The 56,066-nt window shown below is 60.8% G+C and carries 58 protein-coding genes (1 of these 58 running past the window's edge); 30 read left to right on the top strand and 28 right to left on the bottom strand.

What is annotated here, in order from left to right; genetic code table 11:
* On the bottom strand, positions 1-808 hold the 5' portion of the coding sequence (arcD, locus tag HU773_RS21410) for an arginine-ornithine antiporter (protein WP_057439997.1). The gene continues 620 nt to the left of window position 1, outside the view; 808 of the gene's 1,428 nt are visible here — the first part of the coding sequence; its start codon is at positions 806-808; its stop codon lies beyond the left edge, outside the window.
* 441 nt (positions 809-1,249) lie between these two features.
* Here arcD (HU773_RS21410) and arcD (HU773_RS21405) point away from each other — a divergent pair, with 441 nt between their 5' ends.
* Positions 1,250-2,677 (top strand): arginine-ornithine antiporter, encoded by a 1,428-nt coding sequence (gene arcD / locus HU773_RS21405; RefSeq protein WP_057960510.1) that lies wholly within the window; start codon positions 1,250-1,252, stop codon positions 2,675-2,677.
* Between the two features lie 120 nt (positions 2,678-2,797).
* On the opposite strand, the gene HU773_RS21400 is transcribed toward arcD (HU773_RS21405), so the two are convergent.
* The 7 genes from HU773_RS21400 to HU773_RS21370 all read right to left on the bottom strand — a co-directional run bounded on the left by HU773_RS21400 (position 2,798) and on the right by HU773_RS21370 (position 8,313).
* Positions 2,798-4,147: a CoA transferase gene (locus HU773_RS21400; RefSeq protein ID WP_186625463.1), complete on the bottom strand. Its 1,350-nt coding sequence runs from the start codon at positions 4,145-4,147 to the stop codon at positions 2,798-2,800.
* Positions 4,148-4,187: 40 nt separating this feature from the next.
* On the bottom strand, positions 4,188-5,531 hold the full coding sequence (locus tag HU773_RS21395) for a sensor histidine kinase (RefSeq protein ID WP_057960508.1): 1,344 nt from the start codon (positions 5,529-5,531) through the stop codon (positions 4,188-4,190).
* 64 nt (positions 5,532-5,595) lie between these two features.
* The gene (locus HU773_RS21390; protein WP_057439995.1) at positions 5,596-6,057 is read right to left on the bottom strand and encodes an LTXXQ domain protein; all 462 of its coding nucleotides are present in this window, start codon (positions 6,055-6,057) and stop codon (positions 5,596-5,598) included.
* A 159-nt stretch (positions 6,058-6,216) separates the two neighbouring features.
* The gene (locus HU773_RS21385; protein ID WP_057960506.1) at positions 6,217-6,894 is read right to left on the bottom strand and encodes a response regulator transcription factor; all 678 of its coding nucleotides are present in this window, start codon (positions 6,892-6,894) and stop codon (positions 6,217-6,219) included.
* Between the two features lie 7 nt (positions 6,895-6,901).
* Positions 6,902-7,309 carry an SH3 domain-containing protein gene (locus HU773_RS21380; RefSeq protein ID WP_057439993.1) on the bottom strand — a complete coding sequence of 136 codons (408 nt, stop codon included), beginning with the start codon at positions 7,307-7,309 and terminating at the stop codon, positions 6,902-6,904.
* 106 nt (positions 7,310-7,415) lie between these two features.
* Positions 7,416-7,715 carry a YciI family protein gene (locus tag HU773_RS21375; protein ID WP_115128815.1) on the bottom strand — a complete coding sequence of 100 codons (300 nt, stop codon included), beginning with the start codon at positions 7,713-7,715 and terminating at the stop codon, positions 7,416-7,418.
* A gap of 1 nt (position 7,716) precedes the next feature.
* The gene (locus HU773_RS21370; RefSeq protein WP_057960504.1) at positions 7,717-8,313 is read right to left on the bottom strand and encodes a septation protein A; all 597 of its coding nucleotides are present in this window, start codon (positions 8,311-8,313) and stop codon (positions 7,717-7,719) included.
* Between the two features lie 87 nt (positions 8,314-8,400).
* Between HU773_RS21370 and HU773_RS21365 the strand changes: the two genes are divergently transcribed.
* The 8 genes from HU773_RS21365 (at position 8,401) to arfB (ending at position 15,883) form a co-directional block, all read left to right on the top strand.
* Positions 8,401-9,264 (top strand): PHP domain-containing protein, encoded by an 864-nt coding sequence (locus HU773_RS21365; protein ID WP_057960503.1) that lies wholly within the window; start codon positions 8,401-8,403, stop codon positions 9,262-9,264.
* A 13-nt stretch (positions 9,265-9,277) separates the two neighbouring features.
* Positions 9,278-9,907 carry an L-threonylcarbamoyladenylate synthase gene (locus tag HU773_RS21360; RefSeq protein ID WP_057439989.1) on the top strand — a complete coding sequence of 210 codons (630 nt, stop codon included), beginning with the start codon at positions 9,278-9,280 and terminating at the stop codon, positions 9,905-9,907.
* The gene (locus HU773_RS21355) at positions 9,908-10,726 is read left to right on the top strand and encodes a segregation and condensation protein A (RefSeq protein WP_057960502.1); all 819 of its coding nucleotides are present in this window, start codon (positions 9,908-9,910) and stop codon (positions 10,724-10,726) included.
* Between the two features lie 12 nt (positions 10,727-10,738).
* Positions 10,739-11,659, top strand: coding sequence for an SMC-Scp complex subunit ScpB (gene scpB, locus HU773_RS21350; RefSeq protein ID WP_120733994.1), 921 nt, complete (start codon positions 10,739-10,741; stop codon positions 11,657-11,659).
* A gap of 130 nt (positions 11,660-11,789) precedes the next feature.
* Positions 11,790-11,981: a DUF1289 domain-containing protein gene (locus HU773_RS21345; protein WP_057439987.1), complete on the top strand. Its 192-nt coding sequence runs from the start codon at positions 11,790-11,792 to the stop codon at positions 11,979-11,981.
* 143 nt (positions 11,982-12,124) lie between these two features.
* Positions 12,125-13,363 (top strand): 23S rRNA pseudouridine(2605) synthase RluB, encoded by a 1,239-nt coding sequence (rluB, locus tag HU773_RS21340; protein ID WP_057960500.1) that lies wholly within the window; start codon positions 12,125-12,127, stop codon positions 13,361-13,363.
* 627 nt (positions 13,364-13,990) lie between these two features.
* Positions 13,991-15,412: an amino acid permease gene (locus HU773_RS21335; RefSeq protein WP_057439985.1), complete on the top strand. Its 1,422-nt coding sequence runs from the start codon at positions 13,991-13,993 to the stop codon at positions 15,410-15,412.
* A 57-nt stretch (positions 15,413-15,469) separates the two neighbouring features.
* Entirely contained in the window at positions 15,470-15,883 is a 414-nt protein-coding gene (gene arfB / locus HU773_RS21330; protein ID WP_057439984.1) for an alternative ribosome rescue aminoacyl-tRNA hydrolase ArfB, read from the top strand.
* Here the strand turns inward: arfB and HU773_RS21325 are convergent.
* From HU773_RS21325 to HU773_RS21310, 5 genes are all read right to left on the bottom strand, one after another.
* Positions 15,880-17,079 (bottom strand): MFS transporter, encoded by a 1,200-nt coding sequence (locus tag HU773_RS21325; protein ID WP_057960499.1) that lies wholly within the window; start codon positions 17,077-17,079, stop codon positions 15,880-15,882. The two genes, arfB and HU773_RS21325, sit on opposite strands and share 4 nt — an antisense overlap.
* Positions 17,080-17,346: 267 nt before the next feature.
* Positions 17,347-17,529 (bottom strand): hypothetical protein, encoded by a 183-nt coding sequence (locus HU773_RS21320; protein WP_115128812.1) that lies wholly within the window; start codon positions 17,527-17,529, stop codon positions 17,347-17,349.
* Between the two features lie 74 nt (positions 17,530-17,603).
* Entirely contained in the window at positions 17,604-17,732 is a 129-nt protein-coding gene (locus tag HU773_RS27580) for a hypothetical protein (protein WP_258558642.1), read from the bottom strand.
* A gap of 151 nt (positions 17,733-17,883) precedes the next feature.
* The gene (locus tag HU773_RS21315; protein WP_186625462.1) at positions 17,884-18,474 is read right to left on the bottom strand and encodes an HD domain-containing protein; all 591 of its coding nucleotides are present in this window, start codon (positions 18,472-18,474) and stop codon (positions 17,884-17,886) included.
* Positions 18,475-18,501: 27 nt separating this feature from the next.
* Entirely contained in the window at positions 18,502-18,813 is a 312-nt protein-coding gene (locus HU773_RS21310) for an Mpo1-like protein (protein WP_057439981.1), read from the bottom strand.
* A gap of 172 nt (positions 18,814-18,985) precedes the next feature.
* Between HU773_RS21310 and HU773_RS21305 the strand changes: the two genes are divergently transcribed.
* Complete coding sequence (locus HU773_RS21305; protein WP_057960496.1) at positions 18,986-20,047, top strand: AraC family transcriptional regulator; 1,062 nt, start codon at positions 18,986-18,988, stop codon at positions 20,045-20,047.
* Here the strand turns inward: HU773_RS21305 and HU773_RS21300 are convergent.
* The 7 genes from HU773_RS21300 to HU773_RS21270 form a co-directional block, all read right to left on the bottom strand.
* Positions 20,004-21,458 carry a TrkH family potassium uptake protein gene (locus HU773_RS21300; protein WP_057960495.1) on the bottom strand — a complete coding sequence of 485 codons (1,455 nt, stop codon included), beginning with the start codon at positions 21,456-21,458 and terminating at the stop codon, positions 20,004-20,006. The genes HU773_RS21305 and HU773_RS21300 overlap by 44 nt on opposite strands.
* A gap of 281 nt (positions 21,459-21,739) precedes the next feature.
* Complete coding sequence (locus HU773_RS21295; protein WP_120734466.1) at positions 21,740-23,083, bottom strand: imelysin family protein; 1,344 nt, start codon at positions 23,081-23,083, stop codon at positions 21,740-21,742.
* Positions 23,084-23,243: 160 nt separating this feature from the next.
* Positions 23,244-25,295 (bottom strand): putative bifunctional diguanylate cyclase/phosphodiesterase, encoded by a 2,052-nt coding sequence (locus tag HU773_RS21290; RefSeq protein ID WP_186625461.1) that lies wholly within the window; start codon positions 25,293-25,295, stop codon positions 23,244-23,246.
* A 217-nt stretch (positions 25,296-25,512) separates the two neighbouring features.
* Positions 25,513-25,701, bottom strand: a complete 189-nt coding sequence (locus HU773_RS21285; protein WP_057439976.1) for a hypothetical protein — start codon at positions 25,699-25,701, stop codon at positions 25,513-25,515.
* A gap of 156 nt (positions 25,702-25,857) precedes the next feature.
* The gene (locus tag HU773_RS21280) at positions 25,858-26,454 is read right to left on the bottom strand and encodes a superoxide dismutase (protein WP_003212997.1); all 597 of its coding nucleotides are present in this window, start codon (positions 26,452-26,454) and stop codon (positions 25,858-25,860) included.
* Positions 26,455-26,632: 178 nt separating this feature from the next.
* Positions 26,633-27,232, bottom strand: coding sequence for a LysE/ArgO family amino acid transporter (locus HU773_RS21275; protein WP_170060095.1), 600 nt, complete (start codon positions 27,230-27,232; stop codon positions 26,633-26,635).
* 5 nt (positions 27,233-27,237) lie between these two features.
* Positions 27,238-27,636: an ACT domain-containing protein gene (locus tag HU773_RS21270; RefSeq protein ID WP_057960493.1), complete on the bottom strand. Its 399-nt coding sequence runs from the start codon at positions 27,634-27,636 to the stop codon at positions 27,238-27,240.
* 102 nt (positions 27,637-27,738) lie between these two features.
* Here HU773_RS21270 and HU773_RS21265 point away from each other — a divergent pair, with 102 nt between their 5' ends.
* The 10 genes from HU773_RS21265 (at position 27,739) to HU773_RS21220 (ending at position 39,038) form a co-directional block, all read left to right on the top strand.
* Positions 27,739-28,632, top strand: a complete 894-nt coding sequence (locus HU773_RS21265) for a LysR family transcriptional regulator ArgP (protein ID WP_186625460.1) — start codon at positions 27,739-27,741, stop codon at positions 28,630-28,632.
* Between the two features lie 53 nt (positions 28,633-28,685).
* Positions 28,686-29,684 (top strand): NAD-dependent epimerase/dehydratase family protein, encoded by a 999-nt coding sequence (locus HU773_RS21260; protein ID WP_057439972.1) that lies wholly within the window; start codon positions 28,686-28,688, stop codon positions 29,682-29,684.
* 111 nt (positions 29,685-29,795) lie between these two features.
* Positions 29,796-30,638 carry a hypothetical protein gene (locus HU773_RS21255; protein ID WP_057439969.1) on the top strand — a complete coding sequence of 281 codons (843 nt, stop codon included), beginning with the start codon at positions 29,796-29,798 and terminating at the stop codon, positions 30,636-30,638.
* Between the two features lie 141 nt (positions 30,639-30,779).
* Positions 30,780-32,039, top strand: coding sequence for a D-mannose isomerase (locus tag HU773_RS21250; RefSeq protein ID WP_057960492.1), 1,260 nt, complete (start codon positions 30,780-30,782; stop codon positions 32,037-32,039).
* 106 nt (positions 32,040-32,145) lie between these two features.
* Positions 32,146-33,432 (top strand): ABC transporter substrate-binding protein, encoded by a 1,287-nt coding sequence (locus HU773_RS21245; protein WP_057960491.1) that lies wholly within the window; start codon positions 32,146-32,148, stop codon positions 33,430-33,432.
* Positions 33,433-33,601: 169 nt separating this feature from the next.
* Positions 33,602-34,510 (top strand): carbohydrate ABC transporter permease, encoded by a 909-nt coding sequence (locus HU773_RS21240; protein ID WP_029296391.1) that lies wholly within the window; start codon positions 33,602-33,604, stop codon positions 34,508-34,510.
* Positions 34,503-35,345 (top strand): carbohydrate ABC transporter permease, encoded by an 843-nt coding sequence (locus tag HU773_RS21235; RefSeq protein WP_057439965.1) that lies wholly within the window; start codon positions 34,503-34,505, stop codon positions 35,343-35,345. Before HU773_RS21240 ends, HU773_RS21235 begins: the two co-directional genes overlap by 8 nt.
* 2 nt (positions 35,346-35,347) lie before the next feature.
* Entirely contained in the window at positions 35,348-36,505 is a 1,158-nt protein-coding gene (locus HU773_RS21230) for an ABC transporter ATP-binding protein (protein WP_128593440.1), read from the top strand.
* 178 nt (positions 36,506-36,683) lie between these two features.
* Positions 36,684-38,030, top strand: coding sequence for a carbohydrate porin (locus HU773_RS21225; RefSeq protein ID WP_057439963.1), 1,347 nt, complete (start codon positions 36,684-36,686; stop codon positions 38,028-38,030).
* 162 nt (positions 38,031-38,192) lie between these two features.
* Entirely contained in the window at positions 38,193-39,038 is an 846-nt protein-coding gene (locus tag HU773_RS21220; protein WP_170060091.1) for a D-hexose-6-phosphate mutarotase, read from the top strand.
* 85 nt (positions 39,039-39,123) lie between these two features.
* On the opposite strand, the gene HU773_RS21215 is transcribed toward HU773_RS21220, so the two are convergent.
* Entirely contained in the window at positions 39,124-39,984 is an 861-nt protein-coding gene (locus tag HU773_RS21215; RefSeq protein WP_169866643.1) for a MurR/RpiR family transcriptional regulator, read from the bottom strand.
* 219 nt (positions 39,985-40,203) lie between these two features.
* Between HU773_RS21215 and zwf the strand changes: the two genes are divergently transcribed.
* The 4 genes from zwf to HU773_RS21195 all read left to right on the top strand — a co-directional run bounded on the left by zwf (position 40,204) and on the right by HU773_RS21195 (position 45,238).
* Positions 40,204-41,670 (top strand): glucose-6-phosphate dehydrogenase, encoded by a 1,467-nt coding sequence (gene zwf, locus HU773_RS21210; RefSeq protein WP_057960487.1) that lies wholly within the window; start codon positions 40,204-40,206, stop codon positions 41,668-41,670.
* Entirely contained in the window at positions 41,657-42,370 is a 714-nt protein-coding gene (gene pgl / locus HU773_RS21205; protein ID WP_186625459.1) for a 6-phosphogluconolactonase, read from the top strand. Before zwf ends, pgl begins: the two co-directional genes overlap by 14 nt.
* A gap of 17 nt (positions 42,371-42,387) precedes the next feature.
* Entirely contained in the window at positions 42,388-43,053 is a 666-nt protein-coding gene (locus tag HU773_RS21200; protein WP_057439953.1) for a bifunctional 4-hydroxy-2-oxoglutarate aldolase/2-dehydro-3-deoxy-phosphogluconate aldolase, read from the top strand.
* Between the two features lie 1,222 nt (positions 43,054-44,275).
* Complete coding sequence (locus tag HU773_RS21195; protein WP_217883911.1) at positions 44,276-45,238, top strand: IS110 family RNA-guided transposase; 963 nt, start codon at positions 44,276-44,278, stop codon at positions 45,236-45,238.
* Between the two features lie 13 nt (positions 45,239-45,251).
* Here the strand turns inward: HU773_RS21195 and HU773_RS21190 are convergent, their stop codons facing one another.
* The gene (locus HU773_RS21190) at positions 45,252-46,424 is read right to left on the bottom strand and encodes an aminotransferase class V-fold PLP-dependent enzyme (protein ID WP_186626147.1); all 1,173 of its coding nucleotides are present in this window, start codon (positions 46,422-46,424) and stop codon (positions 45,252-45,254) included.
* A 12-nt stretch (positions 46,425-46,436) separates the two neighbouring features.
* Positions 46,437-46,673, bottom strand: coding sequence for a DUF3820 family protein (locus tag HU773_RS21185; RefSeq protein ID WP_057439951.1), 237 nt, complete (start codon positions 46,671-46,673; stop codon positions 46,437-46,439).
* A gap of 206 nt (positions 46,674-46,879) precedes the next feature.
* Between HU773_RS21185 and HU773_RS21180 the strand changes: the two genes are divergently transcribed.
* A complete protein-coding gene (locus HU773_RS21180; protein ID WP_186626146.1) occupies positions 46,880-47,347 on the top strand; it encodes a ferritin-like domain-containing protein in 468 nt (155 codons plus the stop codon).
* Here the strand turns inward: HU773_RS21180 and HU773_RS27675 are convergent.
* The 3 genes from HU773_RS27675 to HU773_RS21170 all read right to left on the bottom strand — a co-directional run bounded on the left by HU773_RS27675 (position 47,299) and on the right by HU773_RS21170 (position 49,016).
* Complete coding sequence (locus HU773_RS27675; RefSeq protein WP_367616003.1) at positions 47,299-47,445, bottom strand: 4Fe-4S binding protein; 147 nt, start codon at positions 47,443-47,445, stop codon at positions 47,299-47,301. The genes HU773_RS21180 and HU773_RS27675 overlap by 49 nt on opposite strands.
* A gap of 87 nt (positions 47,446-47,532) precedes the next feature.
* The gene (locus HU773_RS21175; RefSeq protein WP_032862565.1) at positions 47,533-48,003 is read right to left on the bottom strand and encodes a MaoC family dehydratase; all 471 of its coding nucleotides are present in this window, start codon (positions 48,001-48,003) and stop codon (positions 47,533-47,535) included.
* Positions 48,004-48,071: 68 nt separating this feature from the next.
* The gene (locus HU773_RS21170) at positions 48,072-49,016 is read right to left on the bottom strand and encodes an alpha/beta hydrolase (RefSeq protein WP_169961339.1); all 945 of its coding nucleotides are present in this window, start codon (positions 49,014-49,016) and stop codon (positions 48,072-48,074) included.
* A gap of 210 nt (positions 49,017-49,226) precedes the next feature.
* Between HU773_RS21170 and fadD2 the strand changes: the two genes are divergently transcribed.
* Positions 49,227-50,915: a long-chain-fatty-acid--CoA ligase FadD2 gene (gene fadD2, locus HU773_RS21165; RefSeq protein WP_115128801.1), complete on the top strand. Its 1,689-nt coding sequence runs from the start codon at positions 49,227-49,229 to the stop codon at positions 50,913-50,915.
* Positions 50,916-51,229: 314 nt separating this feature from the next.
* Positions 51,230-52,921: a long-chain-fatty-acid--CoA ligase FadD1 gene (fadD1, locus tag HU773_RS21160; RefSeq protein WP_057439947.1), complete on the top strand. Its 1,692-nt coding sequence runs from the start codon at positions 51,230-51,232 to the stop codon at positions 52,919-52,921.
* 195 nt (positions 52,922-53,116) lie between these two features.
* On the opposite strand, the gene HU773_RS21155 is transcribed toward fadD1, so the two are convergent.
* Entirely contained in the window at positions 53,117-53,494 is a 378-nt protein-coding gene (locus tag HU773_RS21155) for a hypothetical protein (RefSeq protein WP_057439943.1), read from the bottom strand.
* Between the two features lie 199 nt (positions 53,495-53,693).
* Between HU773_RS21155 and HU773_RS21150 the strand changes: the two genes are divergently transcribed.
* The 3 genes from HU773_RS21150 to def all read left to right on the top strand — a co-directional run bounded on the left by HU773_RS21150 (position 53,694) and on the right by def (position 55,558).
* Positions 53,694-53,885: a CsbD family protein gene (locus HU773_RS21150; RefSeq protein WP_057439941.1), complete on the top strand. Its 192-nt coding sequence runs from the start codon at positions 53,694-53,696 to the stop codon at positions 53,883-53,885.
* A 176-nt stretch (positions 53,886-54,061) separates the two neighbouring features.
* On the top strand, positions 54,062-55,015 hold the full coding sequence (locus tag HU773_RS21145) for a YihY/virulence factor BrkB family protein (RefSeq protein WP_057960482.1): 954 nt from the start codon (positions 54,062-54,064) through the stop codon (positions 55,013-55,015).
* Positions 55,016-55,018: 3 nt separating this feature from the next.
* On the top strand, positions 55,019-55,558 hold the full coding sequence (def, locus tag HU773_RS21140) for a peptide deformylase (RefSeq protein WP_029296447.1): 540 nt from the start codon (positions 55,019-55,021) through the stop codon (positions 55,556-55,558).
* On the opposite strand, the gene HU773_RS21135 is transcribed toward def, so the two are convergent.
* Positions 55,555-55,971, bottom strand: a complete 417-nt coding sequence (locus tag HU773_RS21135) for a GNAT family N-acetyltransferase (protein WP_057960481.1) — start codon at positions 55,969-55,971, stop codon at positions 55,555-55,557. The genes def and HU773_RS21135 overlap by 4 nt on opposite strands.
* Positions 55,972-56,066: the final 95 nt, after the last annotated feature.

Genomic DNA, 56,066 nt, shown 5'->3' with positions numbered 1-56,066 from the left:
CCATCGACGGGTTCTGCAGCTTGGCCAGTTCCGGTTGGGTCATGATGCCCAGGGACAGCACGTTCACCAGCATCAGGAACAGCAGCACGGTGATAAAGCCGATGACGGTGGCCTTGCCCACGTCCGAGCGTTTTTCGGCACGGGACGAGAAGATGCTCGCGCCTTCGATACCGATAAATACCCAGACGGTGACCAGCATCATGTTGCGCACCTGGTTCATTACGCTGCCCAGGTCGGGGTTTTTCAGGCCCCAGATATCAGCGGTGAAGATGTCCAGCTTGAACGCGAACAGCGCGATCAATACAAATAGCACCAGCGGTACGATCTTGGCGACGGTGGTCACCAGGTTGATAAACGCCGCCTCCTTGATCCCGCGCAATACCAGAAAATGCACGGCCCACAACAGCACCGAGGCGCCGATCACCGCCGCCGGGGTGTTGCCTTCGCCGAAGATGGGGAAGAAGTAGCCCAGGGTGCTGAACAGCAACACGAAGTAGCCGACGTTGCCCAGCCAGGCACTGATCCAGTAGCCCCAGGCTGACGAGAAACCCATGTAGTCGCCAAAACCGGCCTTGGCGTAGGCGTACACGCCGCCGTCCAGGTCAGGTTTGCGATTGGCCAGGGTCTGGAATACAAAGGCCAGGGTCAACATACCCACGGCAGTGATAACCCAACCAATCAACACCGCACCGACATCGGCGCTGGCGGCCATATTTTGCGGCAACGAGAAGATCCCGCCGCCAATCATTGAGCCCACAACAAGAGCAACAAGGGCGCCTAATCGAAGTTTTCCGGGAGATTCAGACATTGCGTGACTCCAATGCAGGAGAAGAGAGACCACAGAATAAAACTGTGCGCTGTTCAAATAGCTGACTTAGATCACTTCATTGGCACATTCCATTGTGAATTAAAGACTTATGAATAAATGCTACAGGCGTATAATTGCCCGGATATGCTCATTTCAGAGCATCTCTCCGTTCGGGTTAATCCTTTTGTGCGCAAGACGTGGACGCTTGAAGCTAGCCCGTTTTCGCAGATGTGCAAACTTTTTCAGAGGCTTTGCCAAATACCTCCCATGGATAAAAGACAAGCCGTATTTAAATTCTAAATTTACCTAAACTCGATTAATTGAAATGTCATTAAGTTATGAGGCGAGCAGTTTTATTCGCTATAGCTAATAAACATTGATTGATTTCGATAAATTAGCCGAGTGCAGCGCTCAATAACTGTTTTATCTGCAGGAGTTTCTATGTCGCAACCGGCACAAAAGCTGCGTCTCAGTGCTCTGGTGGCATTGGTGGTGGGCTCGATGATTGGCGGCGGAATCTTCTCGTTGCCGCAGAACATGGCTGCGCGGGCCGAGGTGGGGGCGATCCTGATCGGTTGGGGGATCACTGCCGTGGGTATGTTGACCCTCGCGTTCGTGTTCCAGACCCTGGCCAACCGCAAGCCCAACCTCGACTCCGGGGTGTATGCCTACGCCAAGGCGGGGTTTGGCGACTACATGGGCTTCTCGTCGGCCTGGGGCTACTGGATCAGTGCCTGGATGGGCAACGTCGGCTATTTCGTGTTGCTGTTCAGCACCCTGGGCTATTTTTTCCCGGTGTTCGGCCAAGGCAACACGCCGGTGGCGATCGGTTGCGCGTCGTTGCTGCTGTGGGCTGTGCATTTTCTGGTGATGCGCGGGATCAAGGAGGCAGCGTTTATCAACCAGGTCACCACCGTGGCCAAGATCGTTCCGCTGCTGATGTTTATCGTGATCGCCGCCGTGGCCTTCAAGGCGGATGTATTCACCCGGGATATCTGGGGCCTGGGCAACCCGCAGTTCGGCGGGGTGATGGACCAGGTGCGCAATATGATGCTGGTCACCGTGTTTGTGTTTATCGGTATCGAAGGGGCCAGCGTGTACTCGGCGCGCGCGGAAAAACGCTCGGACGTGGGCCGCGCCACGGTGATCGGGTTTGTCGGAGTGCTGGCCCTGCTGGTGCTGGTCAACGTGCTGTCCCTGGGGATCATGAGCCAGCCTGAGTTGGCCAACTTGCAGAACCCCTCACTGGCGGGCGTGCTGGAACATATCGTCGGCCCCTGGGGCGCAATGTTGATCAGCATCGGCCTGGCGGTGTCGCTGCTGGGGGCGTTGCTGTCATGGGCCTTGCTGTGTGCCGAAATTCTCTACGCCACTGCCCATGACAAGACCATGCCGGCCTTCCTGAAAAAGGAAAATGCCAACCGCGTGCCGGTCAATGCGTTGTGGCTGACCAATGTGATGATCCAGCTGTTCCTGGTGATCACGCTGTTTTCGGCCAGCACTTACACCACGTTGATCTACCTGGCGTCGTCGATGATCCTCGTGCCGTATTTATGGTCGGCGGCCTATGCCGTGTTGTTGTGCGGGCGCGGAGAAACCTACGAAGAAGCCCATGGCCAGCGGCTCAAGGACCTGCTGGTCGGCGTGATTGCCCTGGGCTATGCGGTGTGGCTGCTGTATGCCGGGGGCTTGAAATACCTGCTGCTGTCGGCGTTGCTGTATGCACCTGGGGTGATTTTGTTTGCCCAGGCCAAGCGCGAGCAGGGCCAGCCGCTGTTTACCTTGCTGGAAAAGGGGATTTTCAGTTGCGTGATTGCCGGGGCGAGCCTGGCGGCGTATGGGTTGTATAGCGGAGTGCTGACCCTGTGAGCATGACGCCTGGTTGATTGTGCTGGGGAGGGCCTTATCGCGGGCAAGCCCGCTCCCACAGTTGATCGTGTACCCGGTCAACTGTGGGAGCCGGGCTTGCCCGCGATGACCATTTCAAGGTCACCACCGTGCTCGATGCGCGCCCAATTCCCCAGCCGGCAAATCCCACTGCAGCGGTGTCCCGGCAAGAGTGACCGGCGCCAGCAACCGATGCGCCGGCCCCCAGGCCGTCTGCTCCACCAGCAGCCCCTGATCACCCGGTTCTTCTTCACGCAACGCTGGCTGCTTCACGCCTTGTCCCGCCTCGATCAACAATTTCGCCGTACGCGCCAGCGACAGCCGGGCCGAACCCCCATGCCCGCTGCTTAAGCGCTCGGCCAAGGCCAGTATCGCACTGGCCGCCATCAGGTAACCGGTGGCATGGTCCAGCGCCTGCACCGGCAGCGGCACGGGTTTATCCGCCTGCTTCCATTGCATGCCGGCGTGGGCGATACCGCTGCTCATCTGCACCAGGCTGTCGAAGCCCCGGCGATTGCGCCACGGGCCGCTCCAGCCGTAGGCGTTGAGGCTGACGTCGATCAGGCCGGGGGCGAGTTGCTGCAGTGCGCTCGCGTTGTAACCCAGTTGCTCCAGTGCATCGGCCCGATAACCGTGAAACAGAATGTCGGCATCCTTGAGCAAACCTTCGAATAATTGCCGGTCGTCGGTGTTTTTAAGGTCCAGGCGCGCGCAGCGTTTGCCCAGGGTCATTTCCGGCACGACCCCTGGTTCGTTCCAGGTGGGGGAGTCGATGCGTAATACGTCGGCGCCAAGCCCTGCGAGAAAACGGCTGGCCACAGGACCGGCCAGAACGCGGGTCAGGTCCAGTACCTTGACCCCCGCCAACGGGCGCGCCACGTTGCCCAGCCAGGTGGTGTTGCCGGCTGCCTCGAAGCGCTCCCATGCCACCAACGGTTCCTGATTGACCGCCAACCCTTGGGGATGAGCCTGCCAGTGCTGCCAGGTGCGCATCTGCGCGGCGCAGCCGGCCTCATCGACAATCGCCTGCTCAAGCTCGGCAGCGTTCCAGGAGGCGACCCTGAGCGCCATCGCCGCCCGATCCGCGACCTGCCCCAGTACACGCTCGGCAGCTGCGCGGTGGTGGGGGGCGTTGGTGTGCAGACGAATCCAGCCGTCAGCGCAGGCGTAGTCGCCGGCAATCGGATCCCACAGCGGCGGTACGTTCCAGCCCAGTGGGCGCAGGGAGCTGGAGAACCAGAAGGAGGCCAGGCGCGGGTCGACGCTGATCAGGGGCAGGCGCCCGGTGTGTTGTTCCAGCAGCCGGGCTATGGCCTGGCCGGCAGCCCCGATGCTGGCGCAGGCCAGCTCGGTGACAGCGAAGGTTGACGGCAGGGCGCCGGCTGCAGTGGTCGCCAGCGGCGTGGGCGGCAGATCGATTGCACGCTGGATCGAGGTGAGCAGATCAGTCATCAAAGGCCCTCCATAAGAGAGGGGCCATCATAGAAGATCTTCAGGGGTGTGCTGCAATCCCCGGCTGCAAGGGCAAGTCCAGGGTGGCGATAAATCCGCCCTCCGGGTGATTGGCCAGGCTCAAGCTGCCGCCATGACGTTCGGCGGCCCGACGGGCGATGGCCAGGCCCAGCCCATGACCTTGGGCGGTTTGCCCGGGGGCGCGGTAAAACGGCTCGCCCAGTTTTTGCAGGTGTTCGGCCTCCACGCCCGGGCCGTGGTCGCGCACGCTGATCACAATGCGTTCGCCTTGGCGCAGGGCCTGGACTTCAATCGGCTGGGTGGGTGGGTTGAAGCGCTGGGCATTACGCAACAGGTTGTCCAGCGCCCGCTCGATCATATGGGGCCAGCCCTTGAGTTGCAGCGCCGGCTCGGCTTGCAGTTGCACCAGCTGCTCCGGGGCGCCGAGCTGGGCGTCCTTTTGCAGGGTCTTGAGCAGGGCGTTGAGGTCGATGTCTTCGGCGCTGGCGTTGTCGGCGTCGACCCGCGCCAGCACCAGGATCTCGCTGATCAAGGCTTCCAGGCGATCACATTCCAGGGTCAGGCGCGGCCAGAGCTTCTCCCGGGCTTCGGGCGTGGCCCGTTCCGCCAGGGCCAGGGCGATCCGCAGGCGCGCCAGGGGCGAGCGCAGTTCGTGGGACACATCGCGCAGCAATTGCCGCTGGCTGCCGATCAGGCTTTGCAGGCGAGCGCCCATGCGGTTGAAGTCGGTGGCCAGTACGCCAAATTCATCACGTCGGTCGGCCAGGCGCGCCAGGCTGTTTTGCTGGTACGTGGTCTGGCCCAGGTCATGCACTGCACCGCGCAGACGGCTGAGGGGGCGAGTGATGGACAGGGTCACCAGCAGGCTGAACAGGGTCAGCACCACCAACGCAATCGCCAGGGCACTCAAGGGCCAGAGCAGGCTGCTGCGGTGCCAGGCATCCAGCTCCGGCAGGGCGATGCGGTAGATCAGCAGGTAGGTATCGCCGGTTTTTTCACTGGTGTACTCGGCCGTCAGGCGGCGCCACGGTAGCCGGCCCTCATGGCTCTCATGCTGGCGGGCTTCGAAGGCGGCGGCGCGGCGCGGGAAGGTGCCACGCACCACCGGGTCGCCGCTCTCGTTGAGCACCTGCACATCGACGTGGTACTGGCGTTTGCGCTGTTGCAACAAATCCTGGGCGGCGTCCTCGCCCTGGGTTTCATAACGCTGGGTCCATTCTTCGGCCAGGTTGTTGAGGCCGGGATGGCGGCTGAGAATCCAGGCGTCCTGGTTGAGCATATGCCCAAGCAGGACCGACAGCCCGGCAACCAGGGCGATAGCCAGCCAGAAACTGGCAAGGATGCGCCAGAAGAGTGAACGCACAGGAAACCCTCAAACAGGAAAAGCCCAGCGGCACGGGCCACTGGGCTGGGAGGTTGCTAACGCATTATTGCGCTTTTTGCGGTTGTTGCGCTTTCCAGGCCTGGAACTGCTGCCACTCGGCTTGACGCTCGGCGCGCTTCTTCGCCATTTCGTCGAACTTCTTCTGCTGGTCAGGCTTGAGCAGGGCGCGGATATCCGCCTGGGTTTTCTGCTTGGCGGCCGCCATTTCGTCCTTCATGGCCTTCTGGTCAGCGGCCGGGAGTTTGTCCAGGTACTTCTTGACCAGTTGTTGGCGGCCTTCCCGTTGTTCGCCCATCAGTTTGCCGATCTGCTGGCGCTGCTCGCGGGTCAGGTCCAGTTGGCTGAACGGGCCGCCTTTGCCGCGCATGCCGTGTTCACCGCCGTGGCCCGGGCCACCCATCATGTGGCCTTCAGGGCCGCCCATCGGGCCATGGCCTTCTGGCATGGCCATGGCGACGGTCGGCAGGGCTGCGGCGAACATCAGAGCGATAAGGGTCTTGCGCATGGTGTTTCTCCTTGTCTCGGTTCCGGTGAGTCCGGATGTGAGTAGATTACGAAGATCAAGGTCAGCGGCGGTCAGGGAAGGGTAAAGCTTGGGTAAAGACGGATTGGGTGGGGGCTTACAAACCTGTAGGCGCCGGGTTGCCGGCTCCTGCTGGGGATGTCAGAGGCTGTAGTAGTAGCCACGGCTGCGCAATGCAACGATCCGCGGGCGGCCGTCGGCATGCGGGCCGATTTTCTTGCGCAGGTTGCTGACGTGCATGTCCAGGCTGCGGTCATACAAGGTCAGCTTGCGCCCCAGGGCGATCTGCGCCAGCTCCTGCTTGTCCAGGGGCTCGCCCGGCTGGCGCAGCAAGGCTTCCAGCAGGCGGCTTTCGGACAGGGTGAGGGTCAGCTCCTGATGGTCGATGATCACCACACCACGCACCGGGCTGAAGCACAGGTCGCCCAGTTCCAGCTGGGTCGACACCGCCGTCGGGTGGCTGCGGCGCAGTACCGCCCGCAGGCGGGCGGTCAGTTCGCGGGGGTCGCAGGGCTTGGCCAGGTAGTCATCGGCACCCAGTTCCAGGCCGAGGATCCGGTCCAGGGGCTCGCCCCGGGCCGAGAGCATCAGTACCGGCAGCTCCGGGTGGTCGGCGCGCAATTGCTTGAGCAACTCCAGGCCGCTGCCGTCGGGCAGCATCACATCCAGCACCACCGCCGCCGGCGCGGCTTCGGCCAGGGCTTTGCGCGCGCTCACGCCGTCATGGCAAGCGCGCACCTGGAAACCTTCCTGGCTCAACCAACTGGTCAGCAGCTCACAAAGCTCCTGGTCATCATCTATCAGTAACAGCTCGCTCATGACTCACTCAATTTAGCCATTGTCGACGGCGCCGATGCCCGCCACTGGCGAAGATACCGCACAGCAGGGCGACCAGCGCAACTCCCGCACCAATCACAAACCATTGCTGCTGGTCGGTGAGCCAGCGTGGCAGGGCGCCACCTTGTGCTTCCTTGAGTTGCTGGGCCAGGCGCTGATTGTCCTGGCGCAGCCGGCTCAGTTGCGCACTCTCGCGGGCAGCATCGGCAGTCTGCAATTGTTTGCTCAGCTCTTCGCGCAGGCGTTCGCTTTCTTTCAAGCGTTGCTGCAACTCGGTGATCTGGCTGCCGGCACTCAAGGACAGGGGCGTGGAACTGCCGGTGTTCGAGGTTTCTTCAGCCTGGGCCGTAGCCCCGATCGTTAACACTGCCAACAGACACAACTGACGTAAGCGCATCGGAACTCCTGATTCCACACGAATATTCAGAACGTTGTCGGCAGGTTACCGAGAATAATGAGCGATTAGGCGTTTGCCGAGCCCAATAGGTTCAGCACCACCTGGATCAGGGCAGGACTTGTTTGAACGGTTTGACCACGACATCGGCATAGGCGCCGGCCGCCACATACGGATCGGCCTTGGCCCAGGCCTGGGCATCGGCCAGGGAGGCGAACTCGGCGATGATCAGGCTGCCGGTGAAGCCAGCGTCCCCCGGATCATTGCTGTCGACCGCCGGGTGCGGGCCGGCGATCACCAAGCGCCCCTCGGCCTGCAGCGCCTTGAGGCGGTCCACGTGGGCCGGGCGAACGGACAGGCGTTTTTCCAGGGAGTTGGCGACGTCGGTGGCGATGATGGCGTAGAGCATGTCAGTCCTCGGTTTTTGGCGTGGTGGGGTCGGTGTCATGCAGATGGCGCGACAGGTAGATACCCTGGGCAACCAGGAACACCACGGTCATGCCCAGGCTGCCGAACACCTTGAAGTCGACCCAGTAGCTCTGGAAGGTAAAGGCCACGAACAGGTTGGCCGCGCCACAGAACAGGAAAAACCCGATCCAGGCGATATTCAGGCGGGTCCAGATCGGCTCCGGCAGGCTCAGGGCGTGGCCCATGATCCGCTTGATCAGCAGGCGATCACCAATGAAGTGGCTACCGATAAAGGCCAGGGCAAACAGCCAGTTGACCACCGGGGCTTTCCATTTCAGGAAGGTCTCGCTGTGGAAGGCCAGGGTCAGGCCGCCAAAGACCAGGCAGGCGATCAGGGTCAGCCACTGGCTTTTTTCCAGCTTGCGCTGGGAGATGAAGATCGCGCCGTAGACCACCAGGGAGCTGATGATCAGCACCGCCGTGGCGCTGTAGATGCCGCCGAACGACAGCTCATGGCCGCCGATATCAAGGACCCGTGGATCGGTTTTGAAAACGATGAAGAACAGCAACAGCGGGATGAAGTCGATGAATTGTTTCACAGTAAGAGCCAGAAGCTGGATGTGGCGGCATAATAACAAACATCCTTGGTAGCGAAAGCGCCAGCTGACTTGAGGTTACACACTTCCGTGAATGTTGATTTGCACTGCCACAGCACGGCCTCCGACGGCGCCCTGGCGCCCGCGGTACTGGTTGCGCGTGCGTTTGAAAAAGGCGTGCGAGTCCTGTCGCTGACTGACCACGACACCCTCGAAGGCCTGGAAGAGGCGCGTAGTGCCGCCACGGCCCTGGGGATGCATCTGGTCAATGGCGTCGAATTGTCCTGCACCTGGGGCGGCGCGACCATTCATGTCCTGGGCTACGGTTTTGACGTCACGGCCCCGCCATTGGTGGCGGCCATTGCCAATTTGCACGATGGCCGCTGGCTGCGGTCCGAAGAAATAAGCCGCAAACTGGCGCTCAAGGGAATGCCCAACGCGCTGGAGGGCGCCCGAGCGATCCAGCAGGAGCTGGGCGACAGCGGCAACGCGCCGGCCCGTCCGCATTTTGCCGACTGGATGGTGCGTGAAGGGTTCGTCAAGGACCGCGCCGAAGCGTTCCGCAAATGGCTGGGCGCCGGCAAGCTGGGGGACGTCAAGCTGCACTGGCCGACTCTGGAGGACACGGTTGCCACGTTGCGTGCTTCCGGGGCCTGGGTCAGCCTGGCGCACCCCTGGCATTACGATTTTACCCGCAGCAAGCGTCGCAAGCTGATAGGCGACTATATTCAAGCGGGTGGCCACGCCATCGAAGTGGTCAATGGGCATCAACCCGCCGAACAGGTTGGCAGCCTGGCGATTCTTGCCCGTGAATTTGGTCTGCTGGTCAGTGCCGGCAGTGATTTCCATGGCCCAGGCGGCTGGTCGGAGATCGGCGAATATCGCCCGGTCCCGGAAGACTTGCCGCTCCTGTGGGGGCGATTCAAGCATGACCCCATTACCGCCACCGTCTGAACAGGTAGAGAACGTGAGTCAATTTTTCCAGATTCACCCGGAAAACCCGCAAGCGCGGCTGATCAAGCAGGCCGTGGAGATCATTCGAGGCGGCGGCGTGGTGATCTACCCCACGGATTCCTCCTACGCCATCGGTTGCCAGATCGGCGACAAGAACGCCGTGGAGCGCGTAAGACGCCTGCGCGAACTGGACAAGAATCACAACTTTGCGCTGATTTGCAGCGACCTGTCGCAATTGGGCCTGTTCGCCAAAGTCGATACCGGCACTTTCCGCCTGCTCAAGGCCCATACGCCGGGGCCGTACACCTTTATTCTGAATGCCACCCGCGAGGTGCCGCGTCTGTTGCTGCACCCGAAAAAGCGCACCATCGGCCTGCGGGTGCCGGAGCACCCCATTGCCCTGGCGCTGCTGGCTGAGCTGGGTGAGCCGCTGATGAGCGTGTCGTTGATCATGCCCGGCGACACTGAGCCGCTGGAAGATCCCTATGAAATGCGCCAACTCCTGGAAAAGCACGTAGACCTGATCATCGACGGCGGGTATGGCGGCAACAAGGCGTCCACCGTGATCAACCTGGCGGACGGCGAGCCGGAGGTGATCCGTGTGGGTTGTGGCGACCCGGCACCGTTCCTGGTCGAGGCCTGAATGTCGGCCGTGGAAACCGTCGACAGCCAGGCCGGCGCCCAGCAGGAGCTGCCATTTGCCATGGTCTACGGCCAGGCGGTCATGGAAATGCCCCTGGACCTGTATATCCCGCCGGATGCCCTGGAAGTGTTCCTTGAGGCCTTCGAGGGTCCGCTGGACTTGCTGCTTTACCTGATCCGCAAGCAGAACATCAATATCCTCGATATCCCTGTGGCGGAAATTACCCGCCAGTACATGGGCTATGTCGAGTTGATGCAATCGGTGCGCCTGGAGCTGGCCGCCGAGTACCTGGTGATGGCGGCGATGCTGGCGGAGATCAAGTCGCGCATGCTGCTGCCGCGTTCCGAGACAATCGAAGCCGAAGAGGACGATCCCCGCGCCGAGCTGATCCGCCGCCTGCAGGAATACGAGCGCTTCAAGGCTGCCGCCGAAGGCATTGATGGCTTGAGCCGCGTGGGCCGTGACGTGGTGGTGCCCAAGCTCGATGCCCCGGAAGCCCGGGCGCGCAAATTATTGCCGGATGTGAGCCTGGAAGAACTGTTGATGTCCATGGCCGAGGTGCTGCGCCGTGGCGATATGTTTGAAAGCCACCAGGTCAGCCGCGAAGCCTTGTCCACCCGCGAGCGTATGAGCGATGTGCTGGAGCGCCTCAAGGGCGGCGGCTTTGTGCCGTTTGTCGAGCTGTTTACCGCCGAAGAAGGGCGCCTGGGCGTGGTGGTGACCTTTATGGCGATCCTCGAGCTGGTCAAGGAATCCTTGGTCGAGCTGGTGCAGAATGAGCCTTTTGCGGCTATCCACGTGCGGGCGCGAGCCGAATAACGAGCTGAATTGATGAATCTGACTGAACCTCGCGAACTGGCACCGCTGTTGGAAGCCTTCCTCTTGGCCTCGGGCAAGCCGCAATCGCTGGAACGCCTGTTTGAACTGTTTGAAGAGGCCGAGCGCCCGGAACCGCCGGTGTTCAAGAAGGCCCTGGAAATCCTGCGCAAATCCTGTGACGGCCGCGCTTTTGAACTGCGCGAAGTGGCCTCGGGCTATCGCTTGCAGATCCGTGAGAAGTTTTCGCCGTGGGTGGGGCGCCTGTGGGAAGAGCGCCCGCAACGGTATTCCCGGGCGATGCTGGAAACCATGGCGCTGATTGCCTATCGCCAGCCCATCACCCGTGGCGAGATCGAAGACGTGCGCGGCGTGGCGGTGAACAGCCATATCGTCAAGACGCTGCTGGAGCGCGAGTGGATCCGTATCGTCGGCTACCGCGACGTACCCGGCAAACCCGCGATGTTCGCCACCACCAAGGTGTTTCTCGATCACTTCAACCTGAAGAACCTCGACGACCTGCCGCCCTTGGCCGAGCTGCGCGAGATCGAGGCCGAACCGGTGCTCGATTTCGACGATGCCCCGGTGCCGCCCGGCTTGCAGGAGCTGGCTGATGCCAGCGCCGAGCCGGAAGAGCCGAAGGACGAGACCAGTTTCCACACCTTGCTGCTGGAGCTGGACGATATGGAGCAGGGGATCAAGACCGACTTTGATGACTTGCTGCGTGATGGGGCGGTGGCGCCTGAGTCTGAGCCTGAGCTTGAGGTAAACGTGGAAGCGGCTCCCGAGGAGGATATCCTCGGCGTGGCCGCGGCCCGCGAAAAACTGCTGGCCGCCGTCGCCGCCCTGGAACAACCCGAGTTGAGCGAAGAAGAAGCCGAAGCCCGGGCACTGGCCGAAGCCATCGAAAACGAACGCCGCGAATTCGAAGACTGACCTAGAAGCAAATGTGGGAGCGGGCTTGCTCGCGATTGCGGAGTGTCAGCCACTGGATATATGACTGATCTACCGCAATCGCGAGCAAGCCCGCCCCCACATTGGATCTTCTGCACCAGGGAGAATGTATATGAGCTCCACCAAAGACCCCTGCATCAGCCTCTGCAAGTTCAGCGACGATATCTGCGTCGGCTGTGGGCGCAGCAAGCGTGAGATCCGGGCCTGGAAGAAGCTCGACAAGGTCGACAAGCGCGCGGTGCTGGCCGAAGCCGAGCTGCGGCTGATCGCCCTGGGTGCCACCGGTCGGCGGAAAAGCAAATGAGCCGGCCCATATCGACTAGTCTCTGATGCGCAATGCGCGCCATGAGCGTATGATTCGCGACCCTTCGGCGATGCGTTCGCCCAAGACAACAGTTTCAATACCTTCAGGCCACGCCTGAATCGACACACCGGGAGGTGCTTAAGATGAAAGACCAAGACCAGAACGACAGCCAGGAAATCGGCCCAGCCGGCGAGAAACTGCAAAAAGTCCTCGCCCGCATCGGCGTCGGCTCGCGCCGCGACGTAGAAGCCTGGATCACCCAGAAGCGCATCAAGGTCAATGGCGTCGAAGCCACCCTGGGCCAGCGCGTCGACCTGCATGATGCGATCACCATTGATGGCAAGGTCATCAAGCGTGAAGAGGCCGCCGAATCGGTGCGCCGCGTGATCATGTACAACAAGCCCGACGGCGAGATCTGCACCCGTGACGACCCGGAAGGCCGTCCAACCGTGTTCGACAAGATGCCCAAGCCTAAAGAAGGCCGTTGGATCAACATCGGCCGCCTGGACATCAACACCACCGGCTTGCTGATGTTCACCACCGACGGTGAACTGGCCAACCGCCTGATGCACCCGTCCTACGAGATGGACCGTGAGTACGCGGTACGTGTACGGGGTGAAGTCGATGACGAGATGATCGAACGCCTCAAGGCTGGCGTGGTGCTGGAAGACGGCCCGGCCAAGTTCACCGACATCAAGCAGGCCCCCGGTGGCGAAGGTTTCAACCACTGGTACCACTGCGTGGTGATGGAAGGGCGTAACCGTGAAGTACGTCGCCTGTGGGAATCCCAGGGCCTGGTGGTCAGCCGCCTGAAGCGCGTGCGTTTCGGCCCGGTGTTCCTCAACTCGGACCTGCCGATGGGTCGCTGGCGCGAAATGAGCCAGTACGAAGTCGACATCCTCAGTGCTGAAGTGGGCCTGACCCCTGTGGCCATGCCGCAGATGAATGCCAAGAGCAAAGACAAGCTGGAGCGCATGCAGCGTAAATCGTCGCGCCCGGTGGCACGTACCGAACGCGTTGCGCGCACCTTGCGCCCGGCGCTGGATGCTCCGGCCACAGGCGGTCGTATTTCCCGTCAGCCGCAGATCGAGGGCGATCGTCGTCCATCGGCTCCAGCCCGTCAGGATGGCGAGCGTGCACCGCGTACCCCGCGGCCTGCCGGTCGTGGCGAAGCACCAACGGGCGGTCGCAGCAACCGTGGCGATACCGGCCGTGGTGCTCCGCAGACTGATCGCCCAGCCGAAGGTGCCAAGCGTCCAGCCAAGCCCGCGCCGAAAAAGCGCCCAGGGCTCAAACTGGTCGCGGACGAGCCGTCGGGCAAGCGCCGTGGCGCACCGGCAGGTTCCGGCCAGCGTCCGGGGTTTGGGCGTAAGAAGCCTTAAGAGCAGCAGCAAGCTTTAAGCTGTAAGAAAAAGCGTCAACCTGCGGGTTGGCGTTTTTTTTTGCACGCTGTGTGGCGAGCGGGCTTGCCCGCGTCGGGCTGCGCAGCAGCCCCACACTCTGCTGTCTCGGTCTGCCTGGTTGACTGGGTTGTTCTTTCAAGGGACTGCTGCGCAGTCCAACGGGCAAGCCCGCTCGCCACGGGGAGTCGGTGGTGTGTCAGGAATGGCTTCCGCTATGTAACGATTATTTTACGATTGGGCTGAGCCTACGCAGGGCGTGCTCTTGATGAACTTTCTGTGTAAAGAAAATCTTCCATTTGACGAACAATCTCTCCCGCAACCCTCCCTAGCGGATCGAGCGGTGTACAATGCGCCGCGTTTTACTGTGACCCCCCCTTGCGTACCCACGCAAAAGGCCTTCAAGGCTAGCTGCCTTGTTAACTCCGCCCGGCCATAAGCCGGACGGGTTCGATTTCGTCACAGATAAAAACAAACAGGTGACGCATGACCGTTAGAAAGACGCTGGACTCCTGGTGCTTGCGCTGGGGTTTGATCGGCGCTGCTTGAGTCGGTTTCAAAGCAGCATCGTGTATTGAACATCATCAAACCTTGCGTGAGACCCTTTTCATGAGTGGACCCAACTCGCATTCAGGCGAACTGAAGCGCGGCCTGAAAAATCGTCATATTCAATTGATCGCCCTTGGTGGCGCGATCGGTACCGGCCTGTTCCTGGGCTCGGCGGGGGTGCTGAAGTCAGCCGGCCCGTCGATGATCCTCGGCTATGCCATCTGCGGTTTCATTGCCTTTATGATCATGCGCCAGTTGGGCGAAATGATCGTCGAAGAGCCAGTGGCCGGTTCCTTCAGCCATTTTGCCCACAAGTACTGGGGCGGTTTCGCAGGCTTCTTGTCGGGCTGGAACTGCTGGATCCTCTATATCCTGGTGGGTATGTCGGAGCTGACGGCGGTCGGCAAGTATGTGCATTACTGGTGGCCGGAGATTCCGACCTGGGTCTCGGCGGCGGCCTTTTTCGTGCTGATCAATGTGATCAACCTGGCCAACGTCAAAGTGTTTGGCGAAGCCGAGTTCTGGTTTGCGATTATCAAGGTGGTGGCGATTATCGGCATGATCGCCCTGGGCAGCTACCTGCTGGTCAGCGGCACCGGCGGGCCCCAGGCGTCGGTGACCAACCTGTGGGAACACGGCGGGTTCTTCCCCCATGGTGTCGGCGGCCTGGTGATGGCCATGGCAATCATCATGTTCTCCTTTGGCGGCCTGGAAATGCTCGGTTTTACCGCCGCTGAAGCGGACCAGCCACGCACCGTGATCCCCAAGGCGATCAATCAGGTGATCTACCGCATCCTGATTTTCTACATTGGCGCCCTGGTAGTGCTGCTGTCGCTGACGCCGTGGGACAGCCTGCTGGTGACCCTGAATGCTTCCGGCGATGCCTATAGCGGCAGCCCGTTCGTGCAGGTGTTCTCGATGCTGGGCAGCAACACCGCCGCGCATATCCTCAACTTCGTGGTGCTGACGGCGGCGCTGTCGGTGTACAACAGCGGCACCTACTGCAACAGCCGCATGCTGCTGGGCATGGCCGAGCAAGGCGACGCCCCGGCGGCGTTGGCGAAGATCGACAAGCGCGGTGTACCGGTGCGTTCGATCCTGGCCTCGGCGGCCGTCACCCTGGTGGCGGTGTTGATGAACTACTGGATCCCGCAGCATGCCCTGGAACTGCTGATGTCCCTGGTGGTGGCCACGTTGGTGATCAACTGGGCGATGATCAGCTTCTCGCACTTCAAGTTCCGCCAGCACATGAACCGCACCGGTCAGGTGCCACTGTTCAAGGCGCTGTGGTACCCCTATGGCAACTACGTGTGCCTGGCGTTTGTGGTGTTTATCCTGGGGGTCATGTTGTTGATTCCGGGGATTCAGGTCTCGGTGTATGCGATTCCTGTCTGGCTGGCCTTTATGTGGGTGTGCTATGTGCTCAAGAACAAGCGCAAGGCTCAGGCTGACGTGAGTGCTGTATCCTCGCTGAACCCCTAGCCCACCGCGTAGGGGCCGGCAACCCGGCCTCTACCCTCGCTCACGGACCCGCTTTCGATGTTGGTGATCTCCAGTAACGTGCACCTGCCCGATGCCGAAATCGAGTTGACGGCCATCCGCGCCCAGGGCGCTGGCGGGCAGAACGTCAACAAGGTCTCCAGCGCCGTGCATTTGCGCTTCGATATCGGCGCTTCGTCGCTGCCGCCGTTCTACAAGGAACGCTTGCTGGCACTGCGTGACAGTCGGATTACCAGCGACGGCGTATTGATCCTCAAGGCCCAGCAATACCGGACCCAGGAACAGAACCGCGCCGATGCCCTGGAGCGCCTGGTGGAGTTGATCCTCAGCGCGACCAAGGTCGAGAAAAAACGCCGCCCGACCAAGCCCACCCTGGGCTCGAAAAAGCGTCGCCTGGAATCCAAGACCAAGCGCGGCAGCATCAAGGCCGGGCGCGGCAAGGTGGATTTCTAGCCGGCGTTACGTTCGTCGCGGTATTTGGGGGCCTGGCGATACAGATATAGGCTCAGCAGCAGCCCGGCGAAGGCCGCCAGCGCGGCAAACAAAAAGATCGAGGCAAAGCCGAAACCCGCCGCAATCGCCCCGGCCAGCGGCCCGGTGATACCCAATGACAAGTCGATAAACAACGAATAGGCCCCCACCGCGGCGCCACGGCTGGAGGCGGGTACCAGGTTGACCGCTTCAACCCCCAGCGCCGGGAACACCAGGGAAAACCCGAAACCGCTCAAGGCCGCGCCCGCCAGGGCCAGCTCGGCGCTCGGGGCCAGCCACAACAGCAGCAGGCCGAGGGTTTCTACCGACAGGCAGGCAATCGCCACGCGAAACCCGCCGATCCGGTTGATCAGGTTGCCGAACAGCAACCGCGCCCCGATAAAGCTGGCGCCGAACAGGCTCAGGCACAGCACTGCGTTATCCCAGTTGCGGGTCGCGTAATACAGGGTGATAAACGTGGCGATGGTGCCAAAACCGATGGAACCCAGGGCCAGCCCGCAGCCGTGGGGCAGCACGCGGCCGAGCACATGCATAAAGGGCAGGCGCTCGCCGACCACAATGGGCGCCGCGACTTTCGGCCAGGCCAGCAACAGGCCCAGCACCGCCAGGGCAATAATGCTGGCACCCATGCTCCACAGCCCGAACCGACTGACCAGCAGCACCCCCAGCGGGGCGCCAATCGCCAGGGCGCCATAGCTGGCAATGCCGTTCCAGGAGATGACCTTGGCGGTATTCACCGCGCCGACCCGGCCGATGCCCCAGCCAATGGAGCCCGAACCCACCAGGCTTTCGGCACTGCCCAGCACCAGCCGGCCAATCAACAGGCTGGCCAGGCTCAGGGCCGGCAGGTGGGTCAGGGCGGCGGATGCCAGCATGAACACCCCGCTCAAGCCGCAACCGGCCAGGCCGTACATCACCGCGCGCTTGCTGCCGCGGTTGTCGATGATGCGCCCGGCGTAGGGCCGGCTCAGCAGGGTGGCCAGGTACTGCACGCTGATCACCAGGCCCGCGATCACGGCGCCAAAGCCCAGGTCGCTGTGGACATAGCCCGGCAATACGGCCAGGGGGATGCCGATATTCAGGTAGCCGATAAAGGTGAACAGCACGATGGAAACGACTTGCAGCGTGACCGCCATGGGGCGCTGGGTATCTGGCATGGGAAAGATCCACTGTCGCGGCAGGAAAAGATAGGTTGCTTATGATACCGGTGCTTTACGCTGCCAGAAAATCATTCACCACGGCAACTGTGGCAAAGGGGCTTACTGTAACCAGAGGGCTTGTGGTGGCTAGGGGGCTTGCTGTGGCGAGGGGGCTTGCCCCCGTTGGGTGGCGTAGCCGCCCCAAAACCAGCCACCTCGGTTTACCTGACAGGGGGGCTGCTGCGCAGCCCAACGGGGGCAAGCCCCCTCGCCACAGGATAAAAATCAGGGGGTTTCGGGGTCGAGCATGCGCGTGGTCACCAGCGCGGCCAGGGCGTTTTCCTGGGTGCCAAAGCGCTTGAGCAGCAGCGCCTGTTTTTCCGGGCTGAGGCGGCTCCAGACGTCGACCATTTGCAGGGCGGCGCCGAGTAACGCTTCATCGGGGGAATTGTGGGGGGTATCGGGCATGTGGCGTGTCTCTTGATTCAGGCGGTGTGGAAAGCGCGCAATGTCACGCTTTCCACACGGTCTGGGTGCTGCGGTCAGTCGTCGCTATCGCTGTCGACCGGTGTTGCCTGTGCCGGCGCTTGTTTGTCACTGCCGGCCTGTTGCGGGGTTGGCTGCTCAGTCTCGTGCAGGCTTGGGAAGGGGAGATTGGGAATTTCGTGCATCGTCGTCGCTCCTCGCAAGGTCTGTTGTGCAATTGCAGATGTGCCACGCTTTTCACAAAGCCTGGGCAGGATACAGCACTGCAAATGACAAAAAGACTTTTATCTCGCCAAATGCGCAAACCTTCATCTACCCGGCGCAAGTGACAAGAGGTCACAGGCTGGCCTGGCGTTCCATGGCGGCCTTGTAGAGCGAGTTTTTTGGCTGGGCAAAGACCCGCGCCAGCTTCGGTTCGAAAAAACTCAGGGGCAGGGTGGCATAGGCGGGGTCGAACGCCGCCGCGTCATACAGTGCGCAGAACTCGATGGTTTGCTCGTACTGCGGGTGTTCGCCAAATTGCTCGCGCAGGTGGCGATCCATGCCCAGATGATGAAAGAAATAGTAGCCCTGGAAAATCCCGTGCTTTTCCACCATCCACAGGTTCTGCGGGCTGACGAACGGCTTGAGGATGGCGGCGGCAATGTCCGGGTGATTGTAGGAGCCCAGGGTGTCGCCGATGTCATGGAGCAGCGCGCAGACCACATATTCTTCGTCGCGGCCATCGTGCCAGGCGCGGCTGGCGGTTTGCAGGGAATGGGTCAGGCGGTCCACCGGGAAACCGCCGAAGTCACCTTCCAGCAGGCGCAGGTGCGCGAGGATCCGTCCGGGCAGTTGGCGGGCGTAGGCACTGAAGTCGGCAGCGATGATTGCCCAGTCTTCCTGGGTGCCGTCCTGCATATGGGTAAAGCGGGCCTGTTGGCTCATCGACATGTCTCTTATTGTTTTGCGGGTTTAGAACGGTACCTTGCCCAGAATCATGTCGCGGTACATCACGAAATCGCCCAGCAGGCTGTAGAACGGATGCTGGAACGTGGCCGGGCGGTTCTTTTCAAAGAAGAAGTGGCCGATCCAGGCAAAGCTGTAGCCGGCCACCGGCAACACCCACAGCAGCCACCAGGCACCTTTGCCGACGGCGAAGGCGAGAATAAAAATCACCAGGCTGGTGCCGATAAAATGCAGGCGCCGGCAGGTGCTGTTGCCGTGTTCGCTCAGGTAATACGGATAGAACTCGGCGAAGCTATTGAATTGTCTGACATTTTCCACGTTGGCCGGCCCTCTGTTTGTTGTTGTGCCCGACGGATGTTCGGCGGGGAGCTTATTTGAGTCTAGAGTCATTACAGGCAAGGGCCAGTGACAATAGACGCCACTTTAGTATCCTTGGGTTCCGGGCTGCGGTTTCAGCCGTCCCTTCATAGAACGCGCGCAAGAAAACGCCATGAACGAACGAACCACTTCTGCAAGTTGGGCGATGGGGATAGTCAAGGCGCTGGAGCTCGATGGCCTGGATTGCCGTGCCCTGTTCCAACAGCTGGGCCTGGATTACCGCGCCCTGGATGACCCCGATGCGCGTTTCCCCCAGGACTCCATGACCCGGCTCTGGCAGCGCGCGGTTGAGCTGTCGGGCAATCCGGCCATTGGCTTGAATATGGGCAAGGTGGTGCGTCCGGCGTCCTTCCATGTGGCGGGTTATGCCTTGATGTCCAGCAGCACCCTGGCTGAAGGCTTTGCCCGGCTGGTGCGTTACCAGCGAATCATTGCCGAAAGTGCCGACCTGAGTTTCCGCCTGTTACCCGAAGGCTATGCGCTGATCCTTACGGTCCACGGCGACCATCTGCCACCCACCCGGCAAAGCGCCGAGGCTTCACTGGCCTGTGCCCTGGCGTTATGTGGCTGGTTGACCGGGCGCACGCTGCAGCCGCGCAAGGTGTTGGTGCAGGGTGATCAGCCAGTGGACCTGGAGCCTTACAAGCAGGCCTTTCATGCACCGCTGGTGTTCAACGCGCCGTATGACGCGCTGATCTTCGAGCGGGCGGACATGGAAGCGCCGTTGCCCACCGCCAATGAGGCTATGGCGCTGCTGCACGATCGATTTGCCGGGGAGTACCTGGCGCGGTTTTCCGAGAGCCGGGTGACCCACAAGGCTCGCCAGGTGCTGTGCCGGCTGTTGCCCCAGGGCGAGCCCAAGCGTGAGGTGGTGGCGCAGACGTTGCACTTGTCCCAGCGCACCTTGCAGCGGCGCTTGCAGGAGGAGGGCACCAGCTTCCAGGCTTTGCTCGACGACACCCGCCGCGAGCTGGCCGAGCAGTACCTGGCGCAGCCGAGCATGACCCTACTGGAAATTGCCTACCTGCTGGGGTTCGCCGACCCGAGTAACTTCTTCCGCGCGTTTCGCCGCTGGTTCGATGCCACGCCCGGCGAATACCGGGCGCGGCTGCAGGCTACGTCGGTGAGTGTCAGTGGCGCCAGAACGCCGGAATGCACAGCACCAACACCGTAATGATCTCCAGCCGGCCCAGCAGCATGCCCAGGGACAGGATCCACTTGGCGGCGTCCGGCAGGGTCGCGAAATTGCCAGCCGGGCCAATGGTTTCCCCCAGCCCCGGACCTACACCGGAGACGGTACTGGCGGCGCCGGTCAAGGCGGTCATCCAGTCCACGCCCAGCAGCGACAGGGCCAGGGCAATCATGCAGATGGTGATGGCGAAGAAGAACGAGAACGTCAGGATCGAGCGCACGATTTCTTCGTCGAGGCGATGGCCGTTGTATTTCTGCTTGATCACCGCCCTTGGGTGAATCAACTGGTTCAAGTTGGCCTTGAGCAGGATATAGGCGACCTGGAAGCGGAAGATCTTGATCCCGCCGGCGGTGGAGCCCGAGCAACCGCCGACAAAGCCCAGGTAGAAGAACAGCATCAGCGAGAAATTGCCCCACAGGCTGTAATCGCCCAGGGCAAAGCCGGTGGTGGTCACCACGGACGTGACGTTCAGCGCGACATGGCGCAGTGCATCCAGCCAGTGCAGGTTGGTGGTCCACCAGTACCAGGTGCCGAGCACCACCCAGGTCACCAGCAGCATCGCCAGCAAACCTTGTACTTGCTGGTCCTTGATCAGCGCCTTGCGGTTGCCACGCAATGTCGCGACATACAGGGCAAACGGCAGGCTGCCCATGATCATCACCACGATCGCCACCCAATGCACCGCCGGCTGTTTCCAGTGGGCCAGGGACTCATCGGAGGTGGAGAACCCACCGGTGGAAATGGCCGACATCGCGTGGTTGATCGCGTCGAACAGGCCCATGCCGGCCCACCAGAACCCGAGGCTGCCGAGGATGGTAATCCCCACATAGGCCGCCACAATCAGGCGCGCCACCATATGGGAGCGCGGCATGACCTTCTCGGAGCGGTCCGAGGATTCGGTCTGGAACAGGCGCATGCCCCCGATGCGCAGCAGCGGCAGGATCGCCACCGCCATGCCGATAAAACCGATGCCGCCGAGCCAGTGCAGCATCGAGCGCCACATCAGGATGCCCGGCGACATGGTGTCCAGGCCGCTGAGCACGGTGGCGCCGGTGGCGGTGATGCCGGACATGCTTTCAAAGAACGAGTCGGTATAGCTGATGTGTTGGGTCAGCAAAAACGGCAGCGCGGCAAAGATGCACACCACCACCCAACTGCTGACCGTCAGCAGGTACATGTCCCGGGGGCGCAGTTGCACCTGCTTCGGGCGCCCGGGAATCACCAGGGCCAGGCCGGCGATAAAAGTGATCATGCTGGCCCAGAGAAAGGACGGCAGGTCGCTGGTGCGCTCGAAAAATATCAGGGTGGCCATGGGCACGACCATGGCGACCGCGAGGGTAATCAGGAAGATGCCGATGATGAAACCAATGATCCGCAGGGTCGGCATTGCCATGAATAGCGCTCGGGTAACAGTCGGAGGCGCCATTCTACCTACGGTGCAGGGCTTGTAAACCGGGGGCTGCAAAGGGGGCGCGGATATGATGTAGGACTTGGCTTAATGGGGAGCTGGCTTGTGTGGGAGCTGGCTTGCCTGCGATGGCGGCGGTTCAGTCAAGCATTCGGGCCTGACCCACCGCCATCGCAGGCAAGCCAGCTCCTACAGGGGAGGTGGCGAGGGCAAACGATGAATACAAAAAAGGCGACCCGAAGGCCGCCTCATTCAAACCGCGTGGATCAGAACTCGTGATCAGCGGTATCCGGGTTCAGGTCTCCGATGCCCAGCTTGCCAGCTGCTTGCTCGATGGAGCCGGTCTGCTTGACCAGGGCGGCGATGGCATCGCGCACGATTTGGTTGCCCGCCGTGTTGCCGGCCGCGATCAACTGGTCGTAGTGCTCACCCTTGTTGGCGTGGTCGACCATGACCTGGATCTTCGCTTCGGTAGCAGCCAGGTCAGCCTTGAGGGCTGCATCGGCGGCCGGGTCGATCTTGGCCACCAGGGACGACAGGCTGGCGCCGGTCAGCTTGGTGCCATCGGCGCGGGTGTACTCGCCCAGGTAGACGTTGCGGATGCCCTTGGCGTCGTAGAACTGCGAATTGTGGGTGTTGTCGCTGAAGCAGTCGTGCTCGTCTTCCGGCGAGTTGGCTTCCAGGGACACCTTCATGCGCTCGCCCGCCAGTTCACCCAGGGACAGGCTGCCCATGCCGAACAGCATCTTGCGCAGGCCGTCGGTCGCAGGTTCTGCTTCCAGGGTGGCGCGGTAGTTGTCTTCGACGTTGGGTTTCCAGTTGCCGACCATTTCTTCGAGGTCGCTGACCAGCAGTTGGGTCACGGCGCGCAGGTAAGTGCGGCGACGCTCGTTATGCCCACCGGTGGCGCCGTCGCCTTGCAGGTAGTCCGACGCTGGACGGTTGCCGGCGCCAGGGCCGGTGCCGTTCAGGTCTTGGCCCCACAGCAGGAATTCGATGGCGTGGTAGCCGGTGGCGACGTTGGCTTCGGAGCCGCCCAGCTCATTGAGGCTGGCGAGTTTTTCCGGGGTGATTTCCTTGACGTCGACCTTGTCTTCGCCGACCTGGATCTCGGTGTTGGCGATGATATTGGCCGTGGCGCCCGGGTTGCCGAGGGCGTGTTCGTAGGACTTGTCGACATAGTCGATCAGGCCTTCGTCCAGCGGCCAGGCGTTCACCTGACCTTCCCAATCGTCAATGATGGTGTTGCCGAAGCGGAACACTTCGCTCTGCAGGTACGGTACGCGCGCGGCGATCCAGGCGGTACGGGCGGCCTTCAGGGTCTCGTCGTTGGGGTTGGCGAGGAAGGTGTCGATCGCGGTCTGCAGGGTTTTTGCGGTGGACTCGGAGTCGCTGTACACCGCGAACACCAGGTCTGCGTAATGCGCGACGACTGCCTTGGCGGCCGCCTCGTCAACCTGGCCGGCGGTAGCGGCAGCCGCTGGAGCGGTAGTGCTGGCAGTTGGCGTCGGCGCCTGAGGCGCGGCAGCCTTGTCTTTGCCCTCGCCGCAGCCGGCGAGAGAAATGGCGATGGCCAGCAGACTGGCGGTGGCCAGGGGCATACGAATCATGGCGAACATCCTGCTTCGGTAGTGGATCGGGGCGCAGTGCAGCGCGCAAAACTGCAACATAATGCGAAAGATTTGCATTTTCTGTAAAGGGTTAACGCAGGAAAAGTTTCATAGTCAGGCGCCAGCCGCCCAAGGCCGTGCCTTGGGCGGCATTAAGGCTTTACAGGATGGCGGCGTTATTGCGCTCGGCTTGCTTGAGGTAGGCCGCCAGCTCACGGGCGGGCAGGGGTTTGCTGTAGTGATAGCCCTGACCTTCGTGGCAGCCTTCGCTGATGATGTAGGCTTCCTGCTCGGGTGTTTCCACACCTTCGGCGATGACCTGCATGCCCAGGCTTTTGCCCAGCTGGATGATCGCCCGCACGATGGTCGCATCGTCGTCGTCGTCCAGCAGGTCCTGGACAAAGCTCTTGTCGATCTTGATTTTGTCCAGAGGCAGGCTTTTCAGGTAACTCAGTGACGAGTAGCCGGTACCGAAATCGTCGATGGCAATCAGCGCGCCGGAGCGGCGCAGGCTCAGCAAGTGCTGGGCGGCGGTGCTGATGTCTTCCATCAGGCCGGTCTCGGTCACTTCCAGTTCCAGGCTGCGCGGCGGCAGGCGATAGATCTGCAGCAGGTTGTTGACCACCCGTGGCAGTTCGGCGTGGTGCAGTTGCACCGTGGACAGGTTGACCGCCATGCGCAGCTCGGTAAAGCCCTGGTCATGCCATTCGCGCAATTGCCGGCAGGCCTGGTCCAGCACCCACTCGCCAATGGGGATGATGGTGCCGTTCTGTTCCGCCAGCGGGATAAACAGGTCCGGTGGCACCAGGCCGTGTTCCGGGTGTTGCCAGCGAATCAGCGCCTCGACGCCGACCACGCGATGATCGGCATAGCTGATCTGCGGTTGGTACACCAGATGAAACTGGTTGCGGCCCAGGGCTTCGCGCAGGTCTTTCTCCAGTTCGCGGCGACGGCGTATCTCGCTGTCGACACTGGCGATATAGAACTGATAGCGATTGCGCGAGCGGCTCTTGGCCAGGGTCATGGTCTGCTCGGCCTTTTGCAGCAGTTTCTCGGTGCTGTCGCCGTCTTCGGGGAACAAGGTGATACCGATGGTGGCGCGCAGGCGGATCTGTTCGTGGTCGAGGGCGAACTCGGCTTCCAGGTCATCGAGGATGCTCTGTGCCAGCTCGGCGGCTTCGTAGGGTTGCTCGATATCGGCCTGGACCAGGGCGAACTGGTCGCCGCCCAGGCGCGCCAGGGCGCCGAGGCGCCCACTGTGGGCACGCAAGCGGTCGGCCAGGGCCAGCAGCAACTGGTCGCCGGCCTGGTAGGTGTACTGCTCGTTGACGCTCTTGAAGTCATCCAGCCCCACGCACAGCACCGCGACCCGGCGTTGCCGGCGCCCGGCGTCGACCAGGATCTTGTCCAGCTGTTCCTGCAGTTTCTGGCGGTTCGGCAGGCCGGTAAGAAAGTCGTACTGGGCCATGCGCAACAGGCTGTTTTCTGCTTCGTGGCGCAAATGGGTGTTGCGCTCGATAGACGCCAGCAACTGGTTGGCAGTGTTGATCCATAGCCCCAGTTCATTCTTTTCGTGGCCCTTGAGTTGCGGGATCTTGTGCTCGCTGGGGCGGTCGGGATTGATCGAACTCAGGTGGCTGATGATCCGCGACAGGGGCTTGGTCAGCAGCCAGTGATAGACCAGGTACAACACCAGGCCCATGGCCAGGGCGCGCAGCACCCCGGAGATAAAAATGATCCCCGAATTGACGATAAAGCCCCGGCCATAGGTGGCGGTGTCGAGGGTGATGCTCAGGTCGCCGTAATACTCGCTATAAGGCCCGCGCCCTACCAGCGGGGTGGTAAAGGTGCGTTCCCGGCCCAGAATCACGTCCGTCAGCCAGCGGCTGGGGGACTGCTGCAAGTCCCGGCTTTTTTCGGCGAGCATGGGTTCATTGGGATGGCCAATGGAGGCCATGCGCACCGCATCATCCTGAAACAGGCCTTCGATGACTTGCATACCCATCTCACGGTCCAGGCTGTAGACGGCCTGGGTCGAGGGGTCGCGAAACATGTCGAGGATGCGCTGGGCATCGCCTGCCACCGCCTGGCGCGTCTTGTAGGCATCAAAGACGATCTGCGCCACGCTCAGTGCCACGCCCACTATCAGTGCCGACAACAGCACCACCCGGAGCAACTTCACCGACAAGCTGTTTTTGAGTTCCAGCTTCAAAGGGTTATTCCTTGTTCCATGCGGGTAGCCTCAATATGCCATGAGTATTGGCAATCCCGTGGTGGCAGTCAAAGGAACATTGCGGTGCGTGGCGTCTGGACGCTAGCGGGGCAAGATCTGGAAGGCGATGGGCGGATCAAATCTTCCGCCCTTTTGCACGGCTGGCGGGCGTACAGGCGTAGGCTTTTCTGCCTGTCGCAAGAGCACGTCGATGGCCTCAAGGGTGCGGGTAGGTAATCTGCATATCGACTTTGGCGTGTACATCTTCGGCTATTTTGCCGGGTTCTTTCTCCTCGTCTTCACCTGACTTGCCCTTTATTGCATTCCCCAGCACTCCCGCCAAGGCACCCACAAGCTCTCCGATCCCTGGCATGGCGCCCTTGGCGAGTTCCATTATTCCAAGCATGGTTGATACTCCTAAAATAGATGAGGGAGTTATTTCTCTCACCGGCTCAGTGGTCAATTCCTGTCGGTGAGTTCCACGGGTGTTGGGGTGAGGTGGTTTCAATCTGGCACAAAAAAGCCCGGCAATTGCCGGGCTCTTTTTTACTGCAAGGGTTACTTACGCAGTGAAGGTTTTGCCTTCGAACTGCTCGGCAACGAACTTCCAGTTGACCAGGTTCCAGAACGCTTCCACATACTTTGGACGCACGTTACGGTAGTCGATGTAGTAGGCGTGTTCCCAGACGTCGCAGGTCAGCAGCGGGGTATCGCCGCTGGTCAGCGGGTTGCCGGCGCCGATGGTGCTGGCCAGGGCCAGGGAACCGTCAGCCTTTTTCACCAGCCAGCCCCAACCGGAACCGAAGGTGCCGACCGAAGTCTTGGTGAACTCTTCCTTGAACTTGTCGAACGAACCGAAAGCGGCGTTGATCGCCTCGGCCAGTGCGCCAGTCGGTTGGCCGCCGGCGTTTGGCGCCAGGCAGTTCCAGTAGAAAGTGTGGTTCCAGACCTGGGCGGCGTTGTTGAAGATGCCACCCGAAGAGGATTTGACGATCTCTTCCAGGGTCTTGCCTTCGAACTCGGTGCCAGGCACCAGGTTGTTCAGGTTCACGACATAGGTGTTGTGGTGCTTGTCGTGGTGATACTCCAGGGTTTCCTTGGAGATGTGCGGCTGCAGGGCATCGTGTGCGTAGGGCAGCGGCGGCAATTCGAAAGCCATGATAATTCTCCTAATCAGGTCAGTTGCGGTGAGCGCAAGGCCGATCACGGGCGGCCAAACAAGCGCCGGGGAGTTTGTACTCTTTGCGGCGCAGGGGCTGGATCATAGCACCGGGGGTGCGGCAAAACCACGCAACAACTGTGTGGGATAGAGGTTCCAGAGCGTTTTGGAATATTCCTCAGGTGCTGATCAATTGATAGGCCACGCTGAACATCATCACCGCCACCAAAAGGTCCAGCAGGCGCCAGGTCGCCGGGCGCGCGAGCCACGGGGCCAGCCACGCCGCGCCCAGGGCCAGGGCGGAAAACCAGAGGAACGACGCACTGGCGGCGCCTGCGACATAAGCGCCCGGCTCGGTTTGCTGGGCGCCCAGGGAACCGATCAGTAACACCGTGTCCAGGTACACATGAGGGTTGAGCAGGGTTACGGCCAGGGCGCTGAGCATCACCGCGCGCAATGAGCGCACCTTCTGGCTCTCGCCTTGCCCCAGGCTTTGCCGCGAACAGGCGCGGCGCAAGGCCAGGGCGCCATACCACAGCAGGAAAGCCGCGCCGCCCCAGCGGGCAATCGCCAGCAATAACGGGTTGTGCGCCAGCACCGTCGCGAGGCCAAACACCCCGGCGGCCACCAGCAGCGCATCACACACCACGCACAAGGCCGCCACTGGCAGGTGATGTTCGCGACGCAGGCTCTGCGCCAGCACAAACGCGTTTTGCGTACCGATAGCCATGATCAGCCCGAGGGCCACCAGCAAGCCGTTCACATAACTTTGCCACATAGGATTTACTCCGCGCCCGCTGCCAGTTGTTTCAATACATCCATTGCCCGCTCGGCATCGTTGCGGCCGACAAACAAATGGTCGTGGTAGTAGCCGGCGACCACGTTGCAACTGATCCCGGCACGTCCCAGGGCAGTGGCGAAGGCGGCGGTCAGGCCGACGGCCTCCAGGGCTGAATGCACGTTCAAGGTGATCCACGCCGCCACATACTCAAAGGCCAGGCCGGCCTGTTCGGCCTGTTGGCGCTCGACAATCACCGTCAAGCCTTCCTGTTCGCGAAAGCTGCCGATCACTTCGCAGGCGGGCAGGCGGTTGTCGGCCAGGGTGCAGAACACATAGTCGCCCGCGTTGAGCTGTGGGCTCATGCTGCGCAGTAGGGTTGCCAGGGCGGTTTCGCCAGCCATTGGAAGATCCTTGAAAGAAGATAAACACGGGATGCTGGTCATTCTCCGGTCTGGCGCTGTATAAGAAAAACCAATATTGCTCATCGCTCATTAGGAAAACTGATGTTCGACTACAAATTGCTCTCTGCCCTGGCGGCGGTGGTGGAACAGGCCGGCTTCGAACGTGGCGCCCAGGTGCTGGGCGTGTCGCAATCGGCTATTTCCCAGCGCATCAAATTGCTCGAAGCGCGTATCGGCCAGCCAGTACTGGTGCGCGCGACGCCGCCCACCCCCACGGAAATCGGCCGGCGCCTGCTTAACCATGTGCAGCAGGTGCGCCTGCTGGAGCGCGACCTGCAAAGCCAGGTGCCGGCGTTGGACGAGGAGGGCATGCCGGAGCGCCTACGGATTGCCATCAACGCCGACAGCCTGGCCACATGGTGGGGGCAGGCGGTGGGGGATTTTTGCGCCGAACAGCATGTGTTGCTGGAGTTGGTGGTGGAAGACCAGACCGTCGGCCTCAAGCGCATGCGCGCCGGCGAAGTGGCGGCCTGCGTCTGCGCCAGCGAGCGCCCGGTGGCCGGTGCCCGCAGCCTGCTGCTGGGGGCCATGCGCTATCGGGCCCTGGCCAGCCCGGCGTTTATCGCCCGGCACTTTCCCGGCGAGGTGCGCGCCGATCAGTTGGCCCGGACCCCGGCGCTGGTATTTGGCCCGGATGATTTCCTGCAGCATCGCTACCTCGCCTCGCTGGGCGTGGACGGCGGTTTCGAGCACCATTTATGCCCGTCTTCCGAAGGGTTTATCCGCCTGGCCGAGGCCGGCCTGGGCTGGGGGCTGGTGCCGGAGTTACAGGTGCGTGAGCAACTGCAGCGTGGGGTGCTGGTGGAGTTATTGCCAGATAAACCCATTGATGTGCCGTTGTACTGGCATCATTGGCGCAGTGGTGGGCAATTGCTCGGCTTGTTGACCGAGCATCTGGCGCGGGCGACCGGCCAGTTGTTGGTGCCGTTGGGGTGACGGCTGGCGTCAACGCAACTGTGATGAAAAATGTAAAGAGCACGGAGTAATACATGAAAATTCTGGTCACCGGCGCAAGCGGCTTCATTGGCGGGCGCTTTGCGCGCTTCGCCCTGGAGCAGGGCCTGGACGTGCGGGTCAACGGGCGGCGGGCCGAGGGTGTCGAGCACCTGGTACGGCGCGGCGCCGAGTTTATCCAGGGTGATCTGAATGATCCGGATCTGGTGCGCAACCTGTGCCGCGACGTCGAAGCCGTCGTGCATTGTGCCGGTGCCGTAGGGTTGTGGGGGCGTTACCAGGACTTTTACCAGGGCAATGTGCAGGTGACCGAAAACGTGGTCGAAGCCTGCCTGAAACAGCGGGTCGGGCGCCTGGTGCACTTGTCGTCGCCGTCGATCTATTTCGATGGCCGCGATCACCTGGGGCTGACCGAAGAGCAAGTGCCCAAGCGCTTCAAGCATCCCTATGCGGCCACCAAGTACCTGGCCGAGCAAAAAGTCTTCGGTGCCCAGGAGTTCGGTCTAGAAGTGCTGGCCCTGCGCCCGCGCTTTGTCACCGGGGCCGGGGATATGAGCATCTTCCCGCGACTGTTGAAAATGCAGCGCAAAAACCGCCTGGCCATCGTCGGCGACGGCCTGAACAAGGTTGATTTCACCAGTGTGCACAACCTCAACGAGGCCCTGCTCAGCAGCCTGCTGGCCACTGGCTCGGCGTTGGGCAAGGCCTATAACATCAGCAATGGCACGCCGGTGCCGGTGTGGGACGTGATCAACTACGTGATGCGCCAGATGGAAATGCCCCAGGTCACGCGTTACCGTTCCTACGGCTTGTCCTACAGCGTCGCGGCGCTCAATGAAGCCTTCTGCGCGATGTGGCCGGGGCGTCCGGAGCCGTCACTGTCACGCCTGGGCATGCAGGTGATGAACAAGGATTTCACCCTGGACATCAGCCGCGCGCAGCACTACCTCGATTACCAACCCAGGGTCAGCCTGTGGACAGCGCTCGACGAATTTTGCCACTGGTGGAAAGTCCAGGAACCGGGCTCCCAGTAGCCTTCGCAACACCGGGAACCGATTTTTCGGTTGCCGCTCGACCAAGGCGACGGGTCAGGGGTTTATACTCCCGCCGCTTGGTTTTTTATGTGGCTATCTCAAGGTTGATTCATGCGTAACGATACTAAAGACGACTTCGACAATGTGCCGAGCCTGCGGGCCGACGTTGGCGATGACGATGATTTTGTGCCGACAGCTGCCACCTCCATCCGCTCGCGCCCGGCGCCGGTGGTCAAGGTCAAGAGTGCCAGTACCGGGCCGTTGTGGGCCCTGGTCGGCGCGCTGCTGTTCGCCTTCGTGGGCCTGGCCTGGTGGAGTTTCCAGCAGATCTCCCTGATGGGGCAGCAACTGGTGGCCACCCAGGAAAGCTTTGCGCGCATCAGCGAAGAAGCCGCCGGCCGCTTGCAGGACATTTCCGGCAAGGTGGTGGCCAGTGAGGCCATCGTCAATACCGGTAGCGAAGCGCTCAAGCTGCAGATCAAGCAGTTGGAAAGCCAATTGCTGGAGCAGGGCAAGCAGCAGTTGGGCGTGGCGGGCCAGGCCACCGACCTGGACAAGCGCCTGGCGCAGATGAGTGCCAGCACCACGGACCTGGCCACCGCCAATACCCAGTTGCAGGCCCAGGTGCTGAGCCTGGTCAATGAATTGACCGCCCTCAAGGCCGCACAGGCCGAAGCCGCCAAATTGAATGCCGACGTCAAGGAACTGGGCACGGAGGTGGCCGCCTTGAAGAAGCAGGGCAATCCGGCCACGGCCATTGCACGCCTGGAACAGGACCTGCTGGTGGTCAAGAGCGAACTGGACAACCGCGCCGCCACCGAAGGGCCGTCGAATAAAGAGTTCGACGTGTTCCGTATCCAGACCACCCGCAACATCACCACCTTGCAAACCCAGATGCAGAACCTGCAACGGGAAGTGAGTGCGCCGGCCAAGGTCACGCCCCTGGGCCAGTGACGCCATTGTTACTCTTGGGGCCGGCTTGCCGGCTCTTGCCAATGTCACCAATCGGTGACATTTCCTCGCTCTTTCGTTACATGCCCTCTCCCGACCCTTGTTTAGACTGCGGTCATCCCATAAAAACAAAAAGGGCCACCCATGATCATGCAACCACTGCCTGCCAGCAGTTGGCTGAACGCCCCTGCCCATCACGCCTGGCTCGCCGCCGAAGGCCAGCGCCTGCTGGGTTTTGCCAAGGCCTCGCGGCTGCCTGAAGGCTTCGGCAACCTCGATGTACAGGGCCGTCTGCCCGTCGATGCCCACGCCGAAACCATGAACACCGCCCGCATGACCCACAGCTTCGCCATGGCTCACGCCCAAGGGCTGCCGGGCTATGCCGAGCTGGTGGAGCACGGTGTGGCCAGCCTCGGCGGCCCGTTGCGGGATGCCGAGCATGGCGGCTGGTTTGCCGTCGCCGGCGCGGGTGATGGCAATACGGGCAAGGCCGCCTACCTGCACGCCTTTGTCGCCCTGGCCGCCAGTTCCGCCGTGGTGGCGGGTGCCCCTGGGGCGCAAGCTCTGTTGACGGATGCCATGCAGATCATCGACCAGCATTTCTGGTGCGAGGAGGAGGGCGCAATGCTTGAATCCTTCGCCCGGGACTGGAGCGGTGAAGAAGCCTATCGCGGCGCCAACAGCAATATGCACGCCACCGAAGCCTTTCTGGCCCTGGCCGATGTCACCGGCGACACGCGCTGGCTGGGGCGGGCGCTGCGTATTGTCGAACGGGTGATCCATCGGCACGCCGCCGCCAATGAATTTATGGTGATCGAGCATTTCGACCGCTATTGGCAACCCCTGCACCGTTACAACGAAGACAACCCGGCCGACGGCTTTCGCCCCTACGGCATCACTCCCGGGCACGGCTTTGAATGGGCGCGCCTGGTGTTGCACCTTGAAGCCGCACGCCAGCAGGCGGGGCTCGTCACGCCAGCGTGGTTGCTGGAGGATGCCAAGGCTTTGTTCGCCAGCGCCTGCGAGTATGGCTGGTCGGTGGACGGTGGCCCGGGCCTGGTCTACACCCTGGACTGGCACTACCGCCCGGTGGTGCGCGAGCGTCTGCATTGGACCCACGCCGAAGCCAGCGCGGCCGCCCAGGCCCTGCTCAAGCGCACCGGCGAGTGGCATTACGAGGTCTGGTACCGGCGCTTCTGGGAGTTCTGTGAAACCCACCTGATCGACCGGGTCCAGGGCAGTTGGCACCACGAACTCGACCCGCAAAACCTGCCCGCCAGCAAAATCTGGGGGGGCAAGCCGGACCTGTACCATGCCTGGCAGGCCGTATTGCTGCCGGGCCTGCCGTTATCCCCAAGCATGGCCAGTGCGCTGGGGGCCGGTTGCTATGTCACCAAGTGGTGACATTTGCCCGTCCCTTTGTTACGTGCCTGGCAAAAATCCCTGTTTAGAATCCTATGCAGCGCAAGCTCCAGACTTGCATGCATAACAACAAGAAAAAGGTACTCAGATGAACGCGATTAATCGCCTCGCCGTTGCTATTTCCATTGCCTCGTTGTTTCCCCTCAGTGCATTTGCCGCCGACTCCAAAGGGACGGTTGAAGTTGTGCATTGGTGGACCTCGGGCGGTGAGAAGGCGGCGGTGGATGTCCTGAAGGCCCAAGTTGAGAAAGACGGTTTTACCTGGAAAGACGGGGCCGTCGCAGGCGGCGGCGGTGCCACGGCCATGACCGTGCTGAAAAGCCGCGCGGTCGCCGGCAACCCGCCAGGCGTAGCCCAGATCAAAGGCCCCGACATCCAGGAATGGGCGTCCACCGGGCTGCTCGACACCGACGTCCTGAAGGACGTGGCCAAGGCCGAAAAGTGGGACGAACTGCTCGACAAGAAAGTCTCCGACACGGTGAAGTACGAAGGTGATTACGTGGCCGTGCCGGTGAATATCCACCGCGTCAACTGGCTGTGGATCAACCCTGAAGTCTTCAAGAAAGCCGGCATCAGCAAAAACCCTACGACCCTTGAAGAATTCTATGCCGCCGGTGACAAGCTCAAGGCTGCCGGCTTCATTGCGCTCGCCCACGGTGGCCAGCCTTGGCAGGACAGTACGGTGTTCGAAGCCGTGGTGCTCTCGGTCATGGGCGTGGACGGCTACAAGAAAGCCCTGGTCGACCTCGACAACGCGACCCTGACCGGCCCGGACATGGTCAAGGCGCTGACCGAGCTGAAAAAGGTCGCGACCTATATGGACGCCGACGGCAAGGGCCAGGACTGGAACCTGGAAGCCGCCAAAGTCATCAACGGCAAGGCCGGCATGCAGATCATGGGTGACTGGGCCAAGAGCGAGTGGACAGCCGCCAAGAAAATCGCCGGCAAGGACTACGAGTGCGTAGCCTTCCCGGGCACCGACAAGGCCTTCACCTACAACATCGACTCCCTGGCGGTGTTCAAGCAGAAAAATGCCGGTACCTCGGCCGGTCAGCAAGACATCGCCAAGGTCGTGCTGGGTGAGAACTTCCAGAAGGTCTTCAGCATCAACAAGGGCTCGATCCCGGTGCGCAACGACATGCTCGGCGACATGGCCAAATACGGCTTCGACAGCTGCGCCCAGACGGCGGCCAAGGACTTCCTGGTGGATGCCAAGTCCGGCGGCCTGCAACCGAGCATGGCGCACAACATGGCGACCACGCTGGCGGTGCAGGGCGCGTTCTTTGATGTGGTGACCAACTTCATCAACGACCCGAAAGCCGACCCGGCCGACACCGCCAAGAAACTTGGCGCGGCGATCAAGTCTGCCAAGTAACCCCTAGGGGCAATCGGTTTCAGTGTGGGAGCGGGCTTGCCCGCGATGCAAGCGCCTCGGTGTAGCAGTGACACTCAGGTGATGCCATCGCAGGCAAACCAGCCCCCACCCAAAGCCGACTCCCACAAGGTTATCCATTAGTCCCTTATTCCCTGCCCTGGATTTCCCCATGAGTTCTGTTGCTGTGTTCAGCAAGGCCTCGCCGTTCGATGCATTGCAGCGCTGGCTCCCCAAACTGGTGCTGGCCCCGAGCATGTTCATCGTTCTGGTGGGCTTCTATGGCTACATCCTGTGGACGTTCGTGCTGTCGTTCACCAACTCCACCTTCCTGCCCACCTACAAATGGGTGGGCCTGGCGCAATACGCACGGTTGTTCGACAACGACCGCTGGTGGGTGGCGAGCAAAAACCTGGCGCTGTTCGGCGGCATGTTTATCGGCATCACCCTGGTGATCGGCGTGCTGCTGGCGGTCTTTCTCGACCAGCGCATCCGCCGCGAAGGCTTTATCCGCACCATCTACCTGTACCCGATGGCGCTCTCGATGATCGTCACCGGTACTGCCTGGAAATGGCTGCTCAACCCCGGCATGGGCCTGGACAAACTGCTGCGCGACTGGGGCTGGGAAGGCTTCCGGCTGGACTGGCTGATCGACCCGGACCGCGTGGTGTATTGCCTGGTGATTGCGGCGGTATGGCAAGCCTCGGGCTTTATCATGGCGATGTTCCTCGCCGGCCTGCGTGGGGTTGATCAGTCGATCATCCGTGCCGCACAGATCGACGGCGCGAGCCTGCCGCGTATCTACTGGAGCGTGGTGCTGCCCAGCCTGCGCCCGGTGTTCTTCAGCGCGGTGATGATCCTTGCGCACATCGCCATCAAGAGCTTTGACCTGGTGGCGGCAATGACGGCCGGTGGCCCTGGCTACTCGTCCGACCTGCCGGCGATGTTCATGTATTCCTTCACCTTCAGTCGCGGCCAGATGGGCATGGGCTCGGCCAGTGCGATCCTGATGCTCGGCGCGATCCTCGCGATCATCGTGCCTTACCTGTACTCCGAGCTGAGGACCAAGCGCCATGACTAGTCTCGCCAAACCTTCCATCAGCTTCAGCCGCCTGGCGATCCATGCGGTGCTGATCCTCGCCGTGGTGCTGTACCTGGTGCCGCTGGTGGTGATGCTGCTGACCAGCTTCAAGACCCCGGAAGACATCAGCACCGGCAACCTGCTGAGCTGGCCGACGGTGATTACCGGGATCGGCTGGGTCAAGGCCTGGGCCACGGTAAACGGGTACTTCTGGAACTCGTTCATGATCACCATCCCGGCGGTGCTGATCTCCACCACCATCGGTGCGTTGAACGGCTACGTGCTGTCGATGTGGCGTTTTCGCGGTTCGCAGTTGTTCTTCGGCCTGTTGTTGTTCGGCTGCTTCCTGCCGTTCCAGACCGTCTTGCTGCCGGCCTCGTTCACCCTCGGCAAAATGGGCCTGGCCAGCACCACCACCGGCCTGGTGTTCGTGCACGTGGTCTACGGCCTGGCATTCACCACGCTGTTCTTCCGCAACTACTACGTGAGCATTCCGGATGCGCTGGTCAAGGCTGCGCGCCTGGATGGCGCAGGATTCTTCACCATCTTCCGTCGGATCATTCTGCCGATGTCGACCCCGATCATCATGGTCTGCCTGATCTGGCAGTTCACCCAGATCTGGAACGACTTCCTGTTTGGTGTGGTGTTCTCCAGCGGTGATTCGCAGCCCATCACGGTGGCGCTGAACAACCTGGTCAACACCAGCACCGGGGCCAAGGAATATAACGTTGATATGGCGGCGGCGATGATCGCCGGGCTGCCGACCCTGCTGGTCTATGTGGTCGCAGGCAAGTATTTCGTGCGCGGCCTCACGGCTGGCGCGGTCAAGGGGTAATCATGGCTACGCTCGAACTTCGCAACGTAAACAAGACCTATGGTGCCGGCCTGCCGGACACCCTGAAGAACATCGAACTGTCGATCAAGGACGGTGAGTTCCTGATTCTTGTCGGGCCCTCGGGCTGCGGCAAGTCGACCCTGATGAACTGCATCGCCGGCCTGGAAAACATCAGCGGCGGCGCGATCATGATCGGTGACCAGGACGTCAGCGGCATGAGCCCCAAGGACCGGGATATCGCCATGGTGTTCCAGTCCTACGCCCTGTACCCGACCATGAGCGTGCGCGAGAACATCGAGTTCGGTCTGAAAATCCGCAAGATGAGCCAGGCCGACATCGACGAGGAAGTGGCGCGGGTGGCCAAGCTGCTGCAGATCGAGCACTTGCTCAATCGCAAGCCGGGCCAGCTCTCGGGCGGCCAGCAACAACGTGTGGCCATGGGCCGGGCGCTGGCGCGGCGGCCGAAGATCTACCTGTTCGACGAGCCACTGTCCAACCTCGACGCCAAGCTGCGGGTCGAGATGCGCACCGAAATGAAACTGATGCACCAGCGCCTGAAAACCACCACGGTCTACGTGACCCACGACCAGATCGAAGCGATGACCCTGGGCGACAAAGTGGCGGTGATGAAGGACGGGATCATCCAGCAGTTCGGCACGCCGAAAGACATCTACAACGATCCGGCCAACCTGTTTGTGGCGAGCTTTATCGGCTCGCCGCCGATGAACTTCATCCCCCTGCGCCTGCAACGCAAGGAGGGCCGCCTGCTGGCCCTGCTCGACAGCGGTCAGGCGCGTTGCGAATTGCCACTGGGCATGAACGATGCGGGTCTTGAAGACCGCGATGTGATCCTCGGCCTGCGCCCGGAGCAAATTGTCCTGGCCAGCGGCGAGGGCAATGGCCTGCCGAGCATTCGTGCCGAAGTCCAGGTGACCGAGCCCACAGGCCCGGACACCCTGGTGTTCGTGCAGCTCAATGACACCAAGGTCTGCTGCCGCCTGGCGCCAGATGTGGCGCCGCAAGTGGGCGAGAGCCTGACCTTGCAGTTCGATCCGGCCAAGGTGCTGCTGTTCGACGCCAAGACCGGCGAACGCCTGGGCACCGCCGCGTCAGTGCCAGTGCCACACGCCGACAACGTCACCCAATTTAAAGGCCGCTGAAAATCAAAATGTGGGAGCGGGCTTGCCCGCGATACAGGCCGCTCGGTCTACCAGGCACACCGCAGTGATGCCATCGCGAGCAAGCCCGCTCCCACACATTCGATGTGGATGTTTCGGAAATAGCTGTAAACCGCGTTAGATAAAAACAGTTAATAACAATAAAGACGAGGATGTAGGGATGAAAAAGCAACACAACAACACTCGCTTGATCTGCCAGCTGTCAGCAGCGGCAGCGCTGGTTTTGTCCGCCAATGCGATGGCAGACGAGGCCTTCAGTGCCGATTCCAAATGGATGACCGGCGATTGGGGCGGCGAGCGGACCAAGCTGATCGAGCGGGGTATCGACATCAAGGCCGACTACGTTGGGGAAGCGGGCTACAACGCCCACGGCGGCTACAACGATGACAAGACCGGTCGTTATGCTGACCAGTTCGGCCTCGGCGTAGCGCTGGACCTGCAAAAACTCTGGGGCTGGGACAACACCCAGGCCAAGATCCAGATGACCAGCCGTAATGGCCGCAACATCTCCAATGACCGCATTGGCGACCCGCGTGCCGGCACCTTGAGTTCGTCTCAAGAAGTGTACGGCCGTGGCCATATGGTGCGCCTGACCCAGTTCTGGATTCAGCACCAGATGTTCGACAACAAGCTGGATGTGAAACTCGGTTACTTCGGTGAAGGCGAAGACTTCAACACCTTCCCGTGCGACTTCCAGAACCTCTCGTTCTGCGGCTCCCAAGTGGGTAACTACGTCAACACCTGGTACAACTGGCCGGTCAGCCAGGCCGCGATCCGCGTGAAGTACCACATCACGCCTGAGCTGTATGCGCAGATCGGCGCGTACAACCAGAACCCCTCGCAGCTGGAGCACGGCAACGGCTTCAAGCTCAGCGGCAGTGGCACCAAGGGCACCGTGATTCCGGTGGAGCTGGTCTGGTCGCCGAAGGTCAATAACCTGCCGGGCGAATACCGTGTGGGTTACTACAAGAGCGCCGCCGATGCTCCCGACGTACGTGAAGACGTCAACGGCGACAATGCGGCCACCACTGGCGCAGACTACCGTACCCGCAGCAGCAAAAAAGGCTATTGGTTCGTTGCCCAGCAGCAGCTCACCACCCATAACGGCGACGCTTCCCGCGGCCTGAACATCGCGGCCAACGCCACCTTCCACGACAAGGAAACCAACACGGTCGACAACTATCAGTCGATCATGCTGGTGTACAAAGGCCCATTCGATGCGCGTCCAAAAGATGACGTCGGCATTGGTGCTGCTCGCCTGCATGTCAACGATGACGTGCGCAAGAACGCCGAGTTGTTGAACGAAGCGGGCGGTTTCACCGATTACAGCCAGGCAGGTTATGCGCCACTGCGCGGCACCGAGTACAACTACGAAATCAACTACGGCTTCCACGTCACCAACTGGTTGACCGTGCGTCCCAACCTGCAATACGTCACCCACCCAGGTGGCGTGGATAAAGTCGACAACGCCCTGGTCGCCGGTCTGAAAATTCAGTCGGTGTTCTAACGCGGTTGCGATAAGCTCCTTCTCTCTGTGCGCATTTTGCGGGTAGCCATGGCTATCCGCTTTTTTTTGAGCGGGTGCGCATAACGCGTGTGGGAGCTGGCAAGCCAGCTTCCACAGGTTCACCAAAGAGGTGAGCGATAGTGATCTACAGGACCGTGGCACATGCATGAGCATCCGCTGCAACGCTTTTTCAAATCCCTGCGCGAGCAACCGGTATTCGCCTGGGAGCGCTTCCAGATGCGCGACGTATTGGTGATTGACCACCCCCTGTGCCAGGCGGTATTCAGCCGCCAGGGCGCGCAGTTGCTGCATTTCCAACCCACGGGCCAGAAGCCATGGCTGTGGTGCGCGGCCAAGTGGCCGCAGGTCGGGGCGATCCGTGGCGGCGTGCCAGTGTGCTGGCCGTGGTATGGCCGCCATCCCAGCGAAAACGCCTGGCCCTCCCATGGTTGGGCACGCTTGATTGACTGGAAGCTATTGGACAGCAGCACCGATGACGACGGTGTGCGCCTGCATTGGCAATTGCAGCTGTGCGATTGGCAGGTGGACCTGCATGCGCACCTGGGCGAAACCCTCGAACTGCGCCTGAGCACCGAGCATCAGGATGAGCTGCCGTGCCAGTTGAGCCACGCTTTGCACGCCTATTGGCGGATTGGCAACGTGGGCGAGATAGCGCTGTCTGGGCTCGACGGGGCGCAGGGTTACGACCAGTTGAGTCGTCAGGTTTGCCAGCAGCAAGGTGAGTTGCGCGTCGATGGCGGCTGCCAGCGCGTGTTCCAGCATGAGGGGGAGTTGCAGCTCAAAGACCACGCCTGGCAGCGCGAACTGTGCATCGACACTGGCGACAGTGCCGACACGGTGGTCTGGCATCCGGGCAGCCGGCCATTGCTGGGGGTGAGCTTTAACGAGGCGTCGGGCTTTGTGTGCGTGGAGTCGGCCATGGCTGGGGCCAGCCTGGCGCCGGGGGAGAGGGCGCATTTGAGTTTGCAGGCCCGGGCGGGGGGTTAGTGGTGTTGCCCTGGGCCTCATCGCGGGCAAGCCCGCTCCCACAAGGTAGCGGGCTGGGCTGGCCCTGCTGGAGGCGATTCCAGCTTTAGTTGAACTCATCCCCCACCGGATACCGGCTGTCATTCAAGCTCTCTTTGATCTTGCGCAGATGGGGCTGGAAATCCACACCACGGCGCAAGGTCATGCCGGTCGCCAGCACATCCAGCACTGTCAACTGAATGATCCGCGAGGTCATTGGCATATAGATGTCGGTGTCTTCCGGCAGCGGTATGTTCAAGCTCACCGTACTGACCTTGGCCAATGGCGAGTTCTCGGCCGTCACGCCCAGCACCGAGGCGCCGTTCTCCCGGGCAATGCGCGCTACTTCCACCAGCTCGCGGGTGCGGCCGGTGTAGGAAATGATCACGAACAGCTCGCCGGTATGCGCTACCGAGGCAATCATGCGTTGCATCAATACGTCGGCGTGGGCCGTCACCGACAGGTTGAAACGGAAGAACTTGTGCAGGGCATCCATGGCCACTGGCGCCGAAGCACCGAGGCCGAAGAAGTGGATCTGCCGTGCCTGGATCAGCAAGTCCACGGCCTTGCTGATAAGCGCGGGGTCCAGGGCCTGGCAGGCGCTGTCCAATGAAGCGATGGCGCTGCCAAAAATCTTCTGCGTGTAGGCCTCGGGGTTATCATCGGCCTCCACGGCGCGGCTGACATAGGCCGCGCCACTGGCCAGGCTTTGCGCCAGTTGCAATTTCAGTTCAGGGTAACCGCTGACGCCGAACGAGCGGCAGAAACGGTTGACCGTCGGTTCACTGACCGAGGCGGCTTGGGCGAGGGCGGCGATCGAGAAGCGGGTCGCCTGCTGTGGGTTGAGCAGGATGACCTCGGCGACTTTTTTCTCGGCCTTGTTCAATTCTTCGAGGCGGTTCCGGATCTGTTCCAGAAGATTGCGCACGCGGTCCATTCAGTCTTTCCTTCGGGCGACGATGCAAGTAAGGGCCAGTAACAGGTCGACGAGCGGCCCTTGGCGGTGGCCTATCCTACTGAGGGTAGTTGAACACCACCACTCGCAATGCGTATTTTGGGAAAATGTTGTGGTTATTACTACATTTTTCCTTGAGTGATGCCTTGAAAAAAGGTATTTGTAGCTTAACTTGATAAAAGAACAAACATCATGCCTTCGATAACCGTGGAACCCTGCACCTTTGCCCTGTTTGGCGCCTTGGGTGATCTGGCGCTGCGCAAGTTATTTCCTGCCCTTTATCAACTCGATGGCGCCGGGCTCTTGCACGCCGACACCCGCATCCTGGCCCTGGCCCGTGAAGCTGGCTCCGAGCAGCAGCACCTGGACCACATCGAGCACGAACTGCGCAAATACGTCGGTCAGGAACTGGATGAAGCGGTAGCTGCGCGCTTCCTCGCGCGCCTGGCCTATGTGCATGTCGATTTCATGAATGCCGATGACTACGTGGCCCTGGCCGCCAAGGCCGGCACCGAACAACGCCTGATCGCCTACTTCGCCACCCCGGCGGCGGTGTATGGCGCGATCTGCGAGAACCTGTCCAAGGTCGGCCTGGCGGAAAATACCCGGGTGGTCCTGGAGAAACCCATCGGTTCGGACCTGGAGTCCTCGCGCAAGGTCAACGACGCCGTGGCGCAGTTTTTCCCGGAAAACCGCACTTACCGCATCGACCACTACCTGGGCAAAGAGACGGTGCAGAACCTGATCGCCCTGCGTTTTGCCAACAGCCTGTTTGAAACCCAGTGGAACCAGCATTACATCTCCCACGTGGAAATCACCGTGGCCGAGCAGGTGGGTATCGAAGGCCGCTGGGGCTACTTCGACAAGGCCGGGCAACTGCGGGACATGATCCAGAATCACCTGCTGCAACTGCTCTGCCTGATCGCCATGGACCCGCCGGCCGACTTGTCCGCCGACAGCATCCGCGACGAGAAGGTCAAGGTGCTCAAGGCCCTGGCGCCGATCAGCCCGGAAGGCCTGACCACCCAGGTCGTGCGCGGCCAGTACATTGCTGGCTACAGCGCCGGCAAGCCGGTGCCGGGTTACCTGGAAGAAGATAACTCCAACACCCAGAGCGACACCGAAACCTTCGTCGCCCTGCGGGCCGATATCCGCAACTGGCGTTGGGCCGGGGTGCCGTTTTACCTGCGCACCGGCAAACGCATGCCGCAAAAGTTGTCGCAGATCGTTATCCACTTCAAGGAACCGTCCCACTATATCTTTGCCCCCGAACAGCGCCTGCAGATCAGCAACAAGCTGATCATCCGCCTGCAACCGGACGAAGGTATTTCCTTGCGCGTGATGACCAAGGAGCAGGGCCTGGACAAGGGTATGCAACTGCGCAGCGGGCCACTGCAACTGAATTTTTCCGACACCTACCGCAGCGCACGGATTCCCGATGCCTACGAGCGGTTGTTGCTGGAAGTGATGCGCGGCAATCAGAACCTGTTTGTCCGTAAAGATGAAATCGAAGCCGCGTGGAAGTGGTGTGACCAGTTGATCGCCGGGTGGAAAAAATCCGGTGATGCACCCAAGCCGTACGCGGCGGGTTCCTGGGGGCCGATGAGCTCCATTGCACTGATCACGCGGGACGGGAGGTCGTGGTATGGCGATATCTGATTTGAAACTGCCCCAGGGCGTAACACCCCATGAGTACCGCACGCCGGTACTGCTGGCCGAAGGCTTGGCCAACGACGTGGCCGAACAACTGCGCGCGGCCATCAGTGCCCGTTGCGAGGCGACCCTGGTGGTGTCCGGTGGCCGCAGCCCGGTGGCGTTTTTCCAGAACCTGGCCAGCCAGGGGCTGGACTGGTCCAAGGTCACCATTACCCTGGCCGATGAGCGCTGGGTGCCGGTGGAACATGCCGACAGCAACGCCGGCCTGTTGAAGAAATATCTGCTGCAAGGCCCGGCGGCCAAGGCCAAGTTCTTGAGCCTTTACAGCGCCGCCGCGAACCTGGACGGCGCTGCCGAGCAGGCGGATCGCCTGCTGGCCAAACTGCCGGCGATTGATGTGCTGGTGCTGGGCATGGGCGATGACGGGCATACCGCGTCGCTGTTCCCCAACAGCCCGAACCTGGCCGAAGCGCTGCAGCCCGATGGCTCCCGCCGGTGCTGGCCGATGCTGGCGCCGAGCGTGCCCCATCAGCGCCTGACCATGAGTCGTGCATTGCTGGCCAGCGCCCGTTACACCGTGTTGTCGATTGCCGGCGATTCGAAACTCCATACCCTGAGCGAAGCGCTGGCCAGCGACGATGTTGCCGGCATGCCGATTCGCGCGTTTTTGCAACCCACTCTAGAGATTTACTGGTGCCCATGAGCCAAGGATCAGCCGCTATGAAAAGCCCTCACCCGACCGTGTCCATGGCGGATAAAGTTGCCCTGATCGACAGCCTCTGCGCCAAGGCGCGGATCCTGCCAGTGATCACCATTGCCCGCGAACAGGACATTCTGCCCCTGGCCGATGCCCTGGCGGCGGGTGGCTTGACCGCGCTGGAAGTGACCCTGCGTTCGCAGTTCGGCCTCAAGGCCATCCAGGTCCTGCGTGAGCAGCGTCCGGAGCTGGTGACGGGCGCGGGCACGGTGCTCGATCGCACCATGCTGGCGGCTGCCGAGGCGGCGGGTTCGCAGTTTATCGTCACCCCCGGTATTACCCGTGACCTGCTTGAAGCCAGTGTCGACAGCCCAATCCCGCTGCTGCCCGGCATCAGCAATGCCTCCGGCATCATGGAAGGCTATGGCCTGGGCTATCGTCGTTTCAAACTGTTCCCGGCGGAAGTCAGCGGCGGTGTGGCGGCAATCAAGGCCCTGGGCGGACCGTTTGGCGAAGTGAAATTCTGCCCCACTGGCGGCGTTGGCCCGGCCAACATCAAACACTACATGGCGTTGAAAAACGTGATGTGCGTGGGCGGTAGCTGGATGCTTGATCCGGAGTGGATCAAGAACGGCGACTGGGCGCGCATCCAGGAAGTCACCGCCGAGGCGTTGGCACTGCTGGACTGATTGGCTTTACCGAATCGTTGTTGCTGTGCTTCACGGCATGTTTGCGGTGCACTTGGTCGGTGCGCCGCTTTTTTTTGCCTATAGAAAAGCGAAATATCACCGTAATTCAAATGGGGGGGGGCTTGTGTGGGAACTGGCTTGCCTGCGATAGCCGTAGGTATCTACACAACTCTCTTCTTGGTCTGTGTACATATCCGTTGCTGCGGTCACGGCCACTTAGGGTTCCGCCCTTACGGCGGCTCACTTTGGAGGAGCGCCAAAGTAAGCAAAGCGCTCTTGCCCCACCACTCGGTGCCTCGCCTAGGCTCGGCATACCCGCAGTCAGGCATTGCTCCGTGGGCCCGCCGCGATCGGCCATCCATGGCCGTGTCGCGGCTACCCCGGCATCCATGCCGGGGTGCCCACTGCGCAATACCTGCCTGCGGCCAGCGTGGTTTAACGGGGCGCCTCAGATCAAGATCAAAAGCCAGATCAAAAGCAGAGCAACAGCAACAGCAAAGCCGGGGCGCGAAGCTGCATTCCCCCCCTGTGGGAGCTGGCTTGCCTGCGATGGCGGTGTATCAGCCAATACATTTATCGACTGAGACACCGTCATCGCAGGCAAGCCAGCTCCCACAGGAATCCGCGTACGCCTCGAGGATCAGGTCGGCTGTCAGGCCGCCTCGCTTTGCTTTGATTTTGATCTTAGGCGCCCCGTTAAACCACGCTGGCCGTCATCCGATTTTGATTTGGGGGGTAAACCGGCAGGACGCCGGTTTAGCCGCGCTGGGCCATGGATGGCCCATCGCGGCGGCCCCCCAAATCAATGTCGGATGACGGGCACACCGAGCCTGGGCGAGGTGCCGAGTGGTGGGGCAAGAGCCCTTTTGGTTACTTTTGGCTGGGCCGGCACTCCGGGCTCTTTTCCAAAAGTGACCCGCCGTAAGGGCGGAACCCTAAGTGGCCGTGACCGCAGCAACGGATATGTACACAACCCCAGAAAAGAGTTGTGTAGATACCTACGGCTATCGCAGGCAAGCCAGCTTGTATGGTTAGACTTGTAGGGGTGGTGGGACTAAAAGCCAGCATCTGACTCTAGCCAGTACAGACCGTGGGAGACTTCGTCCCACCCCTTCACCAAAGCGCCGATAAGGAATGCATCGGCCATGACCGACGATAGAAGCAAGCCAGCGCAACGGTGAAGCCCCGACAAGCCTGTAAACCCTAACCCGGAGCTTTTCTCATGGCAATGACTGTCTCGCAATCAATCATTGGAGTGGATGTCGCTAAAGCCGAAGTAGTTGTTTATCAAAGTGAAACTGCTGAAACAAAGATCGTATCGAACAAGAAAAACGAGCTGAAGGCATGGCTGAAGTCTTTGCCTGCGGGCAGCGCCATCGCAATTGAAGCCACCAATATCTATCACGTGGATACCGTCAATTTGGCTCATTCGATGGGCCATATCGTTTACGTGATTGATGGATATCGCCTTAGCCATTACCGCAAAGGCACAGGTGGTCGCGCTAAAACAGACTTCAGTGATGCGCAGTTGCTGGCTCGCTACTTGAAGAATGAACAGGCTGATTTACGCGCTTGGAATCCGCCGCCGAAGATTTATACCAAGCTTCAAAGCTTGCTGCGTCGACGCGCAGCACTGGTGAAAATGCGTGTTGCACTGAATCAGAGCTGGGCGGGCGAGCCATCACTCAAGGCCTCGTCCAAGAGCATTTCAGCGTGTCTTGATAGGCATGAGGGGCTCATTGAGAAAAGGATATTAGATGCTGTTACTGAGGCGGGGCTTTTGCATCAGGTCAAGCGCTGCCAAGCCGTCGAGGGCATTGGTTTTCTGACAGCGGTTGCCCTGGTAATGGCGTTTCAGCGAGGAGAATTTGAAAGTGCTGACGCTTACATCGCGTTCTTGGGAATGGACTTGAGAGTATCCGATTCCGGGCAAATGAGCGGACGCCGCTCATTGAGCAAGAAGGGAGATTCAGAGATACGCAGATTGCTGCATAACGCGGCGTCAGCAGGTATCAGGTCAGAAGCCTGGAAACCTTTATACGAGGGTTATCTGGCCAGGGGCCTGAAAACGACTCAAGCCCTGGTCATCATTGGCCGCAAGCTGGCGCGCATCGCCTTTTCGCTCATGAAAAACCTGAGCGAATACCAGTCAAAAGCGGTTTGGGGGGCTTCCCCAAAACCATAGAATCTCCCACATTTTAATCAGTGTTCAGCTTGGTAATGGCATTGACCAGCACGTCGATGTCCGCCGCCGACGTCACCACCCCCGGCGTCACCCGTATGCAGGCACCAAACGCTGCCCCACTGCGCAGGGTGGTAAACAGGTTGTATTCATCAAGCAATCGATCCGCCATCACCTGTTGATCGCGCCCGTTGAACTTGAACGCCGTAATCGCGCAATACAACCGTGGATCATCCGAGGTCAGCACCTCGATCCCCGGCAATGGCCGTACCTGGCTCACCCACAGGTCACGCAGGTATTTCACCCGCGCCCCCTTGGCCTGCGCGCCGCCCAGGGCCCGATGCTCTTCGAGCACCAGCGGCAAGGTCATCAGCGCTGGAAAGTTAGGCGTGCTGTAGGACGTACGGGCGCGCACGTCGCTGGCTGGGTAATGGAACTCGCCCATGTCCGGGTCAATGTCCGCCAGCCGCTGCGGGGCGATATAGAGAAAGCCCAGGGTCAGGGGTGCACCGATCCACTTGTGCAGGTTGAAGCCGGCGAACGAGATGCCCAACTGGGCCAGGTCGAAGTCGATCTGGCCAAGGGCATGGGCGCCATCGAGGATGATTTCGACGCCATATTCTCGCGCAACCTGGGCGATGGCCTCCACCGGCATGACCAGGCCGGTGCGGTGGGTGACATAGGTCAGCGCCATCAGCCTCAGGCGTGGGTAGTGGCTGAAGGTGTCGCGATAAGTCTGCAGCAGGCTGTCGAAACTGGCCGGATGGGCGTGGGACACTTCGATCACCTCTACCCCCCGGTAGCCGGCGAGCCAGCGCATGGCGCCTTTGACCGTGTCGTATTCCAGATCGCTGATCAGCACCTGGTCGCCCGGCTGCAGGCGGTTGTAGTTGCGGATCAGCGACTGCAGGGCTTCGGTGGCATTGCGGGTGAAAGCAATCGCTTCTGGGTCGACGTTGACCAACTCGGCCAGTTGCCGGCGGATCTCGACGTGTTGCCCTTGCTCGAAGCGCTGGCGCACGTGCACCGAGTTGCTGCGATTGATGAAGGCCACGTGCTCCTGATACTGGGCCAACACGGCCCGGCTCATGCGGCCAAAGTAGCCGTTTTCCAGGTTGATGGGGCCGGGCTCCAGGTCATAGCGCTGGGCAATGGCCTGCCAATAGGCTTCGTCGCGGGTGTGGGGCATGGGCGGGCTCGGTTAGTGGCGCGGGGCGGGTTTACCGTGTTTGTCGCGTAGCGGTTCCAGCAGTTCGGACAGGCCGTTGTGGTCGATTTCCTGCATCAAGGCCAGCAAACCGCCCAGCTCGCCGTGGGGAAAACCTTCGCGGGCAAACCAGTTCAGGTACGGGCCGGGCAGGTCGGCAATGATCCGGCCCTTGTACTTGCCGAACGGCATTTGGCGGGTGATCAGCAGTTCGAGTTTTTCGGGGTTCATACGGGCTTCAGGCAATCAGGAGGATGCCTTGGAAAATACAGGCATTCTGCATGAAGGCCAAATGACAGATCATGCAAATAAAGCGGATACAGATTTGAGGGTTATTTATAACTTATTGAAAAATAAGGAATAAATATTGATTCAAGACCTGGCACGGGCGCTGCAACTACCTCAATACCTTTCTAAACCCGCGAAGGAATTGAAAAATGACTGATATCAACAAAGAGTCGATCTCCGTACTCAATGACCTGATCGAAACCAGCAAAGACGGCCAGGAAGGCTTCAAGACCTGCGCAGAAGACATCAAGCACCCTGAGCTCAAGGCGCTGTTCATCAAGCGTTCCGCAGACTGCGCGTCGGCGGCTGCCGAACTGCAAACGGCGGTGCGGGCCTTGGGTGGCGATCCGGAAGATTCCGGCAGCGTGGCCGGCGCACTGCACCGTGGCTGGGTCGACGTGAAGTCGATGGTCACCGGCAAGGACGAAGAAGCGGTACTCAACGAAGCCGAGCGCGGTGAAGACCACGCACTGAAGGCTTACAAAGAGGCCATCGAGAAAATCAACAAGCACAACCTGGTCGGTATTCGTGACCTGGTTGAGCGCCAGTATCATGGTGCGCAACGCAATCACGACCAGGTGAAAGCCCTGCGTAACCAGGTTCGCGCCCAGTCCTGAGCTGCGCCGAGGTAACAAATGTGGGAGCAGGCAAACCTGCTCCCACTGGTAATTGCGCCGTACCCCGATACAAATGTGGGAGCTGGCTTGCCTGCGATAGCGGTTGATCAGTCGATGTATGTATCGACTGACAGAACGCCATCGCAGGCAAGCCCGCTCCCACATTTTTTATTTCACATGCCTGATCAGCCGATGCTGATCGCCGGCAACTCGGTCAAGGTCACAACCTGCTGTTTGCGTGGCGCGAGGATCTCGGCTTCGCCATCCACCACCAACTCATCACGCTGGTTGAACACCTGGGTGGCAATCCGCACGCGGAACTTGGGCAGCTTCTCGAGGATTTCCAGACGTACGGTCAAGGTGTCGCCGATTTTCACCGGCTTCTGGAAGCTCATCTGCTGACCGATATAGATGGTGCCCGGCCCAGGCAGCTCACAAGCGACTGCCGCGCTGATCAAGGCGCCGCTGAACATGCCGTGGGCGATCCGCTCCTTGAACATGGTCGCCTTGGCGAATTCGGCATCCAGGTGCACCGGGTTATGGTCGCCGGACATTGCCGCGAACAGCTGGATATCGCGCTCTTCCACGGTTTTGCTGTAGGTGGCTTTCTGGCCAACTTCGAGGGCTTCGTACGGAGTGTTGGTAACCTGGGTCATCTGATCCTGCATCCTGTGGCTAATCGGTAATCTTAATTCGTTGATTTTAAACGAAAATATTTATGCGTTCACTCGCAGCGCGCCGGCCGGCGATGGTTCACGGCCTGGGCCATCCAGGCCAGCACATCGGCGGTGACCGCATCGCGGTTGGTTTCATTGAAGAGTTCGTGGCGCGCCTGCGGGTAGATGTTCACGTGCAGGTTCTGGCAGCCGGCATCGCGCAATGCGTTGGCCAGGCTGGTGAGACGCTTGCCTTCACTGACCGGATCACATTCGCCGCCCATCACCAGGATTGGCAGGCCCGGATCAATCTGTTTGAGATTGGACGCTTTGCTGATTTGCTGCAAGCCACCCAGCAGGTCGATCCATAGCTGGTTGGTGCAACGAAAGCCGCACAGGGGGTCGTTGACGTACTTGTCCACTTCGTCCGGGTCGCGGCTCAGCCAGTCAAACGCCGTGCGGTTGGGCTTGAAGGCCTTGTTGAACGAGCCAAACGACAGAAACTCGATCAGTGCGCTGCGGCCCCTGAGGCCCTGGCGCAGGCGTTCGGCCCGGGCGATCAGGCGGGCGGCGCGGTACAGGGCCACCGGCTGGAAGTTCGACCCACTGAGAATCGCCCCGTGCAGGCTGGCACTGTGATGCAACAGATAGGCCTGGGCGATATAGCTGCCCATGCTATGGCCCAGCAGGAGGATCGGCACACCGGGGGCTTGCTGGCCGATGTGCTGGTTGAGCGCGGCCAGGTCACCTACCACTTTGTTCCAGCCATCGCGCTCGGCAAACAGGCCCAGGGTGCCTTCATCGGCGGTACGGCCATGGCCGCGCAGGTCCGGGGCGTACACGCCGTAGCCGGCATCACACAGGGCCTGGGCCAGGCGCGCATAGCGGCCGCTGTGCTCGGCCATGCCATGGGCCAGCATCACCAGCGCCGTGGGCGTGCCGTCCGGTAGCCACTGGTTGACGTACAGGCGGCTGCGGTCGTTCGCGGTCAGCCAGAAAGTGGTGTGGTTCATGGCGCTTCCTTTGCTCAGGGTCGTTGCAGTGTATAGCTCATCCGAGGGCCGGCGTCTGATCACCCGCGGCCTCAGGGGCAAGATTCATACAATCAATGACACGTTTTAGTGTATTTGCCTGTTTGGCCATAGCTGCTAACGTCCCCGAAGCTCCGCTTCCCTTAAACAGCCGGAAGCGGTCGGGCACACTCGGGTAAGAGGACAAGAATAATGCAACCTGATTTCTGGAATGACAAACGCGCAACAGGCGTTCCCAATGAGCTTGACCTGTCGGCGTACAAGTCAGTAATCGAAGTCTTCGAGCGTTCCTGTAAAGCCTTTGCCGACCGTCCGGCATTCAGCAACATGGGGATCACCCTGACCTACGCCGACCTGGAGCGCCAGAGTGCGGCGTTCGCCGGCTACCTGCAACACCACACCGATCTCAAGCCGGGTGACCGTATTGCGGTGCAGATGCCCAACGTCCTGCATTACCCGATTGCCGTGTTCGGCGCCTTGCGCGCCGGGCTGGTGGTGGTCAACACCAACCCGTTGTACACCCCGCGGGAAATGCGCCATCAGTTCAAGGATGCGGGCATTCGTGCGCTGGTCTACCTCAACCTGTTTGGTTCCCGGGTCCAGGAAGTGGCGGCCGACACCGAGATCGAGTACCTGATCGAAGCGAAGATGGGCGACTTCATGCCCGCCGCCAAGGGCTGGCTGATCAACACCGTGGTCGACAAAGTGAAGAAGATGGTCCCGGCCTACAGCCTGCCTCGGGCGGTGTCGTTCAAGCGCGCCTTGCGCATGGGCGCGGGCCTGGCCGTGACCCGCCACCCGATGACCCTCGATGACATCGCCGTGCTGCAATACACCGGCGGCACCACCGGCCTGGCCAAGGGCGCGATGCTCACCCACGGCAACCTGGTGGCGAACATGCAGCAGGTGCGGGCGTGCATGTCCCAGCTGCGTGAAGACGGGCATCCGCTGGTCAAGGAAGGGCAGGAGGTGATGATCGCGCCGCTGCCGCTGTATCACATCTATGCCTTTACGGCGAACTGCATGTGCATGATGGTCACCGGCAACCACAACGTGCTGATCACCAATCCACGGGACATCGGCGGCTTTATCAAGGAATTGAAGAAGTGGCGGTTTACCGGGTTGCTGGGGCTCAACACACTGTTTGTCGCCTTGATGGAGCACCCGGATTTCAAGACCCTGGACTTCTCCCACCTGAAGATCACCAACTCCGGCGGTACCGCCCTGGTCAAGGCCACTGCCGAGCGCTGGAAGCAGATCACCGGCTGTTCCATCGGCGAAGGCTACGGCCTGACTGAGACGTCGCCAGTGGCCAGCACCAACCCCTACGGTGATCAATCGCGCCTGGGCACCGTGGGTATTCCAGTGCCGGGCACGGCGATGAAGGTTATTGATGACGCCGGCGTCGAGTTGCCGATGGGCGAGCGGGGCGAGTTGTGCATCAAGGGCCCGCAGGTCATGAAGGGCTACTGGCAGCAACCGGCGGCCACTGCCGAGACCCTGGACGCCGAGGGCTGGCTCAAGACTGGCGATATTGCGGTGATCGACCCCGACGGTTTTGTGCGCATTGTCGACCGCAAGAAAGACCTGATCATCGTCTCGGGCTTCAATGTGTACCCCAACGAGATCGAAGACGTGGTGATGGCCCACCCGAACGTTGCCAACTGCGCGGTGATCGGCGTGCCTGACGAGCGTACCGGCGAGGCGGTGAAACTGTTCGTGGTGGCGCGGGCCCAGGGTGTCAGCCTTGAGGAGCTGAAGACTTACTGCAAGGCCAACTTCACCGGCTACAAAGTGCCCAAGCACATTGTGTTGCGCGACTCGCTGCCGATGACGCCGGTAGGCAAGATCCTGCGCAGAGAGCTTCGCGATATCGCCTGACCTGAATTGAAATGCGATTCAAATGTGGGAGCTGGCAAGCCAGCTCCCACATTTACGGTGTACACCCTTAAAGTAGAGCGGTTTCGCAGGTTATAGAATCTTTGCTCTAAAAATGACTACTGCATATTCTTGAGTCATGTTTATGACTGTAGGGGCCTCTTTTGGCTCTAGGCGGCCCTTGGCAAAGCTGCTACTCTCGGCGCGCTTTGTGACCTCTCGGCCTGCTTGAAACAGCCGGAATCACCTAAAAACACACAAATAATAATCGCATCAAATGCGGTGAATGAATTCGCGTCGCTGAGGAGTGGGCTTCCATGATCGAAGACTTTTGGAAGGATAAGTACCCCGCCGGGATTGCTGCAGACATCAATCCAGACGAGTATCAAAATATTCAGGCGGTACTGAAACAGTCCTGCCAACGCTTCGCCGACAAACCGGCTTTCAGCAACCTGGGCAAGACAATCACCTACGGTGAGTTGTACGAATTGTCCGGTGCCTTTGCCGCGTACCTGCAACAGCATACCGACTTGCAGCCCGGTGATCGAATCGCCGTGCAATTGCCCAACCTCCTGCAATACCCGGTCGCCGTGTTTGGCGCTATCCGCGCCGGCCTGATCGTGGTCAACACCAACCCGCTGTACACCGCGCGGGAGATGGAACACCAGTTCAACGACTCCGGGGCCAAAGCCCTGATCTGCCTGGCCAACATGGCGCACCTGGCAGAAAAAGTCGTGCCCAAGACTGGCGTCAAGCACGTGATCGTCACCGAAGTGGCTGACCTGTTGCCGCCGCTCAAGCGGTTGCTGATCAACAGCGTCATCAAGTACGTGAAGAAGATGGTCCCGGCCTATCACTTGCCCCAGGCGATCAAGTTCAACGACGTCCTGGCCAAGGGGCATGGCCAGCCGGTCACCGACGCCAGCCCGGCCAGCGAAGACGTCGCCGTACTGCAATACACCGGCGGCACCACCGGCGTGGCCAAGGGCGCGATGCTGACCCATCGCAACCTGGTCGCCAACATGCTGCAGTGCAAGGCGCTGATGGGCTCCAACCTCAACGAAGGCTGCGAGATCCTGATCACGCCGCTGCCGCTGTACCACATCTATGCCTTCACCTTTCATTGCATGGCGATGATGCTGATCGGCAACCACAACATCCTGATCAGCAACCCGCGCGACCTGCCGGCGATGGTCAAGGAGTTGTCGAAGTGGAAGTTCAGCGGCTTTGTCGGCCTGAACACCCTGTTCGTGGCCCTGTGCAACAACGAAGGCTTCCGCAAGCTGGACTTCTCGGGGCTCAAGGTCACGCTGTCGGGTGGCATGGCATTGCAACTGGCGGCGGCCGAGCGTTGGAAGGCCGTGACCGGCTGCAATATCTGTGAAGGTTACGGCATGACCGAAACCAGCCCAGTGGCCACGGTCAACCCGATCCAGAATATCCAGATCGGCACCATCGGCATCCCGGTGCCCTCGACCCTGTGCAAAGTCATCTCGGATGAGGGTGTCGAGTTGCCTCTGGGCGAAATCGGCGAGCTGTGCGTCAAGGGCCCGCAAGTGATGAAGGGCTACTGGCAGCGTGAAGACGCCACCGCCGAAGTGCTCGACAGCCAAGGCTGGCTGAAGACCGGCGATATCGCGATCATCCAGCCAGACGGCTACATGCGCATCGTTGATCGCAAGAAGGACATGATTCTGGTCTCCGGTTTCAACGTCTACCCCAACGAGCTGGAAGACGTGCTGGCAAGCCTGCCGGGCGTGCTGCAATGCGCGGCCATTGGTGTACCGGACGAGAAATCGGGCGAGCACATCAAGCTGTTCATCGTGGTCAAGCCAGGCGCGACACTGACCAAGGAGCAGGTGATGGAGCATATGCGCGCCAACGTCACCGGCTACAAAGTGCCGAAGGCTGTCGAGTTCCGCGAAGCACTGCCGACCACTAACGTGGGCAAGATCCTGCGTCGTGAGTTGCGCGATGAAGAGATGAAGAAACTGGGCCTGAAGAAGTAAACAAAAAGCCCCGCGAATGCGGGGCTTTTTATTGGGCGCTGAGTGTCGACTGACCCACCGCTATCGCCGCGATGCGGCGACCCGACAAGCCATTTGTCCTGGGCCGCACTCAAAACTCCTGTACAGCACAACCCCTGTGGGAGCGGGCTTGCCCGCGATGGCGTCCTGTCAGCCCCCACATTTCTGATCGGGTGTCTACAGGGCGAACTGCGCGAAGCTCACGCCAGCGCCTGCCGGGCGTACATCCTTCAGGAACGAGTCCTTGTCCGCGCTCAGCTCCAGGGTAATCTCCGGCTTGCGCTTGCCTGCATTGCGTACCACCAACCCTTCAAGCTTCTCACGCAGGTACACGGTCGGTACTTTCAGGTGCAGTAGCTGATCGGTTTCGGCGTTGTGCATCAACAAATGAATCCACTCGTACTGGCCAATGGCGATGCGCGCCACCGGCAGGTCGAACCACCAGATGTTGCGCTTGCGGTCCAGGTCGGTGAAGTGGCAGTTGTTGACACCGAGCACGGCACCGCCCAGTTCCAGGTTTCTGCGGGCGATGGCCTGTGATTTATTGAGTTTCATAACCTTCCTACGGGATCTGTTATTCAGCGGTTGAGCCTGAATCTGCCGGGCATTCTCGTGGGTTGGCCGCAAAACATAAAGCCAAACCTGTGCGGGGTGATGAAATGCCTGACGCAAATAATTGAAACTCTGCGCAAATGCCCAGGGTCAATCCTTAGGTAATGACCAAAATCCTTGATTGTTCTTACGGAGAAATACCATGGGTAGCACAGCGGATAAGGCAAAAGGTTTAGCGAACGAAGCCATTGGCAATATCAAACAAGGTGTCGGCAAAGCCACAGACAACACCCAGCTTGAGGCCGAAGGCAAGATCCAAGAGAAGAAGGGCGAAGCCCAGCAAGCGATCGGCAAGGTCAAGGACGCGGTAAAGAATACGGTCGACAAAGCCTGATTCACCCGCCTGCCAACACGCAGCATAACGGTCATCCACGGATGGCCGTTTTTATGTCAAACCGGCGGATTAAAGTTTCGAAATTGTTTCAAGGTCGCCAAATAGGCTACCTTGATGTAGAAAACGGCCCCTGAGTCGCCCACGAACTCAACCTTTTTGCGGCGAAAGGAGACGCTATGATTTTTCCGGTATTAAAAGATCTGCCGCTGCACCGCGTATTGATGCGCACCGTCACAGAGTTCATCGACGACGAGATGCCCACCTACGCCTCGGCACTGGCCTACCAGATGCTGTTTTCATTGTTTCCCTTCCTGCTGTTCCTGATTGCCCTGATTGGTTTCCTGCACCTGCCGGACTTCTTCAGTTGGTTGCGCCTGCAATCGGAGCTGGTGTTGCCGCCCCAGGCCCTGGAGCAGGTCAACCCGGTGATTGACCAATTGCAGCAATCCAAGGGTGGGCTGTTGTCGGTGGGTATCGTCATCGCGCTGTGGACCGCCTCGGCGGGCGTGCGCCTGATGATGAGTGCGATGAACGCTGCCTACGACGTGGTGGAAGGCCGGCCGATCTGGAAACGCTTCCCGCTGTCGATTCTCTACACCGTGGGTATCGCCGGCATGTTGCTGGCCGCTGCCGCGTTGATGGTCCTGGGGCCGCAAGTGATGGAGTGGCTGGCCGGGCAGATTGGCATGCAGGAATTCGTCGTTACCCTGTGGACCATCCTGCGCTGGCCGTTGATTGTGATCCTGCTGATGTTCGCCGTGGCCTTGATGTACTACGTGATGCCGGACGTGAAGCAGAAATTTCGCTTTATCACGCCAGGCTCGGTGCTGGCGGTGGTGGTCTGGATCATCGCTTCCCTGGGCTTTGGCTATTACGTGAAAACCTTCGCCGACTACAACGCCATGTACGGCAGCATCGGCGCGATCATTGTCCTGCTGTTGTACTTCTATATTTCCGCCGCCGTATTACTGCTGGGCGCGGAGATGAACGCGGTGATCGAGCACATGTCTGTCGAAGGCAAAGACCCGGGCGAAAAGGACTTTGGCGAACACCACCCTGATCAAAAACAGCATGTCTCGGGCCTCGGCCGGGACCATTCGCAGCCCAAACCCACCTCTGATGAAAGTTGATCGATGATTCGTGAAATCCTGAAAATGGGCGATGAACGCCTGCTGCGTATCGCGCCCCCGGTGCCCCCGGAAATGTTCGATAGCCCCGAGCTGTGGCAACTGATCGACGACATGTTCCAGACCATGGAACACGTGGGTGGCGTTGGCCTGGCCGCGCCGCAGATTGGTGTCGACCTGCAACTGGTGATCTTCGGCTTCGAGAGCAGCGAGCGCTACCCGGATGCCCCGGCGGTGCCCCAGACCATCCTGATCAACCCGCTGATTACCCCGCTGAGCCCGGTGTTGGAGGAGGGGTACGAAGGCTGCCTGTCGGTGCCAGGCCTGCGCGGTGCGGTGGATCGCTACCAGCAGATTCGCTACGAGGGTTTTGACCCCAAGGGCGAGCCGATTGTGCGGATTGCCGATGGCTTCCACGCGCGGGTGGTGCAGCATGAATGCGACCACCTGATCGGTCGCCTGTACCCGTCGCGGATCACAGACTTCAGCAAATTCGGGTTTATCGAGGTGATGTTTCCGGAGCTGGATCCCGCCGCCGACGCTTAACCCTGGCGGCACAGGCCCATGGCAATCATCGGCTTGTTGCGTTTATAGCGCACCAGGCGCTCTGCCAGCGACTGCGGCAACACGGTCTGCTGGCTGAAGCCCTGGGCTGTATAAAACCCTTCCAGGTCGGGGTGGCACAGTAGCCACACCGTGCCTTCGACAGGCGCAATCGCTTCAGCGATCAGCCGCGCCGCCAGCCCTTGTCCGCGTAATGCCGGATCGACAAACAGCCCGGTCAGCCACTGACCGCAGACCACGGGGCTCAGGCACAGGCCTGCGACGATCTCGCTGTTGCGCGCGACCCACAACTGGCCGCCCTTGAGGGCCTTCATCGGCGAGTTATGGCGGCGGTAGAACTTGTTCAGCAACGGCCACAGGGGCTCCGCCAGTAGATCAATGTGCAACTCGGGCATGGTATTTGGACAAGCGTGATCAAGGGCTGGGGATTATAAGTCGGGCAAAGCGCCTTCTGTTGGGCAATAGGTGTTATACCCATGCTTACTTCCTC

This window comes from Pseudomonas shahriarae (assembly GCF_014268455.2).
In the GTDB taxonomy this organism is placed as follows: Bacteria; Pseudomonadota; Gammaproteobacteria; order Pseudomonadales; family Pseudomonadaceae; genus Aquipseudomonas; species Aquipseudomonas shahriarae.
The sequence above is the reverse complement of the archived record's forward strand: the minus strand, read 5'-3'. Positions and strand labels throughout refer to the sequence as shown.

Coding starts and splice junctions, on each gene's coding strand:
- HU773_RS21280 (WP_003212997.1), bottom strand. CDS start 26,454: ATGGCTTTCGAATTGCCGCCGCTGCCCTACGCACACGATGCCCTGCAG.
- arcD (WP_057960510.1), top strand. CDS start 1,250: ATGTCGCAACCGGCACAAAAGCTGCGTCTCAGTGCTCTGGTGGCATTG.
- rluB (WP_057960500.1), top strand. CDS start 12,125: ATGAAAGACCAAGACCAGAACGACAGCCAGGAAATCGGCCCAGCCGGC.
- HU773_RS21220 (WP_170060091.1), top strand. CDS start 38,193: ATGCATGAGCATCCGCTGCAACGCTTTTTCAAATCCCTGCGCGAGCAA.
- HU773_RS21345 (WP_057439987.1), top strand. CDS start 11,790: ATGAGCTCCACCAAAGACCCCTGCATCAGCCTCTGCAAGTTCAGCGAC.
- HU773_RS21275 (WP_170060095.1), bottom strand. CDS start 27,232: ATGTGGCAAAGTTATGTGAACGGCTTGCTGGTGGCCCTCGGGCTGATC.
- HU773_RS21240 (WP_029296391.1), top strand. CDS start 33,602: ATGAGTTCTGTTGCTGTGTTCAGCAAGGCCTCGCCGTTCGATGCATTG.
- HU773_RS21155 (WP_057439943.1), bottom strand. CDS start 53,494: ATGAAACTCAATAAATCACAGGCCATCGCCCGCAGAAACCTGGAACTG.
- HU773_RS21255 (WP_057439969.1), top strand. CDS start 29,796: ATGCGTAACGATACTAAAGACGACTTCGACAATGTGCCGAGCCTGCGG.
- HU773_RS21375 (WP_115128815.1), bottom strand. CDS start 7,715: ATGCTCTACGCCATCATCGCCACCGACGTCGCCAACTCCCTGGAAAAA.
- HU773_RS21200 (WP_057439953.1), top strand. CDS start 42,388: ATGAAAAGCCCTCACCCGACCGTGTCCATGGCGGATAAAGTTGCCCTG.
- HU773_RS21180 (WP_186626146.1), top strand. CDS start 46,880: ATGACTGATATCAACAAAGAGTCGATCTCCGTACTCAATGACCTGATC.
- HU773_RS21135 (WP_057960481.1), bottom strand. CDS start 55,971: ATGCCCGAGTTGCACATTGATCTACTGGCGGAGCCCCTGTGGCCGTTG.
- def (WP_029296447.1), top strand. CDS start 55,019: ATGATTCGTGAAATCCTGAAAATGGGCGATGAACGCCTGCTGCGTATC.
- HU773_RS21270 (WP_057960493.1), bottom strand. CDS start 27,636: ATGGCTGGCGAAACCGCCCTGGCAACCCTACTGCGCAGCATGAGCCCA.
- HU773_RS21145 (WP_057960482.1), top strand. CDS start 54,062: ATGATTTTTCCGGTATTAAAAGATCTGCCGCTGCACCGCGTATTGATG.
- HU773_RS21190 (WP_186626147.1), bottom strand. CDS start 46,424: ATGCCCCACACCCGCGACGAAGCCTATTGGCAGGCCATTGCCCAGCGC.
- HU773_RS21250 (WP_057960492.1), top strand. CDS start 30,780: ATGATCATGCAACCACTGCCTGCCAGCAGTTGGCTGAACGCCCCTGCC.
- fadD1 (WP_057439947.1), top strand. CDS start 51,230: ATGATCGAAGACTTTTGGAAGGATAAGTACCCCGCCGGGATTGCTGCA.
- fadD2 (WP_115128801.1), top strand. CDS start 49,227: ATGCAACCTGATTTCTGGAATGACAAACGCGCAACAGGCGTTCCCAAT.
- zwf (WP_057960487.1), top strand. CDS start 40,204: ATGCCTTCGATAACCGTGGAACCCTGCACCTTTGCCCTGTTTGGCGCC.
- HU773_RS21380 (WP_057439993.1), bottom strand. CDS start 7,309: ATGCGCTTACGTCAGTTGTGTCTGTTGGCAGTGTTAACGATCGGGGCT.
- HU773_RS21265 (WP_186625460.1), top strand. CDS start 27,739: ATGTTCGACTACAAATTGCTCTCTGCCCTGGCGGCGGTGGTGGAACAG.
- HU773_RS21235 (WP_057439965.1), top strand. CDS start 34,503: ATGACTAGTCTCGCCAAACCTTCCATCAGCTTCAGCCGCCTGGCGATC.
- HU773_RS21300 (WP_057960495.1), bottom strand. CDS start 21,458: ATGGCAATGCCGACCCTGCGGATCATTGGTTTCATCATCGGCATCTTC.
- HU773_RS21390 (WP_057439995.1), bottom strand. CDS start 6,057: ATGCGCAAGACCCTTATCGCTCTGATGTTCGCCGCAGCCCTGCCGACC.
- HU773_RS21195 (WP_217883911.1), top strand. CDS start 44,276: ATGGCAATGACTGTCTCGCAATCAATCATTGGAGTGGATGTCGCTAAA.
- HU773_RS21325 (WP_057960499.1), bottom strand. CDS start 17,079: ATGCCAGATACCCAGCGCCCCATGGCGGTCACGCTGCAAGTCGTTTCC.
- HU773_RS21170 (WP_169961339.1), bottom strand. CDS start 49,016: ATGAACCACACCACTTTCTGGCTGACCGCGAACGACCGCAGCCGCCTG.
- HU773_RS21175 (WP_032862565.1), bottom strand. CDS start 48,003: ATGACCCAGGTTACCAACACTCCGTACGAAGCCCTCGAAGTTGGCCAG.
- HU773_RS21295 (WP_120734466.1), bottom strand. CDS start 23,083: ATGATTCGTATGCCCCTGGCCACCGCCAGTCTGCTGGCCATCGCCATT.
- HU773_RS21305 (WP_057960496.1), top strand. CDS start 18,986: ATGAACGAACGAACCACTTCTGCAAGTTGGGCGATGGGGATAGTCAAG.
- HU773_RS21185 (WP_057439951.1), bottom strand. CDS start 46,673: ATGAACCCCGAAAAACTCGAACTGCTGATCACCCGCCAAATGCCGTTC.
- pgl (WP_186625459.1), top strand. CDS start 41,657: ATGGCGATATCTGATTTGAAACTGCCCCAGGGCGTAACACCCCATGAG.
- HU773_RS21225 (WP_057439963.1), top strand. CDS start 36,684: ATGAAAAAGCAACACAACAACACTCGCTTGATCTGCCAGCTGTCAGCA.
- HU773_RS21335 (WP_057439985.1), top strand. CDS start 13,991: ATGAGTGGACCCAACTCGCATTCAGGCGAACTGAAGCGCGGCCTGAAA.
- HU773_RS21260 (WP_057439972.1), top strand. CDS start 28,686: ATGAAAATTCTGGTCACCGGCGCAAGCGGCTTCATTGGCGGGCGCTTT.
- HU773_RS21245 (WP_057960491.1), top strand. CDS start 32,146: ATGAACGCGATTAATCGCCTCGCCGTTGCTATTTCCATTGCCTCGTTG.
- HU773_RS21230 (WP_128593440.1), top strand. CDS start 35,348: ATGGCTACGCTCGAACTTCGCAACGTAAACAAGACCTATGGTGCCGGC.
- HU773_RS21400 (WP_186625463.1), bottom strand. CDS start 4,147: ATGACTGATCTGCTCACCTCGATCCAGCGTGCAATCGATCTGCCGCCC.
- HU773_RS27580 (WP_258558642.1), bottom strand. CDS start 17,732: ATGCACGAAATTCCCAATCTCCCCTTCCCAAGCCTGCACGAGACTGAG.
- HU773_RS21150 (WP_057439941.1), top strand. CDS start 53,694: ATGGGTAGCACAGCGGATAAGGCAAAAGGTTTAGCGAACGAAGCCATT.
- scpB (WP_120733994.1), top strand. CDS start 10,739: ATGAATCTGACTGAACCTCGCGAACTGGCACCGCTGTTGGAAGCCTTC.
- HU773_RS21315 (WP_186625462.1), bottom strand. CDS start 18,474: ATGAGCCAACAGGCCCGCTTTACCCATATGCAGGACGGCACCCAGGAA.
- HU773_RS21320 (WP_115128812.1), bottom strand. CDS start 17,529: ATGCCCGATACCCCCCACAATTCCCCCGATGAAGCGTTACTCGGCGCC.
- arfB (WP_057439984.1), top strand. CDS start 15,470: ATGTTGGTGATCTCCAGTAACGTGCACCTGCCCGATGCCGAAATCGAG.
- HU773_RS21385 (WP_057960506.1), bottom strand. CDS start 6,894: ATGAGCGAGCTGTTACTGATAGATGATGACCAGGAGCTTTGTGAGCTG.
- HU773_RS21355 (WP_057960502.1), top strand. CDS start 9,908: ATGTCGGCCGTGGAAACCGTCGACAGCCAGGCCGGCGCCCAGCAGGAG.
- HU773_RS21285 (WP_057439976.1), bottom strand. CDS start 25,701: ATGCTTGGAATAATGGAACTCGCCAAGGGCGCCATGCCAGGGATCGGA.